Source organism: Anoxybacillus flavithermus (genome assembly GCF_002742685.1).
Taxonomy (GTDB): Bacteria; Bacillota; Bacilli; order Bacillales; family Anoxybacillaceae; genus Anoxybacillus; species Anoxybacillus flavithermus_E.
In genome coordinates this window covers 1-57,671 of sequence record NZ_PEDM01000012.1, presented here as the reverse complement: position 1 = coordinate 57,671, position 57,671 = coordinate 1, and the positions used below count along the sequence as shown (strand labels likewise).

56 protein-coding genes, 2 tRNA genes and 1 pseudogene (1 of these 59 running past the window's edge) are annotated in these 57,671 nt (G+C 39.6%); 22 read left to right on the top strand and 37 right to left on the bottom strand.

Features of this window, described 5'->3' with window-relative positions; all coding sequences use genetic code 11:
* The 5 genes from CS060_RS14125 to CS060_RS07420 all read left to right on the top strand — a co-directional run.
* Positions 1–63, top strand: the 3' end of a protein-coding gene (locus CS060_RS14125) for a hypothetical protein (RefSeq protein WP_180271066.1). 108 nt of this gene lie to the left of the window's left edge; 63 of the gene's 171 nt are visible here — the last part of the coding sequence; its start codon lies off the left edge, out of view; it ends in the stop codon at positions 61–63.
* Positions 64–486: 423 nt separating this feature from the next.
* Complete coding sequence (locus tag CS060_RS14335) at positions 487–708, top strand: class 1 isoprenoid biosynthesis enzyme (RefSeq protein ID WP_257211127.1); 222 nt, start codon at positions 487–489, stop codon at positions 706–708.
* Complete coding sequence (locus CS060_RS14330; RefSeq protein WP_257211126.1) at positions 695–982, top strand: polyprenyl synthetase family protein; 288 nt, start codon at positions 695–697, stop codon at positions 980–982. Before CS060_RS14335 ends, CS060_RS14330 begins: the two co-directional genes overlap by 14 nt.
* Before the next feature lie 121 nt (positions 983–1,103).
* On the top strand, positions 1,104–2,567 hold the full coding sequence (locus CS060_RS07425) for a sensor histidine kinase (protein WP_231563672.1): 1,464 nt from the start codon (positions 1,104–1,106) through the stop codon (positions 2,565–2,567).
* On the top strand, positions 2,542–3,144 hold the full coding sequence (locus CS060_RS07420; RefSeq protein WP_069201721.1) for a response regulator transcription factor: 603 nt from the start codon (positions 2,542–2,544) through the stop codon (positions 3,142–3,144). The genes CS060_RS07425 and CS060_RS07420 overlap by 26 nt, the downstream gene beginning before the upstream one ends.
* 42 nt (positions 3,145–3,186) lie before the next feature.
* Here CS060_RS07420 and CS060_RS07415 read toward each other — a convergent pair.
* The 4 genes and pseudogenes from CS060_RS07415 to CS060_RS07400 all read right to left on the bottom strand — a co-directional run.
* Positions 3,187–3,525, bottom strand: a pseudogene (locus CS060_RS07415) (ATP-binding cassette domain-containing protein); the annotation flags it as partial.
* A gap of 345 nt (positions 3,526–3,870) precedes the next feature.
* On the bottom strand, positions 3,871–6,474 hold the full coding sequence (adhE, locus tag CS060_RS07410) for a bifunctional acetaldehyde-CoA/alcohol dehydrogenase (protein WP_099668826.1): 2,604 nt from the start codon (positions 6,472–6,474) through the stop codon (positions 3,871–3,873).
* A gap of 176 nt (positions 6,475–6,650) precedes the next feature.
* Entirely contained in the window at positions 6,651–6,878 is a 228-nt protein-coding gene (locus CS060_RS07405; RefSeq protein ID WP_021094383.1) for a hypothetical protein, read from the bottom strand.
* Between the two features lie 90 nt (positions 6,879–6,968).
* The gene (locus tag CS060_RS07400; protein WP_035049321.1) at positions 6,969–8,261 is read right to left on the bottom strand and encodes a DUF8451 domain-containing protein; all 1,293 of its coding nucleotides are present in this window, start codon (positions 8,259–8,261) and stop codon (positions 6,969–6,971) included.
* A gap of 140 nt (positions 8,262–8,401) precedes the next feature.
* Here CS060_RS07400 and CS060_RS07395 point away from each other — a divergent pair, with 140 nt between their 5' ends.
* From CS060_RS07395 to CS060_RS07355, 9 genes are all read left to right on the top strand, one after another.
* Positions 8,402–9,916, top strand: a complete 1,515-nt coding sequence (locus CS060_RS07395) for an FAD-dependent oxidoreductase (protein WP_035049319.1) — start codon at positions 8,402–8,404, stop codon at positions 9,914–9,916.
* The gene (locus CS060_RS07390; protein WP_035049318.1) at positions 9,913–11,382 is read left to right on the top strand and encodes a spore germination protein; all 1,470 of its coding nucleotides are present in this window, start codon (positions 9,913–9,915) and stop codon (positions 11,380–11,382) included. The genes CS060_RS07395 and CS060_RS07390 overlap by 4 nt, the downstream gene beginning before the upstream one ends.
* A 9-nt stretch (positions 11,383–11,391) precedes the next feature.
* Positions 11,392–12,492, top strand: coding sequence for a GerAB/ArcD/ProY family transporter (locus tag CS060_RS07385; protein ID WP_035049315.1), 1,101 nt, complete (start codon positions 11,392–11,394; stop codon positions 12,490–12,492).
* A gap of 50 nt (positions 12,493–12,542) precedes the next feature.
* Positions 12,543–13,583, top strand: a complete 1,041-nt coding sequence (locus CS060_RS07380; RefSeq protein WP_231563667.1) for a Ger(x)C family spore germination protein — start codon at positions 12,543–12,545, stop codon at positions 13,581–13,583.
* 71 nt (positions 13,584–13,654) lie between these two features.
* Positions 13,655–14,710 (top strand): ABC transporter ATP-binding protein, encoded by a 1,056-nt coding sequence (locus CS060_RS07375; RefSeq protein ID WP_035049310.1) that lies wholly within the window; start codon positions 13,655–13,657, stop codon positions 14,708–14,710.
* A gap of 1 nt (position 14,711) precedes the next feature.
* Positions 14,712–15,509 (top strand): ABC transporter permease, encoded by a 798-nt coding sequence (locus CS060_RS07370; protein WP_035049308.1) that lies wholly within the window; start codon positions 14,712–14,714, stop codon positions 15,507–15,509.
* Positions 15,506–16,285, top strand: coding sequence for an ABC transporter permease (locus CS060_RS07365; protein ID WP_231563666.1), 780 nt, complete (start codon positions 15,506–15,508; stop codon positions 16,283–16,285). Before CS060_RS07370 ends, CS060_RS07365 begins: the two co-directional genes overlap by 4 nt.
* Positions 16,282–17,355, top strand: a complete 1,074-nt coding sequence (locus CS060_RS07360; protein WP_099668825.1) for an ABC transporter substrate-binding protein — start codon at positions 16,282–16,284, stop codon at positions 17,353–17,355. Before CS060_RS07365 ends, CS060_RS07360 begins: the two co-directional genes overlap by 4 nt.
* 175 nt (positions 17,356–17,530) lie before the next feature.
* Entirely contained in the window at positions 17,531–19,021 is a 1,491-nt protein-coding gene (locus CS060_RS07355; protein ID WP_035049304.1) for a peptide MFS transporter, read from the top strand.
* Positions 19,022–19,044: 23 nt separating this feature from the next.
* On the opposite strand, the gene rlmH is transcribed toward CS060_RS07355, so the two are convergent.
* The 21 genes from rlmH to CS060_RS07250 form a co-directional block, all read right to left on the bottom strand.
* Positions 19,045–19,524 carry a 23S rRNA (pseudouridine(1915)-N(3))-methyltransferase RlmH gene (gene rlmH, locus CS060_RS07350; protein WP_180271065.1) on the bottom strand — a complete coding sequence of 160 codons (480 nt, stop codon included), beginning with the start codon at positions 19,522–19,524 and terminating at the stop codon, positions 19,045–19,047.
* An 83-nt stretch (positions 19,525–19,607) separates the two neighbouring features.
* The gene (locus CS060_RS07345) at positions 19,608–19,763 is read right to left on the bottom strand and encodes a CxxH/CxxC protein (RefSeq protein WP_069201720.1); all 156 of its coding nucleotides are present in this window, start codon (positions 19,761–19,763) and stop codon (positions 19,608–19,610) included.
* Between the two features lie 54 nt (positions 19,764–19,817).
* A complete protein-coding gene (locus CS060_RS07340) occupies positions 19,818–21,026 on the bottom strand; it encodes a S1C family serine protease (protein WP_035049302.1) in 1,209 nt (402 codons plus the stop codon).
* 112 nt (positions 21,027–21,138) lie between these two features.
* Positions 21,139–21,927: an exodeoxyribonuclease YycJ gene (gene yycJ, locus CS060_RS07335; RefSeq protein WP_021094394.1), complete on the bottom strand. Its 789-nt coding sequence runs from the start codon at positions 21,925–21,927 to the stop codon at positions 21,139–21,141.
* A gap of 5 nt (positions 21,928–21,932) precedes the next feature.
* The gene (locus CS060_RS07330) at positions 21,933–22,718 is read right to left on the bottom strand and encodes a two-component system regulatory protein YycI (protein WP_035049300.1); all 786 of its coding nucleotides are present in this window, start codon (positions 22,716–22,718) and stop codon (positions 21,933–21,935) included.
* Complete coding sequence (locus CS060_RS07325; RefSeq protein WP_099668824.1) at positions 22,705–24,033, bottom strand: YycH family regulatory protein; 1,329 nt, start codon at positions 24,031–24,033, stop codon at positions 22,705–22,707. Before CS060_RS07325 ends, CS060_RS07330 begins: the two co-directional genes overlap by 14 nt.
* A gap of 5 nt (positions 24,034–24,038) precedes the next feature.
* Entirely contained in the window at positions 24,039–25,853 is a 1,815-nt protein-coding gene (gene walK / locus CS060_RS07320) for a cell wall metabolism sensor histidine kinase WalK (protein ID WP_035049298.1), read from the bottom strand.
* Positions 25,854–25,857: 4 nt separating this feature from the next.
* Positions 25,858–26,562, bottom strand: coding sequence for a response regulator YycF (gene yycF / locus CS060_RS07315; RefSeq protein WP_032101636.1), 705 nt, complete (start codon positions 26,560–26,562; stop codon positions 25,858–25,860).
* Positions 26,563–26,662: 100 nt separating this feature from the next.
* Positions 26,663–26,735: transfer RNA gene (locus CS060_RS07310), tRNA-Phe, on the bottom strand.
* 450 nt (positions 26,736–27,185) lie between these two features.
* A tRNA-Asp gene (locus CS060_RS07305) sits at positions 27,186–27,261 on the bottom strand.
* A gap of 98 nt (positions 27,262–27,359) precedes the next feature.
* On the bottom strand, positions 27,360–28,646 hold the full coding sequence (locus CS060_RS07300) for an adenylosuccinate synthase (protein WP_035049296.1): 1,287 nt from the start codon (positions 28,644–28,646) through the stop codon (positions 27,360–27,362).
* Positions 28,647–28,761: 115 nt separating this feature from the next.
* A complete protein-coding gene (gene dnaB, locus CS060_RS07295) occupies positions 28,762–30,126 on the bottom strand; it encodes a replicative DNA helicase (RefSeq protein ID WP_035049294.1) in 1,365 nt (454 codons plus the stop codon).
* Positions 30,127–30,203: 77 nt separating this feature from the next.
* The gene (gene rplI / locus CS060_RS07290) at positions 30,204–30,653 is read right to left on the bottom strand and encodes a 50S ribosomal protein L9 (RefSeq protein WP_035049291.1); all 450 of its coding nucleotides are present in this window, start codon (positions 30,651–30,653) and stop codon (positions 30,204–30,206) included.
* Positions 30,650–32,623 (bottom strand): DHH family phosphoesterase, encoded by a 1,974-nt coding sequence (locus tag CS060_RS07285; protein WP_099668823.1) that lies wholly within the window; start codon positions 32,621–32,623, stop codon positions 30,650–30,652. The genes rplI and CS060_RS07285 overlap by 4 nt, the downstream gene beginning before the upstream one ends.
* Positions 32,624–32,644: 21 nt before the next feature.
* Positions 32,645–33,577 carry a YybS family protein gene (locus CS060_RS07280; protein WP_035049289.1) on the bottom strand — a complete coding sequence of 311 codons (933 nt, stop codon included), beginning with the start codon at positions 33,575–33,577 and terminating at the stop codon, positions 32,645–32,647.
* Positions 33,578–33,638: 61 nt separating this feature from the next.
* Positions 33,639–33,875 (bottom strand): 30S ribosomal protein S18, encoded by a 237-nt coding sequence (gene rpsR, locus CS060_RS07275; protein ID WP_003397568.1) that lies wholly within the window; start codon positions 33,873–33,875, stop codon positions 33,639–33,641.
* 32 nt (positions 33,876–33,907) lie between these two features.
* On the bottom strand, positions 33,908–34,399 hold the full coding sequence (gene ssb, locus CS060_RS07270) for a single-stranded DNA-binding protein (protein WP_009361076.1): 492 nt from the start codon (positions 34,397–34,399) through the stop codon (positions 33,908–33,910).
* 26 nt (positions 34,400–34,425) lie between these two features.
* Positions 34,426–34,713 carry a 30S ribosomal protein S6 gene (gene rpsF, locus CS060_RS07265; protein WP_009361077.1) on the bottom strand — a complete coding sequence of 96 codons (288 nt, stop codon included), beginning with the start codon at positions 34,711–34,713 and terminating at the stop codon, positions 34,426–34,428.
* 104 nt (positions 34,714–34,817) lie between these two features.
* Positions 34,818–35,918 carry a redox-regulated ATPase YchF gene (gene ychF, locus CS060_RS07260; RefSeq protein ID WP_035049287.1) on the bottom strand — a complete coding sequence of 367 codons (1,101 nt, stop codon included), beginning with the start codon at positions 35,916–35,918 and terminating at the stop codon, positions 34,818–34,820.
* A gap of 20 nt (positions 35,919–35,938) precedes the next feature.
* Positions 35,939–36,115 carry a DUF951 domain-containing protein gene (locus tag CS060_RS07255; protein WP_006321132.1) on the bottom strand — a complete coding sequence of 59 codons (177 nt, stop codon included), beginning with the start codon at positions 36,113–36,115 and terminating at the stop codon, positions 35,939–35,941.
* 41 nt (positions 36,116–36,156) lie between these two features.
* On the bottom strand, positions 36,157–37,032 hold the full coding sequence (locus tag CS060_RS07250) for a mechanosensitive ion channel family protein (RefSeq protein WP_035049285.1): 876 nt from the start codon (positions 37,030–37,032) through the stop codon (positions 36,157–36,159).
* Between the two features lie 181 nt (positions 37,033–37,213).
* Between CS060_RS07250 and yyaC the strand changes: the two genes are divergently transcribed.
* A complete protein-coding gene (gene yyaC / locus CS060_RS07245) occupies positions 37,214–37,804 on the top strand; it encodes a spore protease YyaC (RefSeq protein WP_052025609.1) in 591 nt (196 codons plus the stop codon).
* Here yyaC and CS060_RS07240 read toward each other — a convergent pair.
* From CS060_RS07240 to rpmH, 11 genes are all read right to left on the bottom strand, one after another.
* Positions 37,793–38,500: a DUF554 domain-containing protein gene (locus CS060_RS07240; protein WP_035049282.1), complete on the bottom strand. Its 708-nt coding sequence runs from the start codon at positions 38,498–38,500 to the stop codon at positions 37,793–37,795. The genes yyaC and CS060_RS07240 overlap by 12 nt on opposite strands.
* Before the next feature lie 17 nt (positions 38,501–38,517).
* Entirely contained in the window at positions 38,518–39,381 is an 864-nt protein-coding gene (locus tag CS060_RS07235) for a ParB/RepB/Spo0J family partition protein (RefSeq protein WP_099668822.1), read from the bottom strand.
* Positions 39,374–40,135, bottom strand: coding sequence for a ParA family protein (locus tag CS060_RS07230; RefSeq protein WP_035049279.1), 762 nt, complete (start codon positions 40,133–40,135; stop codon positions 39,374–39,376). Before CS060_RS07230 ends, CS060_RS07235 begins: the two co-directional genes overlap by 8 nt.
* A gap of 101 nt (positions 40,136–40,236) precedes the next feature.
* Positions 40,237–41,088 carry a nucleoid occlusion protein gene (gene noc / locus CS060_RS07225; RefSeq protein ID WP_035049276.1) on the bottom strand — a complete coding sequence of 284 codons (852 nt, stop codon included), beginning with the start codon at positions 41,086–41,088 and terminating at the stop codon, positions 40,237–40,239.
* 35 nt (positions 41,089–41,123) lie between these two features.
* A complete protein-coding gene (rsmG, locus tag CS060_RS07220) occupies positions 41,124–41,837 on the bottom strand; it encodes a 16S rRNA (guanine(527)-N(7))-methyltransferase RsmG (protein WP_035049273.1) in 714 nt (237 codons plus the stop codon).
* Positions 41,838–41,850: 13 nt separating this feature from the next.
* The gene (mnmG, locus tag CS060_RS07215) at positions 41,851–43,740 is read right to left on the bottom strand and encodes a tRNA uridine-5-carboxymethylaminomethyl(34) synthesis enzyme MnmG (protein WP_099668821.1); all 1,890 of its coding nucleotides are present in this window, start codon (positions 43,738–43,740) and stop codon (positions 41,851–41,853) included.
* A gap of 11 nt (positions 43,741–43,751) precedes the next feature.
* Complete coding sequence (mnmE, locus tag CS060_RS07210) at positions 43,752–45,137, bottom strand: tRNA uridine-5-carboxymethylaminomethyl(34) synthesis GTPase MnmE (protein ID WP_035050735.1); 1,386 nt, start codon at positions 45,135–45,137, stop codon at positions 43,752–43,754.
* Positions 45,138–45,306: 169 nt separating this feature from the next.
* Positions 45,307–45,924, bottom strand: coding sequence for an RNA-binding cell elongation regulator Jag/EloR (gene jag, locus CS060_RS07205; protein WP_035050734.1), 618 nt, complete (start codon positions 45,922–45,924; stop codon positions 45,307–45,309).
* Positions 45,921–46,688 carry a YidC family membrane integrase SpoIIIJ gene (spoIIIJ, locus tag CS060_RS07200; protein WP_099668820.1) on the bottom strand — a complete coding sequence of 256 codons (768 nt, stop codon included), beginning with the start codon at positions 46,686–46,688 and terminating at the stop codon, positions 45,921–45,923. The genes jag and spoIIIJ overlap by 4 nt, the downstream gene beginning before the upstream one ends.
* 63 nt (positions 46,689–46,751) lie before the next feature.
* Positions 46,752–47,090, bottom strand: coding sequence for a ribonuclease P protein component (gene rnpA, locus CS060_RS07195; RefSeq protein ID WP_035048195.1), 339 nt, complete (start codon positions 47,088–47,090; stop codon positions 46,752–46,754).
* 63 nt (positions 47,091–47,153) lie between these two features.
* Positions 47,154–47,288 carry a 50S ribosomal protein L34 gene (rpmH, locus tag CS060_RS07190; RefSeq protein ID WP_003397591.1) on the bottom strand — a complete coding sequence of 45 codons (135 nt, stop codon included), beginning with the start codon at positions 47,286–47,288 and terminating at the stop codon, positions 47,154–47,156.
* Positions 47,289–47,759: 471 nt separating this feature from the next.
* On the opposite strand from rpmH, the gene dnaA reads away from it, so the two are divergent.
* The 7 genes from dnaA (at position 47,760) to CS060_RS07155 (ending at position 57,476) form a co-directional block, all read left to right on the top strand.
* Entirely contained in the window at positions 47,760–49,103 is a 1,344-nt protein-coding gene (dnaA, locus tag CS060_RS07185; protein ID WP_099668819.1) for a chromosomal replication initiator protein DnaA, read from the top strand.
* A gap of 157 nt (positions 49,104–49,260) precedes the next feature.
* Positions 49,261–50,397 (top strand): DNA polymerase III subunit beta, encoded by a 1,137-nt coding sequence (gene dnaN, locus CS060_RS07180; RefSeq protein ID WP_035048193.1) that lies wholly within the window; start codon positions 49,261–49,263, stop codon positions 50,395–50,397.
* Between the two features lie 98 nt (positions 50,398–50,495).
* A complete protein-coding gene (yaaA, locus tag CS060_RS07175; protein ID WP_035048191.1) occupies positions 50,496–50,708 on the top strand; it encodes a S4 domain-containing protein YaaA in 213 nt (70 codons plus the stop codon).
* A 15-nt stretch (positions 50,709–50,723) separates the two neighbouring features.
* Entirely contained in the window at positions 50,724–51,839 is a 1,116-nt protein-coding gene (gene recF / locus CS060_RS07170; protein ID WP_099668818.1) for a DNA replication/repair protein RecF, read from the top strand.
* A gap of 60 nt (positions 51,840–51,899) precedes the next feature.
* Entirely contained in the window at positions 51,900–53,816 is a 1,917-nt protein-coding gene (gyrB, locus tag CS060_RS07165) for a DNA topoisomerase (ATP-hydrolyzing) subunit B (RefSeq protein ID WP_099668831.1), read from the top strand.
* Positions 53,817–53,888: 72 nt separating this feature from the next.
* A complete protein-coding gene (gene gyrA, locus CS060_RS07160) occupies positions 53,889–56,342 on the top strand; it encodes a DNA gyrase subunit A (RefSeq protein ID WP_099668817.1) in 2,454 nt (817 codons plus the stop codon).
* A 48-nt stretch (positions 56,343–56,390) separates the two neighbouring features.
* Complete coding sequence (locus tag CS060_RS07155; RefSeq protein WP_035048189.1) at positions 56,391–57,476, top strand: HD-GYP domain-containing protein; 1,086 nt, start codon at positions 56,391–56,393, stop codon at positions 57,474–57,476.
* Here the strand turns inward: CS060_RS07155 and CS060_RS14205 are convergent.
* The coding region (locus CS060_RS14205; RefSeq protein ID WP_218963482.1) for a hypothetical protein at positions 57,466–57,671 on the bottom strand (206 nt) is incomplete at its 5' end. The genes CS060_RS07155 and CS060_RS14205 overlap by 11 nt on opposite strands.

Sequence of the window (57,671 nt, the reverse complement as noted above, 5' to 3'; positions counted from 1 at the left end):
TCGCTTAGAGAGCATTTTAACAATAAAGAGTTAAGCAACGAAAGAGGAGATCAGTGGCTTTGACTGATATAAGAAGAGAAATGCAGTCATTTATGTTGCACGATTTAGACGAATACTCACTCATTCAAAAAGAAGTATGTGAACGTATTCAATTTTTACTCCATTTTCCCGGAAAATTATTTCATAAACATACTGGTGGGGGGAGTTCTATACTCATATCGCAAAATTTCACAACCATGTACAAATTGAAATAGTTATTCCATACGCTTCCGCCATTGAGTTTTTAATTTTAGCAACAGATCTCTTTGATGATATTGCGGACGAGAAAAAAACAATGCTATGCGAGAACATACATCTATAGGCGAAATGATTGTGGTCGCTAATACATTATTTGTCGAAGCCATACATTTAATTGCTTTGCATACACCTCGAAACTTTAAGAGAAGAAATATGTCGCATGATGAAAGAAACTGAAGGAAGCATGTAATGGACAATGGAACGATTTGCATTTTACTATTTGATACATCCGTTCCGACAGAAGAACAATATTTTAAGCTGATCTCACAAAAATCATCATCATTAACAAGACTTGTTTGTCAGCTAGGAGCTGGCCCTTTGGCGTACAAATGGTACGACATTGCAACGTATGTCGGAATAAGTGGTCAACTGCGTAATGATGCAAAGGATATTTTATGTGACAAAAAATGACTTGATATGTAAAAAAGCGACTTTGCCTCTTATTAAAGCCTTAGAATACAGTTTGATGCATGATAATGGGTGGTTATTGAACAATTTAAATTGCCCTAATTTTATAGACCATATTACATTAATAAGAAATTATATACAAAAAACAGGGGCATTGGACTACTGTTTTGTTCTCTCTGATATATACATGAAACGTGCAATAAAACAAGTAAAAATTCGCTTTCCAGAAAAACAGGAAGCCATTTATGAACTAAAAACATACTTAGAAAGTTCGTGATACAATGGATAGACATTTGACAGGTATTTGGTTTTTCTCACTTTTCCTTATTACTTATATTTTGATCGAAACATATGAAAAATATATGAAACATCCTTATTATATTGTTTTATTCATCGGGATGTTTTTCTTATTAATTGGTAAATATACGTATATTCAAAAACCAACATCCATTGTTGTACAACGCTTTTTTGCTTTAATGTGTATTAGTGCGATTGCAATTATATCTGCCATTCCTTCAAGCCGAGGGATGCAGACAGCACAAATGGTTGAGGCTTTCGCTGTTTGTTTAGCGCCTTACGCACTCCTTGAATTTTTTAAATATTTTCCGAGTTCAACGAGACCAAGACCTTTCCACTATGTTTCCTCTATTACAAAGTGGACGAGTATAGGTTGTTTCGTCACTTATATTTTGGGAAGTGCAGTTGTAGATGAAACATCTATAAAAACCATTGCCCGATTGTTTATCGTACTTAATATGGTTATGGCTGTTGGTACATGCGTCGCATTAATTGCGTTCCATCTTCGCTCGAACTCAAAAAAAATAAAAAACGAATTGTTCATGCTTGTTGCTGGATTATGTGTATCATTTGCACCTGTTATACTTTTAAGCCTTCTTCCAAACATATTATTTGGTTTTTCGATTCTTTCGTTTCATTACACGCTAGTAAGTATGATTTTCTTTCCTCTCGTCCTTTCATACTTATTAACTAAGCAAGGGATTGCAAGTTGGCGTGTTGCTGCCAAGAAAATGGGTAAAAAAATTGCCGTTTTATGTATAAGTTTAATTATTTGTAATGTTGTACTGTTAGTAATTGATCACCATATCCCTTTATTTCCTGTAAATATATTTCTTATCTTTTCTATTACTATATATCAAACCATTCACATGTACTTCACACATCGAACAGAGCAAAAAGTGGATAGTTTGAATAACAAACAGGAATATTCCATTCAAGAATATGAAAAATGGAGGATGGCCATGTTTTTGCATGATGAAATATTGCAAGGGCTTATCGCCATCTGGAAAAGAATTCAATTAGGAAAAAATGAAGAAAGCGAGAAACAAATTCACAATTTATTACAAAGTAAAATTCGTGAAGTACGTAACATGTGTGAGCATTTATATCCGATGTTTGTTGAAGATATCGGCTTAGAAAATAGCTTATATGAGTTAAGAAATAAAGTTCGCCTAGAGAGCCATCTTGATATCGAAGTATATTATGACTTGGGATTACGAATTATTCCTTCGACACTACAAATTACTCTTTACCGAATCATTCGTGAGCTTACTTATAACGCTGTCAAACACGCGGAAGCTACATCCATCATTATTTCCATATGGGAAGAAGATGATATGTTGCACATTTCTGTTGAAGATGATGGAAAAGGGTTTTCTATCCCTATAAACACGTATGAAGCAATTAAACAACATCGCTTCGGATTAGCTTCCATTGAAAAACAATTATATATGTTAGGCGGAAGATGGGACATATATTCCGACCAGCAACTCGGAACACGGATTTTTATAATGATTCCATTTGAGGAGGTGGAAAAGTATGAAGATAAAAGTATTACTAGTTGATGATCATGTGCTTATGATTGAAGGATTAAAAGAATTGCTTGAAAGAGAAGAAGATATGTACGTTGTGGGAACAGTTTTACATTTATCTCAGCTACAAGAATCTATCGAAACATTGAATCCTCATGTGATCGTAATGGATATTCGTTTAAAAGATGGAAATGGATTAGAGTGGACAAAGAAGATGAAAATGTTATATCCAAATTGCAAAGTTGTCATTTTATCTGGATATAACTATAGCGAATACATAAGAGCTGCGAAACATGCTGGGGCATCTGCATTTGTAGTAAAAGAGGAGTCTATCCTTCAGTTAGCGAATGCAATACGCCGAGCATATGAAGGGTTCGCATTTTTTCCGAATGATGTAGATGAAGAAGAAAACATTTCTCTAACGAAAATGGAACTTGTCATTCTAAAATTAATTGCTCAAGATAAAACAAACGAGAATATTAGTCATTCATTAAATCTAAGCCGCCGAACAGTAGAACACCATGTTTCTACCATCATAAAGAAACTGCGAGTTGATTCTCGAGTTGGAGCGGTAGTGAAAGCAATAAAAGAAGGAATCATTGAACCTTAAATGTAAAACATAAAAGGCATGGGCAAGCATTTCCCATGCTTTTCATTTGATCTGCTGTAGCGTATATTGATTAATTTCAAACACATGGTCACAGAGAATATCAATATCTTCTTGATTATGGCTCATTATAAGCATCGTTTTCCCTTCCGTCTTAAATGAAAGAAGCATCTGACGTATATTGTCCACGCTCGTACGATCTAATGCATTGAATGGCTCATCTAAAATTAACGTTTGTTGATCTTCCATGATTGCTTGTGCTAACGCTAATTTTTGTTTCATTCCTAATGAATAGTGTTTCACTTTTTGCTTTGAATCTGGATCAAGCCCAACCCGTTCCATTGTTTTCCGGATCTTTTGGTCATCGATTTGATTTTTAATTAAGGGGCTCTTCACCGAAAGTTGTACTTGACTATTTCAGAACACGCCTTCTCTGTACTTGTAAGGAAAAATCAGTAAATCAGATTTTTCGTACACGGCGGCTCAAGAAAATCCCCCGCTTGTCAAGTACATGTTGTGGTGATGAACCAAAATTATAAAAAAAAGAAAATAATGTATATCAGTATTTTCCGCAATTTCCATTGTGGAAAATACCTAACTTTATCGTTTTAAAAAATAAAAAAGGGGTACTCCGTTGTCTATGGAATACCCATGAATCGTACACTAACACACATATAAAATAAGCTTACTTATCAGAAGAGCAACTTTATGCTGTTATTTAACTAACTGCTAAACCCCTTTATACGCTTGACGATAAATGTCGGCAAGGTCACTAACTAATGGCAATTTTGGATTGGCTGTTGTACATTGATCTTCGAAAGCTAATTCAGCAAGTTGTTCGACTTTGCTTTCGAATGCTTCTTTGCTGACGCCTGTTGCCGCGATGCTTAATGGCATGTCGAGTTCTTTTGCGAGCTTAATGATTGCTTGAACGAGGCTTTCTACTCCTTCTTCTGTCGTTCTTGCTGGCAAGCCGAGCAAGCGAGCAATTTGAGCATAACGTTGATCAGCTACGAAATGTTCATACTTCGGAAACGCTGTAAACTTCTTCGGTTTTTGCGCGTTGTAACGAATGACATGCGGCATTAAAATCGTGTTCGCACGTCCGTGCGGAATATGGAATTCTGCGCCAAGTTTATGCGCTAAACTATGGTTAATGCCTAAAAATGCGTTCGCAAATGCCATACCAGCAATGGTTGATGCGTTGTGCATTTTTTCGCGCGCTACTTCATCGTTGCCGTTTTTGTATGCGCGTGGCAAGTATTCAAAAACGAGCTGAATCGCTTTTAGCGCTAATCCGTCTGTATAGTCGTTCGCCATGTTCGATACGTACGCCTCAATGGCATGTGTTAATACGTCCATACCTGTATCCGCTGTAATATGTTTTGGCATCGTCATAACAAATTGTGGGTCAACGATGGCGACATCTGGTGTTAACTCATAATCAGCAAGCGGATATTTGACATTATTTTTCTTATCTGTAATGACCGCAAACGATGTCACTTCTGAACCTGTACCAGACGTTGTTGGAATCGCGACAAATTGCGCTTTTTGACCGAGTTTTGGATATTTAAATACACGCTTACGAATATCTAAAAACTTTTGTTTTAAGCCGTTAAAGTCTGTATTTGGATGTTCATAGAACAACCACATCGCTTTCGCCGCGTCCATCGCCGAACCACCACCAAGGGCAATAATGACGTCTGGTTGGAACGCATGCATCATGTCGGCACCTTTCATGACTGTTTCAATCGATGGATCTGGCTCCACTTCTGAGAAAATTTCGCAATGCACATAATCTGGACGTTTGCGTAAATAGTACAACACTTTATCGACATAGCCGAGCTTCACCATACCTGGGTCTGTAACGATAAAGGCACGTGAGATGTTTGGCATTTTCGCTAAATATTGTGTCGCATGTTTTTCAAAATAAATTTTTGGTGGAACTTTAAACCACTGCATGTTTACATTCCTTCTCGCTAATTTTTTAATGTTAATTAAATGTGTCGCACCAACGTTTGTCGAAACGGAGTTGCCTCCAAACGTACCGCAACCGAGCGTCAATGACGGAATGTATGCGTTATAAATGTCCCCGATCGCTCCTTGTGAAGATGGCGCGTTCGAAATGATTCGTCCTGCTTTCATTCGCTTACCGAATTCAAGAATGACTTCTTGATTTTCTGAATGAATGACAGCCGAGTGGCCAAGTCCACCGAATTCAAGCATTTCTTCTGCTCGTTTTAATCCTTCTTCTGTGCTATTCACCTTATAACAAGCCAATACCGGACTTAGCTTCTCACGAGAAAGCGGTTCTTGAGGACCGACGCTTTTTAACTCGGCTACGAGAATTTTTGTATCAACTGGTACATCGATGCCTGCCATTTTTGCAATTTCATACGCTGGTTTACCGACGATATTCGGATTGACTGCACACGTATTTTCATTGATGACAAGCTTTTCAACTTTTTTCTTTTCTTCTTCATTTAAGAAATAGCACTTGTTTGCGATCATCTCATTTTTCACGGCATCATAAATTTCTTTATCAATAATGACCGCTTGTTCAGATGCACAAATCATGCCGTTGTCAAACGTTTTTGATAGAATGAGATCGTTCACGGCACGTTTTATATTTGCAGTTTTCTCAATATAGCAAGGCACGTTACCAGGTCCAACCCCTAATGCTGGTTTTCCTGAGCTATATGCCGCTTTCACCATGCCTGCTCCACCTGTCGCAAGAATAAGCGAAACACCAGGATGGTGCATCAATTGTTGAGTTGCTTCAACGGAAGGGGTTTCGATCCATTGAATACAATGTTCTGGCGCTCCAGCTGCAATGGCTGCATCGCGTAAAATGCGTGCTGCTTCACTGCTACATTTTTGCGCAGACGGATGGAACGCAAAAATGATTGGGTTGCGCGTCTTGATTGAAATAAGCGCTTTAAACATCGTTGTCGACGTTGGGTTTGTTACCGGCGTTACCCCAGCAATGACACCAACAGGCTCGGCTATTTCAATAATACCTTCATGTTCATTTTCACGGATGACGCCAACCGTTTTATCGTATTTAATGTTATGGTAAATGTATTCTGTCGCAAAAATGTTTTTAATAATTTTATCTTCATACACGCCACGTTTTGTTTCTTCAATCGCTAGTTTTGCTAAATACATATGTTTATCAAGCCCAGCTAACGCCATTTGCTTGACGATATGATCAATCGTTTCTTGATCATAGTCACGAAACGCTTTTAACGCTTTTTGCGCATTGGCTACAAGCGTATCAATCATTTTCGTAACTTCTTTCTTTTGGTCTAATACTTTTTCATCGACAGCCATACAAGACCCTCCTATATTGTTCTTGTGAAATTTTTCACAAGATAATCGGAAAAATAAAATGTGATTGTTTTCACATTTTCATTATAACGAAAGGAATCGCGTTCGTGTGTGTCAACTTTGTGAAATATTGAGCAATTATTTTTATAGGAGAACCGCCTTTTGTTAAGAAAAGACGGTTACTCACATACTGGATTGCGTGGGATTTTTGTAAACGAAATATCGTTGTACATGCGCGTATTCCGTTTCACAATGACAACATAGTTTACTGTCCATATATAAGAAGGAATTTCTTGATCGTCTTCGAACATCATCGCTTCAAATTCATCGCCAATCATTTCCTCAAATAGCTCCAATGTATATGTTTCCGCATCTGTTGAAAAGTTTCTCCATTCGCATACAAGCATCATCTGTCACCTCAACTTTTCTTTTGTTGTCATTATTGTAACATTCTTTTCCCCATTAAACATTGTGAAATATTGAACAAATCATGAATATTATTTATTGGTTATATACGCTTGTTTTGGATGATTTGGTTGATCTGGATACTTTAAGCGCATTTTCCCTTCCGCTAATAGCTTTCCTAAATAATTATTGCGCAATCCGTCTGGCGTTCGATCTAGTAAATGGGATAACTGTTTTAACATTAATGGTCGACGGGCACATAACTGCAAAATGACTTCTTCCATCTTAGCCGGTGCAAGTCTTTTTTTCTTACGCGCAATTTCAGCAATACTCCATAGCTCCTGATCGACATTTCTTTCTTCTTCCTCATCCAATTTATTTACGGAGTTGAATGAGATGTTTACGGAGTTATCATCTTTATTTACGGAGCTATCCTTTTTATTTATGGAGTCAAGCACTTTATTTACGGGGTTTATTTCAATATTTAAGGAGTTTTGGTCGTTATTTACGCACTCAAACTCGTTATTTATGGAGTTTTGGTCTTTATTATAGGAGTTTTTGTATTTATTTATGGAGTCTGATAATGGTGCATCGTCCATCCAATCACTCAATGCCTCGATCTCATTTATATAGTCGTGTCTTTCTGAGAAGGACACAATAGGCAATGTAACAACCGTTCGTTTTTGAAAATCATATTGCTCAACAGCAAATTGTTGTGAGTAAATTGTCTCCATCGTTTTTAAACCGACTCCAGCACGTTTACAAAACTGAATGTAAATAAACATTTTAAACATATTTGGATTGCGCAAATAGCTGACTCCACCACTATTTGCTTGTTCTAAAGGAATACCAAACAAACCAGGGTTAGACATTTGCATACATGATCGCTGCCGTTCAACAATAATCCCTCCATCACCGCTATAATCAGCATGGACGATTGCATTCATTAACGCTTCATGGACAGCGTCTTTTTCAACTTGTGATACGTCGTTGACCTCGTGCATCACTTTAAAATAAAAATCATAAATATTTCCCGACCATGTTCCGTCCTGTGAAGTAAAACGGTTTGACCAATGCAGCTCATCATCTCCATATTCACGATACTCTAAAAAGTATTGTGGTAAAACTTCTGTAATCATTCGCTCTTCGCTAAACATAAGAAGTCCTGCGAGTGTGAGTCCCTCTTTGTTTGTGTCTCGTATTTTTCCCCATGCGCCGATTTTATATAAAAAATCTTTTGTTTCTAATCCGTTCCACGGGTGGTTTGGTTTCACTTTTGCAAATTGTTCGCGATAATGGCGAACAGATTCTAAATGCAGCTCATTAAGCCCATAATGTTCTAACACGACGTTATCTTGTAAACGAATATTTGCATCTTTATTCACTTTAACTCTCCCTCTTACGTTATGTTATTAAAACGTTTCGATACTCGTCTATTTCCATTTTATCATCTTTGCAAATGTTCATCATAAACTTTTCGATTTGGGGAAAATTAAGAAAAACATGGGTATGGAGGAACAAAAACATGTCTTTACCAAAGTTATCTCAATCGTATTGGCTACAAACAACAACGCTTCCGTCTTTTCCATCTTTGACGCAACCGATTGAAACGGATGTAGCGATTATTGGTGGAGGTATGACAGGTATTACAACCGCTTATTTGCTCGCTAAACAAGGCGTGCGTGTCGCCGTCATCGAAGCAAATCGGCTATGTCACGGCACAACTGGGCATACGACGGCAAAAATAACCGCCCAACATGATCTTATTTATCATGAGCTGATTGCTCACTTCGGTGAGGATAGCGCTCGTCAATATTACGAAGCAAATAGCGAGGCAATACAGTTTATTTTGCAAACAATAAAAGAAAACGATATGCATTGCGATTTATCGCTAGAAGATGCATACGTATATACGACTGAAGAAACGCAATTATATAAGCTTGAGGCGGAATGGAAAGCATATGAAACGATCGGCATTGACGGAGCATATGTCGATCAACTGTCGCTTCCTTTTTCCGTTCAAGGTGCAATCATGATGCGCAACCAAGCGCAATTCCATCCGCTCCATTATTTAAAAACATTAGTGGAACTCGCTGTCAAACATGGGGCATCTTTTTATGAACAAACCGTTGCACAACATATTGAGACATCGACAAGACCGGTTGTACAAACAAAAAATGGAGCAACGATCACTTGTGACACTGTTGTCATTTGTACCTACTTTCCATTTTTTTACCCTGCTTTTTACTTTGCAAGATTACATGCAGAAAGGTCATACGTGATTGCAGTTGAAGCGCACGAACGATTGCAAGGCATGTATTTAAGCGCAAATGAACCAAAGCGCTCAATTCGATATACAATGATGGACAACAAACCACTCCTCCTCATTGGTGGCGAGTCGCATAAAGTCGGACAAGGGGTAAACATGATGCAACATTATGAAGCGTTACAATCATTTTGTGAACATACATTTGGGTTATCAAACGTACGATATCGCTGGTCGGCGCAAGATCTTGTCACACTAGACAATCTCCCATACATCGGTCCTGTTCGTACAAGCCTTCCACACATACTTGTCGCGACAGGATACCGTAAATGGGGCATGACGACAAGTACAGTTGCTGCTCATCTGTTAGCCGATTTAGCGTTACAAAAAGAAAATCGTTACGCTCAACTGTTTGCCCCGTCACGCTTTGTCGCAGATCCGTCGCTCAATCACTTGCTGACAGAAGGAATCGATGTTGCGAAGCATTTCCTAATCGGAAAGCTTGAATACGCCCTCCGCACCCCTCGCGACATATTGCCTGGAGAAGGAGCTGTGGTCAATGTAGATGGAAAACGAGCTGGTGCTTATCGCGACGAACAAGGCAGGCTATATGTCGTCGATACGACATGTACACATATGGGATGTGAACTCGAATGGAACAATAGCGAACAGACATGGGACTGTCCATGTCATGGTTCACGTTTTTGTTTTACTGGAAAAGTGTTAGAGGGCCCAGCTATTGAACCGCTTCCACAGCTGAAAGGAGATGAATGATGAACGGCACCCAACAACTATTGACTCATTCGCTTGATACGAATGAACAAACGTTGCGTGACTATTTTACAAAAACACCTGATCTCGTATATTGCCATTTATTGATCGGGGAACCAAAAAAACGAGCGTTACTTGTATATCTCAATACGCTCGTTGATAAAAATTCGATCAACAATAACATTATAGATCCGCTTTTATTTGAAACGAAACAAATTCATACAATTGCAGATATTCAACTCCCGATTGGTTCAAAATCATATACGACAAAATGGGAACATGTTATTCAACACGTGTTTCAAGGAGAGACAGCGCTATTCTTAGACGGCGACAATCAAGTATTACTTTTAGATACACAAGGGTGGCCGCAACGCGCCATTGCGGAACCGCAAATTGAATCGTCTTTGAAAGGATCACACCAAGGATTTATCGAGACGTGCGAGAAAAATATTGCCCTTATTCGCCGTTATTTGCCGCATCAACAATTAAAAATTGAAGAAACGACCGTCGGTAGACGCGGTCATACCCCTGTCTCCTTATTGTATTTAGAAGACGTTGCTCATCCGGAAGTATTACAAGAATTGAAAGATCGTATCGAACAAGTCGATGTCGATACGATCGTCAATACAGGCGAGCTGATGCAGTATATTGAAGACAATCCATTTTCACCATTTCCACAATTTTTATTAACTGAACGTCCCGATGCTGCAGTAAGCAACTTATTACAAGGTCGCATTGTTATTGTTATTGACCGTTCGCCAAGCGTGATGATTGGACCAATGACGTTTATTACGTTTTTCCAAACGGTGGATGATTACAGTACACGTTGGATGATCGCTTCGTTTTTACGGCTTTTGCGCTTGCTTGCCTTTTTTATGGCGATTTTTCTGCCGTCTGCTTATATCGCGGCCCTCTCGTTTCATTACGAAATCATTCCGCTCAATTTATTGTTAACGATTGGTGAATCGCGCGAACGTGTCCCGCTTCCGCCACTTTTAGAAGCCGTGTTAATGGAGCTTGCGATTGAAATGCTACGTGAAGCAGGTTTACGCCTACCTGCACCGATCGGACAAACGGTCGGCATCGTTGGAGGGGTCGTCATCGGACAAGCAGCTGTTGAAGCCGGTATCGTCAGCAATATTATGGTCGTGATCGTCTCGTTGACAGCCATTGCATCATTCATTATTCCAAATCCAGATATGTCCGAGTCGATTCGTTTATTGCGTTTCCCAATGATGATTGCCGCTTCTTTATTTGGCTTAGTTGGAATGGTCATCGGGTTCATGCTTATTATCGGCCATTTGATTTCATTAGAATCGCTCGGCACACCTGCAGGAAGTCCATTTGCTCCTGCGCGGTTGCGCGACTGGAAAGATACGATCTTACGCTTTCCGCTTTGGATGATGCGCACACGCCCATTATCCGCCCGTCCAACGCAACTGACGAGACAAAAAAAATTTCGTAAATAAGTGGTGGGTATGAAACGGTATGGATTTAACGAAATGACAACGATGCAATACATTTTTCTTATTTCGGGCACACAAGTCGGTATCGGCATTTTATCGCTTCCAGCCCAACTTGCCGATATCGCCAATACAGACGGATGGATCGCCATTGTCATCGGCTGGGTTATTTCGATGATCGCAAGTACGATCATTATAAAAACGATGGCAAAGCATCCGCAAGATACGATTTTCAATCTTTCTCGTCGCTATTTCGGTCGTATATTTGGGACATTGATCCATCTTGCTTTTGTCGCCTACACATCATTAGCAGCTATCACTGTTGTTTTTACGTCCATTCATATTACGCAAGTATGGATTTTACCAAACACACCAAACTATCTCATTATGATGTTGTTTATGTTGCCCGGCTTTTTAATTACACGAAATGGTGTGCGCGTGCTTGGACGTTATGCTGAAGTCGTCTTTTATTTAACACTCTGGATGCCTGTTTTAATTGCAGTACCGCTACAAAAAGGAACGATTTTATATATGCTTCCTATTTTAAAAGAGGGATGGGCACCGATTTTTCAAGCGGTAAAAACGACGGTTTTATCGTTTTTAGGCTTTGAATTAGCGTTCGTGTTTTATCCGTTTTTGAAAGAAAAAAAGCATGGGATCAAAGCGATGGTCATTGCCAACAGCATCTCGGCTTTTACATTTTTGCTCATTACGATCACATGTTTTATTTTTTTTAGCCCAGACGAAACACCTTCGCTTATTTGGCCGACGTTATCGTTGCTCAAAACAATTGAATTTTCGTTTATTGAACGGTTTGAAGTCATCTTTTTATCGTTTTATTTGTTCGTGATGTCAACAACAGGCATTCCCTATATTTTTACAACTGTTTTTGGCATTAGTCAGCTAATTGGAAAAAAGGATCATACGATCGTATTACTCTTTACCGTTTGTATATTTATTTTCACGTCCTTTTTATACACCCCACCTTTTTCTCATATTCAAACGATGGGTTCGTGGTGGGAAAGATACGGTTTATGGGGAGCGTACTTTTTCCCTATCGGTTTATTTATTTACACCTCCATTGCACGATGGTTTCAAGGAGGGAAAAACAAATGAAAAAGTGTATATATGCCATACTTTGCTTTTTTATAGCTAGTGGATGTGGAATGAAAACACAACTTGACGAATTAACACTCGCATTGACGGTCGGTTTAGATGAGGGGAAAGATGGAAAGTTACTCGTTTACTCGATTAGCCCTGTGTTTAATAAAGAGTCTAAAAATATTTACGAAGTCATTCGTACAGTCGGAATGACGCCGCGCGACGGACGGTCAAAAGCAAACGCTTTTGCGTCTGGAAAAATTGTTGGTGGAAAAGCGCAAAACATTATCGTCAGTAAAACGTTCGCGAAAAAACACGACATGTTTTCCTACTTGGATGTGTTTTTTCGCGATCCGAAAAATTCAACAACAGCGAATTTTATCGTTTTTGATGGTCCGTTAAAAGAGCTGATGTACATTCGCCTTGACGATAAACCACGTTTATCCGTCGCGATTCGCGACGTTATTTTAAACGGTCATATAAATAAACAAACGACTAAAATTAACATGCTTCTTTTTCATCGTTTATCGCTCGATCGTGCCCAAACCCCATTTGCCCCGATTTTAAAGGTGCATAAAGGAGATTTAGTAGCAGCAGGAATTGCTTTATTTAATAGGCAACGAAAATATGTCGGTTCTCTTTCACAAAAAGAAAGTCCATATTTTGCGATATTGCAAAAAAATATTAAACCTGCGACATCGCTCACACTCGCTATAAAAGGTCTAACAAAACAAAAAGAATACGTAAGCATTTCGGTTGAACATGGTGAGTTTTCATATAAACCGTCATTTCGAAATGGGGTGTTCCATTTTGACGTTCATATGAAGCTCGGCGTGATCGTCACGGAGTCAACGACATACATCGATATGAAAAAAGAAAAGAAAAAAGTCGAGAAATGGCTCGCAAAAGAAATACAAAAACAGCTCGAATCTGTCGTAAAAAAATTACAAACATATGAGGCGGATCCGATCGGCTTTGGCTTATACGCCCGCGCTTACGAATACAGACAATTCCAAAAGCAAAAAAGCTGGTCAAAGGCTTTTGCGAAAGCCGAAATCAACATTCGTCCAACAGTTGAAATCATTAGCTACGGTGTGCTTCAATAAAAGGTTGCTGAACATAAAGCGATCGTTCATAATGGACTTAAAAAATAGCTAAATGAGGTGGGAAAAATAAGATGGACGATCGCGTCATTATTCGCTTTGACCATGTTACAAAACAATACGATGATGCGCTTCCTGTGCTCGATGATGTCAGCTTTGACATCGAGCGCGGCAAATTTTATACGCTTCTCGGTCCTTCCGGTTGCGGAAAAACAACAATTCTCCGCTTAATTGCTGGGTTTATCGAACCGACAAAAGGCGATATTTATTTTCATGGAAAACGGATGAACAATGTTCCAGCAAATAAACGGCAAGTAAATACAGTATTTCAAGATTATGCGCTTTTTCCTCACTTAAACGTATTTGAAAACGTTGCTTTTGGCTTACGTATCAAAAAAATAGGAAAAGTAGACATTGAACGAAAAGTACGAGAAGCGCTTCGTTTCGTCAACTTAGAAGGATACGAACAACGAGCGATTCATGAAATGTCAGGAGGACAAAGACAACGTGTCGCCATCGCCCGCGCGATCGTCAATGAACCGGACGTGCTGTTACTAGATGAACCGCTTTCTGCGCTCGATCTAAAGCTTCGAACAGAAATGCAATATGAGTTGCGCGAATTGCAACGAAGACTTGGCATTACATTTATTTTCGTCACTCACGATCAAGAAGAAGCGTTGGCGATGTCAGATGAAATTTTTGTATTGAATAAAGGAAAAATTGAACAACGCGGTACACCAAAAGATATTTATGATGAGCCTGTGAACCGTTTCGTTGCTGATTTTATCGGGGAATCAAATATTATTACTGGAACGATGATTGACGATTTTGTCGTAGAATTCGCTAATCAACAATTTACGTGCGTTGATCGCGGTTTTGCGAAAAACGAACGCGTCGACATTGTTATTCGTCCTGAAGATTTAGAGTTAACAACTGTTGAGCGTGGTAAATTGCGTGTGCGCGTCGATTCTGTTTTATTCCGTGGCGTGCATTATGAGCTTTGTTGTTATGATGCGTATGGAAATGAGTGGCTCGTTCACTCGACAAAAAAGGCGGAAATTGGGGAAGAAATCGGCCTTCATTTTGAACCAGAAGCCATTCATGTCATGAAGCGGAGTGGAGGTGAATAATATGCGCCGCTACGCTTATGCTGTTCCGTATTGGTTATGGATCGCATTGTTTGTTATTGCACCGATCATTCTTATCGTTTATTATTCGTTTTTCGATATTGAAGGGCATTTCTCGCTCGTTAACTATGAAACTTTTTTCACACCTGTTTACTTACGAATGACGCTAAACTCGTTTTGGTATGCATTTTTAATTACAGCCATGTCGCTTCTTATCGCTTATCCAACCGCATATTTGTTGACAAAAACGAAGCATAAGCAGTTATGGCTGTTGCTTATTATTTTGCCGACATGGGTCAATTTATTGTTAAAAGCGTACGCTTTCCTCGGACTGTTCGGCACGTACGGAGCTGTCAACGCACTGCTTGAAACGATTGGAATTGGAACGAAACAACTATTGTTTACGGACTTTAGTTTTGTTTTTGTATCTGTTTATATTTTTATCCCGTTTATGATTTTGCCGATTTTTAATGCGCTTGAAAAATTAAACCCTTCTTTGATCGATGCAGCGCGCGATTTAGGAGCGAGCGAATGGACGACATTTCGTCGCGTCATTTTTCCGCTTACGCTCGATGGCGTAAAAGCTGGCTGTCAGGCGGTGTTCATTCCGTCGCTTTCGCTCTTTATGTTGACGCGATTAATCGCCGGAAACCGTGTCATTACGCTCGGCACCGCTGTTGAGCAACATTTTCTCGTGACGCAAAACTGGGGGATGGGCGCGACAATTGCTGTCTTTTTAATGATTGCCATGGCCGGAATCATGGCTTTAACAGGAAATAAAAAATGGGGGGTGAGACAATGAAATTTTCTCGCCTCTATTTAGCGCTTGTGTTTTTTATACTATACATGCCTATTTTTTATTTAATTTACTATTCGTTTAATAGTGGCGGGACGATGCACCATTTCGAATCGTTTACACTTGATTGGTATAAAGAAGTGTTTGACGACACACGCCTACTCATTATTGTTTTGCATACGATTATTATCGCCTTATTATCGTCATCGCTTGCGACAATCATTGGCGTGTTTGGAGCGATCGCCATTTATTATGCAAAACATCGCTGGAAGCAAACGTTGCTTACGCTAAATAACGTTTTAATCGTCAGCCCTGACGTCATTATCGGGGCATCGTTTCTGATCTTATTTACGATTGCGGGTATTCAGCTCGGATTTACGTCTGTTTTATTGTCTCATATCGCCTTCAGCATTCCGATTGTCGTGTTAATGGTGTTGCCAAAGTTGCAGGAAATGAGCCCGACGTTGATTGATGCAGCACGCGATTTAGGGGCAAACGAGTGGAACGTCTTAACGAAAGTCGTTCTCCCATACATTACACCAGGCATTTTTGCTGGCTTTTTCATGGCGCTCACGTACTCGCTTGATGACTTTGCGGTTACGTTTTTCGTGACAGGCAATGGCTTTTCGACGTTGTCTGTTGAAATTTATTCGCGCGCACGCCAAGGGATTTCATTATCCGTTAACGCTTTATCTACCCTTCTTTTCTTATTTACGCTTCTCCTTGTCGTTGTGTATTACGTCATGACGCAACGCGCTAGCGTGAAGGGGGGACAAAAATGAAAAAATTACTGTCACTTTTTTTGCTTGTTTGGCTCGTTGCTTTTAGTTTGCTTTATGTGACAAAAACGATCGAATCGTCTGAAGGGTATGGAGGAAACAATACGGTAACGATTTATAACTGGGGCGACTATATTGATCCTGCGCTTATTAAAAAATTTGAAAAAGAAACAGGTTTTAAAGTCATTTACCAAACGTTTGATTCAAATGAAGCGATGATGACAAAAATTTCCCAAGGTGGCACGACATTTGACGTCGCTGTGCCGTCAGAATACGCCATCAGCAAAATGAAAGAGGAAGGGTTGTTACTTCCGATCGATCATGCAAAAATCCCAAATTTACGCTATATTGACGAGCGCTTCCTTAACTTATCGTTTGATCCAGGGAATAAATATTCCATTCCTTACTTTTGGGGAACGGTCGGTATCGTCTATAACCGTGCCCTACTTGGTGGAAAGGAAATAACGAATTGGAACGATTTATGGGACCCCGCATTGAAAAATCAAATTTTACTTGTTGATGGTGCACGTGAAATTATGGGCATGGCGCTAAATAGTTTGCATTATTCACTTAACGATACAAACAAAACACACTTACTACAAGCAAAACAAAAACTTGATCAGCTAACACCAAACGTCAAAGCGATCGTGGGCGACGAAATTAAAATGCTGCTTGCGAACGAAGAAGCCGCGATCGGCATCGTTTGGTCAGGAGATGCGGCAGAAATGATGTGGGAAAACGAACGGCTTGATTACGTGATCCCAAAAGAAGGAACAAACTTATGGTTTGATAATATGGTCATTCCAAAGACGGCAAAAAACGTTGAAGGGGCGCATCAATTTATTAATTTTATGCTTGATCCAAAAAACGCGGCTCAAAACGCGGAATACGTCGGCTACTCGACACCAAATAAAAAAGCGCTCGAATATTTGCCAAAAGAAGTCGTTGAAGACGAACGTTTTTATCCAGGCGAACAGCTTGCTGATAAGCTCGAAGTGTATGAAAACCTCGGTAAAAGCATGCTTGCCTATTACAATGAATTGTTTTTACAGTTTAAAATGCACCGCAAATAAGAGGATGGCAAAAAGCTATCCTCTTATATTATTTTAGAAAATTTTTTATTTACTTAATCTGTATATTCGTTTAAAATTATGATTTGTGAAGTCTCTTCATTATTGAGGGCTTGTTTCATGTAGAAAATACTGAAAATAAAAAATTATTATTTTCGAAAACGGAAGGTGTTTTATTATGTCACAAAGTAAACAACAAATTGTTGACAGCGTTCCCCAACGCGGCTTTTTCGGTCATCCAAAAGGACTTTTTACGTTATTTTTTACTGAGTTTTGGGAACGTTTCTCCTATTATGGCATGCGTGCTATTCTTGTGTTTTATATGTATTATGAGGTATCGAAAGGCGGTTTAGGATTAGATGAAACAACCGCTTTATCAATTATGTCCATCTACGGTTCACTTGTTTATATGTCCAGCATTATTGGTGGATGGTTTGCCGACCGATTATTCGGAACTTCAAAAGCCGTTTTTTATGGTGGCATTTTAATTATGCTCGGTCATATTGCTTTAGCTGTTCCGGGAAGTGTTACGATGTTTTTTGCTTCGATGGCGTTAATTATTCTTGGAACAGGATTGCTCAAACCAAACGTATCAAGCGTTGTCGGTGATTTATATGCCGAAGGAGATCATCGCCGTGACGCAGGATTTAGCATTTTTTATATGGGGATTAACCTCGGGGCGTTTTTAGCTCCGCTCGTTGTCGGAACGGTTGGGATGAAATATAACTTCCATCTCGGATTTGGGATTGCGGCGATCGGTATGTTTTTCGGACTTCTCGTATTTGTCGGAACAAAAAAGAAAAATCTCGGCCTTGCGGGAACACATGTACCGAATCCATTATCCGCAGATGAAAAGAAAAAAGTATTCACATGGGGGACAATTGGCGCAGCGCTCATCGCCTTGCTTGTTTCCATTGGCTCATGGACAAACGTATTAACAATTGATCTGTTTGTATCACTTGTCGGCATTTTCGGTATTGTCATTCCAGCTATCTATTTCGTAGTTATGTATCGTAGTCCAAAAACGACAGATGTGGAACGTTCACGCATTATTGCTTATATCCCGTTATTCATCGCATCAGCGATGTTTTGGTCGATTCAAGAACAAGGTTCGACCATTTTAGCAACATATGCGGATAAACGAACGCAGTTGCATTTTGCTGGTATTGATCTTTCACCAGCTTGGTTCCAATCGTTGAACCCGTTATTTGTCATTACATTTGCACCGATTTTTGCTTGGCTATGGGTGAAGCTAGGAGATAAACAACCATCCATTCCAAAGAAATTTTCTTTAGCGCTATTGTTTGCTGGTTTATCGTTTGTCGTCATTTTATTACCAGCTTATCTCGGCGGAAACGACTCATTAGTGAGCCCTCTTTGGCTCGTGCTAAGCTACTTAATTGTTGTGTTTGGGGAACTATGTTTATCGCCAGTCGGTTTATCGGCAACAACAAAGCTTGCTCCGGCGGCGTTTTCAGCACAAACGATGAGCTTATGGTTTTTATCAAGCGCAGCTGCCCAAGCCATTAACGCGCAAATTGTGAAGTTTTATACGCCTGAAACAGAAATGGCTTATTTCGGAACAATCGGCGGAATCGCCATCGTCTTTAGTATCATTCTTTTCATCATCTCACCAAAAATTGAAAGCTTTATGAAAGGAGTAAAATAAGCGGCTGGATTCGGCCGCTTATTTTACTTATGATACGGTTCTCCCCGATTGATACGGAATGCGCGGTAAATTTGCTCGGTTAAAATGAGGCGCATGAGTTGATGCGGAAAAGTCATTTTTGAAAACGAGAGCGATTCGTTTGCTCGTTTCATGACGTCATCGCTTAAGCCGAGAGACCCTCCGATGACAAAAGCTACTTTACTTTTTCCGTATGTCGCTAACCGATCAAGCGTTTGAGCAAATTGTTCAGAAGACATCATTTTTCCCTCAATCGCTAAAGCGATCACATGCATGTCATCCGTCACTTTTGCTAAAATACGCTCGCCTTCTTTCTTCTTGACGAGCTCCATTTGTTGTTCACTTAACTGCTCTGGCGCTTTTTCATCTGCTACTTCAATGATGTCGATTTTTGCATAGGATGACAGTCGTTTCGTATATTCCTCGATTCCTTGTTTTAAATATTTTTCTTTCAATTTACCCACAGCAATAATATATATATTCACAAGTGATCCCCACTTTACAAACATAATATCCACAGGTTTTATCCACATATCCACAACACAAACCCACATGTTGTGTAGAAACATTAGTTCCCTACTATATATATAGCTCGTTGTTCACAAAAATCGCACATCTCCTCTTTTTTATCCACAGTGATTGTTGATATTTCTGGTGCTTGTTGTTTTTCATCCACATACATATCAATTGCAAGTTCGACATGTTGTTCACAACATTTCCACAAAGCATACCACTCCTCGTTTATGAATGAAACGACAGGGAATTCCCTGCCGTTTCGTCATAATGATTGTTTCGCTAATTTTAATGTCACTGTTTGTTTTTTACCATCGCGATAAAACGTTACTTTCATCGTATCGCCAATTTGTTTCCGATTATATAAATGCTTTCTTAAGGCAATGACATCAGCGATTGTTTCATCATCTAACGCGACAATGACATCGAATTCACGCAAACCCGCTTGGGCAGCTGGTGATCCCGGTACGACTTGTAAAATCGCTACTCCTTCTTTGACGTTTGCTGGCAAATGAAGCGTCTGTTGCCAATGATAGGCTGGGATATCACTTAATGAACGCAATTCTACGCCCATATATGGACGGCGAACTTGTCCAAACTTCTCTAAATCCGCAATGATCGGTTTGGCATAGTTAATCGGAATGGATAATCCGATTCCTTCCACCGCTTCTTGCGCAATTTTCATCGAGTTAATTCCAATGACTTGACCTTCGATATTTACGAGTGCTCCTCCGCTGTTTCCTGGGTTAATCGCAGCGTCTGTTTGTAATACTTCTGCATGCCAGTCTGGAATACCGTCTTGGTCAATGTCAATTGGAATCGTACGGTTTACCCCTGAAATAATTCCTTGTGTCACAGAACCAGCAAATTGCAACCCAAGTGGATTCCCAACCGCAATGACCGGTTCTCCTACTTTTACGACATCGGAATTGCCAAATTCAGCTACGTTTGTGACGTGTTTCGCATCAATTTCTAATACCGCTAAATCCGTCCATACATCGCTTCCAAGCAAACGTGCTGGCACTTTTGTTCCGTCGCTTAAGCTCACTTCGACACGGCTTGCTCCTTCAACGACGTGATGGTTGGTAACAATATATGCTTTGTTTCCTTCTTTTTTATAAATGACTCCCGAACCGGTTCCAGCTTCTCCGCCTTCTGACCAAAAACTTGCCTCTTGAATATTGACAATGCCGACAACCGCATTAGATACTTTGTTGACTGCTTTCGTTACTTGAGTCACGACATCGACAGCTACACTTTTGTCTACTTTTGGCTGCTCTGTTACAGCTGGCTGTTTTTCTTCTGTTTGTTCGAGCTTATAAGGCAAGACATCCCATTTCACTAGTGAAGGGATAGAAACAACGACAAGCATACCGCCTAAAATGGCCCCGACTATCCCTGCTAAAAAAGCGCCTCCACGATTGCCTTTTTGTTTTTGACGAATATGTTCATAATGATCATCATAATAGCCCATTTTTCACCCGTCCTTTCTATATCAAAGATTGACCCCTTTTCCATTATAACCTGTTTTTTCGCCAATCATCTAATAATATACATACGGTATGTTGGTGAAAAAACGGTGAAATTTATACGGAAACGAGCGCTGTCGGACGAACCGGATCCGTATCATATAGTTGAAAAGATTCCCCGACGATCATCCCTTTTTTCTCAAGCGTCTGAGCAACTGTCATTCGTGCTAATTCTTTCATATTGTTATCTTGGCTTAAATGCGCTAAATAAATGCGTTTTGTTTTGTCACCAATGACGTCTGCTAAAGCAAGACCTGCATCCTCATTAGATACGTGTCCAACATCACTTAATATGCGTCGCTTAATGTTCCATGGATATTTCCCCATACGCAACATTTCTACATCATGGTTACTTTCAAATACAAATACATCCGCATGACAAATGACACCTTTCATTCGTTCGCTAACATAACCTGTATCTGTGATAAGCGCTAGCTTTTTTCCCTCATAATGAAATACATAAAACATAGGCTCAGCGGCATCGTGCGATACACCAAATGACTCAACATCTATATCTCCAAACGTCCGAACGGTACCAGTTGGAAAAATAAATTTTTGTTCAGATGGAATGTCACCGATAAGCCCATCCATCGCTTTCCATGTTTTTTCATTCGCATAAATCGGAAGGCGATACTTCCGAGCAATGACGCCTAAACCTTTAATATGGTCGCTATGTTCATGTGTCACTAAAACACCTGTGACATCTTGAATGTGGCGATCAATATGAGCAAATAGTTGCTCTAATTGTTTGCCGCTTAATCCTGCATCAACAAGTAACCGTTCACGTTCCGTTTCTACGTAAAAAGCGTTACCTGTACTGCCACTTGCCAAAACGCTAAACCTCATCTTATTCACTCCAACACTTTATTTTCATCACTAATGACTTGTCCTTCAAATGCATTGACATAATAATCTGTTTTTCCATTTACAATAACGTGCCATGTCGGTGTTAACACTTGCGAAGTCGTAAACTGAACGAGCGCGTAATAGCCTAGATCAATTTTCGTTACTCGATCGCCCGGCTTCAAGTAATTTCGCTTATATAACGTCTCTAACGCTTTAATCGCCGGCAAAATTTCTTGTTTTTTCTCGTTTTTCTCTAAATCAACGAGCAATGTTTGTTCATAGCCAACCATTTCATTTTGATCATTCACATAAATAAGCAACATACTGCTCACATTTTTGTAAATTGTTTTTCCTTCATATTGTTGAAAATAAATGAGCGCTTGTAAATGTTCGTCGTACTTCCAAAATGTATATTGATCACCCGCGATTATATTTTGTCTTAAAAACTCTGTTAAGCGATAACCGTCTTTTGGATCTTGTAGTGGCACAGGTTTAATAAAATGGGCTTGCAAAACGGTTTCGTTTGCCGCTTCAACTTGTTGGTTGGGCAATTTTTTCACTTCTTCTTCTGTGAATGTTTTACTTTTTCCGCTCACATATGTCGCTTTTGTTATTTCTTTTGGTAAATCCACATATGTAATGCCATCTGCTTCGAGCTGTTCCTCAATTGTTGCTTCTAAAATCACATCAAGCTGGCTACTATTTTTTTTCTGGATAAATTGATAACCTAAAAATATATCAAGAATGAGGAATGTAATAATAAAAATTGTTTTCGTTTTACTCCAATCCAATGATATCCCCTCTTCGTTCATCTGTCGTCATCACAATTTTGCGCCACGTTCCGCTATATAAACAGTACCAAGCTGGTTCTAACATGACGATATTTTCCCGCTCCGAATCACGAATGAGCTCATAACCGATGGCAATATCATCAATTAACTCATGTTGAATATTTTTTTGTCTTTTCAACTGATCAATGACTTCGTATCCAGACGAAAGTGTAATTGGCAAGCTCACCCGATCGGGAATAGCTAATGTAAATAACGGGCGTTGGTAATTGATAATCTCATTTTCTCCCCATATTTGTATAATTTCTGCCATACCGTAACGATTAAATACAGGATAACCATTGGCAAACAAACGAAAAGTTACTTTTCTACCGTTTTCGTCTAAGCGATCAAAATAATACGTATCCGTCCAACCGCCATGATCGTTCACAAAATCAATGCTCTTTTGCAAAACAATCGGGTCTGCCGTCTTTATCTCCCCACGAGCAGCTGGATTGACATACAACAACAATTTTTTTGATAAATCAACATCCATTAAACGTGAACCATCTGTATATTCCTCACCAAAATTGAGCACATCTTTTTTCACAAAACTTGGGTCTGTAAATAATGCATCTTTAAAACGATCGCTACTTAACTCGTCCATATAGTATTGCAATCGGTTTAATACAAGGGGACGAGCTGGTAAAAACAACGATTTTGTCTCGCTAATGTCATAAGATAAAAAAGGTGTGTAACGTTCTGCCCGCGCATAATATGTCTGTTTCAAATTTTCGATCACCGCATCTTGAACAACCGCTTTATATATACGCCTCTCATTGGCAGATACGAAGTAGACATTCATTTCTTCTTCGTTTTCATTCATCGGGATGATGATACGATCAAACTGAACTTTTTCGATGTCTTGGTCTTCAAATTGAAACATCGTTCGATACATTTCAATCGGTATATCATCGGGATAAATAATTTCGATTTTCCCTTTCCCATGTATAAATGAAAGGAATTGTTCTTTTTTGATTGTGCTTGATATATTTTGAAAATGATCGAACGTCCAATTTTTCATCTCTTTCATAAATTTGTAAATATCCGAGTGATGTGTCATTCCATAATGTTGTTCATTTTTATGAATAAAAATATAACGCGGCTGAATGACTGTGCTATAATCAACGGCGACATTGCTGACAGGGACGTTTTGAATGTATTTTGCGTTTTCAATGAAGTCATATTTCGGCTGATACGTCCATAAACTCCACGTTAAAAAAACGCTCGTACATACAAGAATCGTCAATACAATCGATTTAATCGTTTCGTATTTCATTGTTTTCATCCTTTTTTCTGTTGTTCAATCGGCAAAGTAAAGTAAATGGTTGTCCCTTTTCTTTCTTGGCTTTCGGCCCAAATACGTCCGCCATGTGCGACGACAACTTCTTTTGCAATGGCAAGACCTAGTCCTGTTCCACCAAGTTTACGTGAGCGTGCCTTGTCGACACGGTAAAAGCGCTCAAAAATTTTGGATAAATCTGATTTTGGAATGCCGACACCCTCATCTTTTACACTTACTTCGATATGATCCTCTTTTTTCTTCACACGAAACGTAATTTTTCCTCCTTGAGGAGAGTATTTTAAGGCGTTTGAAATAATATTATCAAGCACTTGGGTAATTTTATCTTCATCCATATACACAATCATTTTCTCATCTGGAAAGTCTCGAACGAATGACACGTTTTCTTTTTTTGTTAATTCAAATCGATCAATGACTTTATGGAAATATGGGATAAAATGTACGCGTGTTTTTTTCAATTTGTAGTCTTTACTGTCGAGCTTAGAAAGCTGCAACAAATCGTTGACGAGACGAATCATTCGTTCTGTTTCATTTTGTGTCACTTCAATAAACCGTGGGGCAATTTCCTCATCGCGCCATGCCCCGTCTGCGAGCGCCTCTAAATAACTGCGCATTGTCGTCAATGGTGTCCGTAGTTCATGTGATACATTGGCAACGAATTCTCGACGATCACGGTCAATTTTCTCGTGTTCTGTAATATCGTGCAATACAACGATTAAACCGTTTACAAACCCTTTTTCTTTTTGAATAACAGATAAAGAGGCGCGTAAAATGTACATTTCGTCTTCTGTACTAAAATCTAAAATTAATGTTTCACGTTCTTCCATTAACGTTTCAAACGTATATTGTTCGTCTAATCCTAATACCGTTACAATCGGTGCCGAAAGCACTGTTTCACGTGAAACATTTAAAATGTTTAGCGCAGCGTCGTTAATTAAAATGATTCTTCCCTTTCGATCTGTTGCAATTACACCATCCGTCATATGCGTTAATACTGATTCTAACTTGCGGCGCTCTCCTTCGGTCGTCGCTTGCGCTTCTTGCAATTTTTTCGTTAAGTTGTTAAAGCTAAGCGCAAGTTGCCCAATTTCATCGTATCCGTATACTTTTACTTTTCTGGAAAAATTCCCTTTCGCCATCGCTAATGCTTGTTTACGCATATCTGAAATCGGACGTGTAATCGTTTGTGCTAATAAAATGCCTAATAGAGCTGTAATGGCTAAGGCAATGCCTGTTCCTGTCGCTAAAATATTATTAATTTGCCTCATTTGTGCAAAAACATTTTCCATCGAAGCAATCACATAAATTGCCCCTTTAATTTCATTTTTCACTTTAATAGGCGTAGAAGAAATATACATGCGATGACCTGTTTTTGGGTCAACAAGCATTTTTTCTGTCATTTCGCCCGCCACTAATGTTCGTTTAATTAATAAATCTGTCGTCCGCTTTCCTACAATATTTTGATTATACGGATTTGATGTTCCTAATACTTTACTTTTATGATCAATGACGCGCACTTCAGAAATATCTTGCGAAACGAAATCTTGTAAAATGGTGCGAATTTCTTCTTCTATGGTCGGGCTTTTTTTATCACGCTCTTTATTCATTTCTTGTTCAATGTTATAAGCAAGTAAAATGACACGCTCGTTTAATGAGTTTTTAAAGTTTTCAACGAGTTGCGCTTCCAATTGGCGCACGAAATAAGCCCCGATAATTTGCATGGCGATTAAAATAAGCAAAATGTAAATCAAGGCAAATTTTACGTGAATCGATTGAAATATGCTGACCTTTCTCATGCGGTTACTCCTGTTCCGGATTTCGTAAATAATATCCTACCCCACGTCTTGTCACAATCCATGTTGGATGCGAAGGGTTGTCCTCAATTTTTTCACGCAAACGTCGAACAGTTACATCGACAGTGCGCACATCACCAAAATAGTCGTATCCCCATACTGTTTGCAGTAAATGTTCACGCGTCATCACTTGTCCAATATGTTTTGCTAAATAGTGAAGAAGTTCAAATTCCCGATGTGTTAGCTCAATCTGCTCTCCTCGTTTCGATACAGTATAAGCATCTGGATGGATAGTGAGCGAGCCGATTTTTATTTCACTCATTTCTTTTACATCTTGTTCCTGTCTTTGTTGATGACGCCGTAAATTAGCTTTGACACGCGCTAACAGTTCACGTGTGCTAAATGGTTTCGTAACATAATCGTCTGCACCAAGTTCTAGCCCAAGCACTTTATCAATTTCGGAATCTTTCGCTGTCAACATAATGATCGGCATATCGTATTTTTTACGAATTTCGCGGCATACTTCCATACCATCTTTTTGCGGAAGCATAATATCTAATAAAATTAAATCCGGTTGAATATCTTCTACTTTTTGCAGCGCTTCTACACCGTCATATGCACAATGTACGTCGTATCCTTCTTTTCTTAAATTAAATTGCAAAATATCAGCAATCGGCTTTTCATCATCGACAACTAAAATTTTTTTCTCCATGTATATTCACTCCCCCAAAAGGCATATTTACATATAGTGTACCATGTCACCATTATAAAACAAAAAAGCATAGACACATATACGTATCTATGCTTGCAAGTGGCTCGGGACGGAATCGAACCGCCGACACAAGGATTTTCAGTCCTTTGCTCTACCGACTGAGCTACCGAGCCATATGAATTGTAGCTTTACACTTTATTTATTCAAAAACCAAACGTCCTTCGTCCCGCTCTCCGTTCGCTTATTCAAGATGCAGTTCGAGCGGTACGCTGAGGCCTTGACAAAGAAGCAAATTCGAACGTGCTCTACCGACTGAGCTACCGAGCCATATCGATTGTAACTTCATACTCCATTTATTCGAAAACAACACGTCCTTCGTCCCGCTCTCCATTCGCTTATTCAAGATGCAGTTCGAGCGGTACGCTGAGGCCTTGACAAAGAAGCAAATTCGAACGTGCTCTACCGACTGAGCTACCGAGCCATATCGATTGTAACTTCATACTCCATTTATTCGAAAACAACACGTCCTTCGTCCCGCTCTCCATTCGCTTATTCAAGATGCAGTTCGAGCGGTACGCTGAGGCCTTGACAAAGAAGCAAATTCGAACGTGCTAATAAAAAAATGGCGGTTCCGACGGGATTCGAACCCGCGATCTCCTGCGTGACAGGCAGGCATGTTAACCCCTACACCACGGAACCACATTTCAACAGACATTTATTACTATACTATATAAATAAAAATAAAACAATAGTTTTTTCAAAAAAACACGTCGATGAGCAAATCATCGACGTGTTTTTTATGCATACACATTGCGGACAACATTCGTTTGAGAACGGTCTGGTCCGACAGAGAAAATAGAAAGCGGAATACCCGTCAATTGCGAAATGCGCTCAACGTAACGACGTGCGTTAGCTGGAAGCTCAGCTAAACTTTTTACACTTGTAATATCTTCTGTCCATCCCGGCAATTCTTCGTATACTGGCTCACATTCCGCTAGCACTTTTAAGCTCGCAGGGAACTCTTCTATGATCTGTCCTTTATATCGATAAGCGACGCAAATTTTTAACGTCTCAATACCTGTTAATACATCGATTGAGTTTAAAGATAAATCTGTAATCCCACTAACTCGGCGTGCATGACGAACAACAACACTATCAAACCAACCGACACGGCGTGGACGTCCGGTTGTCGTTCCGTATTCGCGACCTACTTCACGAATACGATCGCCAATCTCATTGTTTAACTCCGTTGGAAACGGACCGTCACCGACACGTGTTGTATATGCTTTAGCTACACCAACAACATGTTTAATTTTTGTTGGGCCAACACCTGCACCAATCGTTACCCCACCAGCCACAGGATTTGACGACGTAACAAATGGATACGTACCTTGGTCAATATCTAACATAACGCCTTGGGCACCTTCAAATAAAACACGGCGGCCTTCATCAAGCGCATCGTTTAATACGACAGATGTGTCACAAACATATTTCGCAATTTGCTGCCCATATTCGTAATATTCATCAAGAATGTGTTCTAATTTAAATCCTTCAACACCGTACACTTTTTCAAAAAGTACGTTTTTCTCCGCTAAATTACGGGCTAATTTTTCTTCAAATACTTCGCGGTCAAGCAAATCTGCAATGCGAATGCCGACACGCGCGGCCTTATCCATATAAGCGGGGCCAATTCCTTTTTTCGTCGTCCCAATTTTATTAGCCCCTTTTCTTTCTTCTTCTACTTCATCTAGCTTTAAATGATAAGGCAAAATGACGTGCGCACGGTTGCTAATGCGTAAATTGTCTGTACTTACACCACGCTCATGTAAATATGCTAATTCTTGCACGAGCGCTTTCGGATCAACAACCATTCCATTTCCAATCACACAAATTTTATCTTTATAAAAAATGCCAGAAGGTATTAAATGTAATTTATACTTTTCGCCGTTAAATACAATCGTATGTCCAGCGTTATTTCCACCTTGATATCGTGCAATCACTTCCGCATGTTGTGATAAAAAATCTGTAATTTTTCCTTTTCCCTCATCGCCCCATTGTGTCCCAACAACAACAACTGAAGACATAGCGAGCACCTCCGCTTCATCAATTCCAAACATAGTAAGTGTACCAAATCAACTATGAAAAATCAATAAAAAACCGAACATTTATATGTTTGTCTATTATTTTTATTCGTATAAATTATGCTCCTGATGGAACGTTCGTATCATCGAAGCGGCGCTCTAAGTTCACAAACTTGTTATACTCTTTTACAAAAGCAAGTTGCACTGTACCAACAGGACCGTTCCGTTGTTTTGCAATGATAATTTCAATGATATTTTTGTTTTCTGATTCTTTATCGTAATAATCATCACGATATAAAAAAGCCACAATATCCGCGTCTTGTTCAATACTTCCCGATTCCCGCAAGTCAGACATCATCGGACGTTTATCTTGACGTTGCTCGACACTACGGGAAAGCTGAGATAAAGCAATGACAGGAACATCTAATTCACGAGCTAACGCTTTTAGCGAGCGGGAAATTTCTGATACTTCTTGTTGACGATTTTCACGATTGCGTCCACTTCCTTGAATGAGCTGCAAGTAGTCGATCAATATCATACCAAGTCCTTGTTCTTGTTTTAGACGACGACATTTGGCACGAATTTCACTAACACGAATGTTCGGTGTATCGTCAATAAAAATACCGGCATTTGACAGACTTCCCATCGCCATCGTTAACTTTCCCCAATCTTCTGGCGTCAGTTTACCGGTTCGTAAGTTTTGGGCGTTAATGTTTCCTTCTGCGCAAAGCATACGCATGACGAGTTGTTGCGCTCCCATTTCTAAGCTAAAAATCGCCACGTTCTCACCCGTGCGCGTCGCCACATTTTGAGCAATATTTAATGCAAACGCCGTTTTTCCAACAGATGGACGAGCCGCAACAATAATAAAATCGCTTCGTTGAAATCCTGCTGTCATCCGATCAAGTTCAATAAACCCTGTTGGAATTCCAGTAATTTCACCTTTTCGATTATGGAGCATTTCGATGTTGTCATATGCTTGAACAAGCACATCTTTTATATTTTGAAATCCGCTCGTATTTTTTCGTTGCGATACTTCTAAAATTTTTCGCTCCGCTTCATTTAACACATCGTCTACTTCATCTTCCCGCGTATAACCGTCTTGAGCAATCGATGTAGCCGTGCGAATTAAACGGCGCAAAATAGATTTTTCTTCTACAATTTTTGCATAATAATGCACATTGGCCGCTGTTGGAACAGCATTTGCAAGCTCTGTTAAATATGAAACGCCTCCTACTTCTTCAAGCGCATTTGCATCTGCTAGTTCCGATGTAACTGTCACGAGATCAACGGGTTCGCCACGATCAGATAGTTGTAACATCGTTCGGAAAATTTTTTGATGGGCCGCTCGATAAAAATCTTCGGGAATTAATATTTCTGAAGCGGTTGTGAGCGCGGATGGCTCTAATAAAATTGCTCCGAGCACAGCTTGTTCAGCTTCGATATTTTGTGGGGGGAGTCGATCAGCAAATATGTCTGTCATGTACGCTCACCGTCCTTTCTCATAAGAAAAATGTGATTATATGCGCGGAAAAAAATCCGGCATAAAATCACATTTCATTACTTTTGCTCTTGTACATGTACTTTTAATGTCGCAGTCACTTCTGGATGAAGCTTAACCGGTACATTCGTATATCCGAGCGCTCGAATGGCATCATCTAGTTCGATTTTTCGTTTATCAATTTTAATATCATGTTGTTGCTGGAGCGCTTCAGCAATTTGTTTGCTTGTGATGGAACCGAATAAACGACCTCCCTCACCAGCTTTCGCAAACAATTCAACAGTTAACGTATCCATTTTTTCTTTCAATTGTTTTGCGCGGGCTAATTCTTCTTCCGCTTCTTTCTTTTGTTTATTTTTTTGCGCTTCTAACGCTTTTAAGTTCGCCGTCGTTGCTTCAACCGCAAGCCCTTGTTTAAATAAAAAGTTTTGTGCATAACCATCGGCAACGTTTTTTACTTCTCCTTTTTTCCCTTTTCCTTTCACGTCTTTTAAAAAGATCACTTTCATGTTTCTTTACCTCCTTCAATATATTCTCGAATAGCTGCTCGCAATCGTTTTTCCGCTTCGTCAATCGTTACATTGGCAAGCTGAGTCGCCGCATTCGTTAAATGGCCTCCGCCATCAAGTTTTTCCATAATTAACTGAACGTTGACATCTCCTAATGAACGAGCGCTAATTCCAATCGTTTGATCGTTTCGCTTCGAGATAACAAACGAAGCGACAACGCCATGCAAAGATAATAACGTATCGGCTGCTTGAGCGATTAAAACGGGATCATACGTTTCGTTCACATTTCCTTTCGCAATCGCAAAACCGTGCTCATCAATGATAGCGTTCTCAATTATTTTAGCACGTTTAATGTAATGCTCCATATTTTCTTTTAACAATTTTTGGACAAGTGTTGTATCCGCCCCTTGCGCCCGTAAATATGAAGCGGCATCAAACGTTCGTGATCCTGTGCGCAACGTAAAACTTTTCGTATCTACGACAATACCAGCTAATAAAGCTGTCGCCTCAAGCATAGAAAGCTTCGAACGTTTCGGTTGATATTCCAGCAATTCTGTCACTAATTCTGACGTTGATGACGCATATGGTTCCATATAAACGAGAATCGGATCTTGAATGAATTCTTCACCGCGACGATGATGGTCAATAACTACAACCCGATCTAGTCGCAATAATAGCCGCTCTTCAATGACAAGGGAAGGTTTATGCGTATCGACGACAACAAGCAACGTATCTTCTGTCGCTAACTCTAATGCTTGCTCAGGGGAAATAAAGCGAGACCAAAGTTCCGTCTGCTTTTTGACTTCCTCAAGCAACCGTTGTACCCCAGAATCAATGCGGCTCGAATCAATAATAATAAACGCTTCTTTTTGATTCATTTGGGCGACTTTTAAAATACCGATGGCCGCACCAATGGCGTCCATATCGGGATATTTATGTCCCATAATAAACACTTGTTCACTCTCTAAAATGAGCTCTTTTAGCGCATGTGATATGACGCGGGCTCGAACCCTTGTCCGTTTTTCCATTGGGTTTGTTTTCCCACCGTAAAATTTCACTTTGCCATTTGGTTGTTTAATCGCTACTTGGTCGCCACCACGTCCAAGCGCTAAATCTAAACTAGACTGAGCCAATGCCCCTAATTCCGGCAAAGAAGGAGAATTTGTTCCAATCCCGATACTTAACGTTAACGGCACGTGATTTTTCGCTGTTTGTTCTCGCACTTCATCTAAAACAGAAAATTTATTTTTCTCTAGCTGTTGTAAAATATGTTCATTTAACACAGCCACAAATCGATCGGACGACGTCCGTTTTAAAAATAACCCATATTCGCTCGCCCATCTGTTTAAAATGGACGTCACTTGACTATTGAGCTGGCTTTTTGTTTGATCGTCCATTCCTTGCGTTACATCATCGTAATTGTCGAGAAAAATGACTCCTAATACGATTTTTTCTTGCTCGTATTTTTTCTCTAGCTCTGCTTGTTCAGTAATGTCAAAAAAGTAAAGTAACCGCTCTTCTCGACGAATAATTACTTTAAACGTTCGATCATGTAACGTAATGACTTCTTCTGTTGCCTCTTTTTTCATTAACGGAACGAGTTGCTCAGCAACATCATATAACGATTGGCCAACTAACGTATCCACTCCAAAACAAGAAGATAAAAAAGTGTTTGTCCACTCAATTTCTAGCTCATCGTTAATGAGCATGATACCAATCGGCATCCCCATTAACGCTTCTTCCCCAACTTTTTTAATGCGGTAAGAAAGAGTAGAAATATAATCTTCAATTTCCTCTTGAGCGACTTTATACGATCGAAATACGTGAAATAACGTAGGTCCAAGGAGCACAGCAGCAACTATCCCAATCATCCATTGAAAGTACGTCACGATGACGAGCAATATGAACGTAATACCGATTAAAACATACAAGGGATAGCGATGCCTCTGCTTTTCATATAAACCGGACATGAACGTCAGCTCCTTGCGTCATTAATCTTTCAGCTTCTTTCGCAAATCAAATCCTAAATCAATTATACCTAATATTCGCACGAGGTGAAGTAAAAAAGGGAAAAATAGTGATAGAACAACAATCGCAATAGCTCCTTTACGCCCAATATTTTTTTGATGCATCCAATAAAAAATGAACGAAAATCCTTGAATGGTCATAAGTAGCTGTAAAATTTGAAACAAATTAAGCAACGCAACATACAGAAATGAACCGCGCTCGATTGGAAAAAATAACAAAATCATAACCACTAAATAATACCATAACAAACTTTTCGGTAAAACAAGCTCGCGAAACGGTTGCCAATTACCAATCGGCATGTTTAATCGTTTTAAAATGGGCAAGGTAGCTTGTTGAGTAATCCAAGCAAAACATGCGGCAGCAAAAACGAATGCGGTCGGTAATAAATCAATGACGACGTCCATTGTTTGTTTCATCGTTTTTTCAAATTGGTCGTTCGCTGGTTGTCCGATTTTTTCTAATATGTTTTGTGCACTTTGAAACGATTGTTGCATCATTTCTTCAATTTGTTTACCAATGTGAATGTCAAAAAATAAAACAGAACCCGCATAAATGATGATCATGCTGACTAAAAAAGAGAGCGTACCAACAAGCAAAACGGCGTATTTTCCACCGTGTTTTCGCCACACATGCCCCATGACCACTCCACTACTTGCAAACATAAACGTCATCGGAACAGAGAAAAGTGAACCGAACCAAATGGATGGAATAAATGATGCAGCAAGTAAAAACAAGCCGTTTTTATATGTATGGCGCATCGTAAATAAAAGAAACGGAATTGCCAAAAAAAATGTTGTAACCATTCCAAACACCGGCATATATAAACTAAGTAAAAGGAGCACTGTGAAAATAGCAAGTTGCACAGCTCCTTCTGTTAATACACGTGCGTTTTTCACTTTTTTCCCTCCTTGAAAGCAAAAAGCAGTAAGGCTCTGTCCCCCTTACTGCTTTTTCTTTTTATTCGCCCGCAACGTATGGTAATAAAGCCATTTGACGAGCACGTTTGATCGCAATTGTTAATTTACGTTGATATTTTGCGCTCGTACCTGTTACGCGACGAGGTAAAATTTTACCACGCTCAGAAATGAATTTCTTTAATGTGTCTACATCTTTGTAGTCGATGTGTGTAATTCCGTTTGCTGTAAAGTAGCAAACTTTACGACGTTTTGTGCGTCCACCTTTACGTCCTGCCATCGTGTATCCTCCTTTCTCCAGATCAATATATATTAAAACGGCAAATCATCATCCGATATGTCGATTGGTTGTCCATCGTTCGCAAATGGATCATCATCAATTCGACTAAATCCGCTGCTACGTCCTTGATTTGGGTTCTGATTCGATCCAAATGGAAACGGCTCGCCATAGCTGCCTGATGCCATGCCACGTTGCTCACCGCCACCTCGCGGCTCTAAAAACTGCACGCTATCGGCGACAACCTCTGTCACATACACTTTTTTTCCTTCTTGGTTTTCATATGATCTCGTTTGAATTCGACCTTCTACTCCAGCTAAACTACCTTTTTTCAAATAGTTCGCCACATTTTCAGCTTGCCGGCGCCAAACGATACAGTTAATAAAATCTGTTTCGCGTTCACCTTGTTGGTTCGTATATGTTCGGTTTACCGCTAGCGTAAACGTGGCAACAGCAACTCCATTTGGAGTATAGCGTAATTCCGGATCTTTCGTCAGTCTTCCGACGAGAATTACGCGATTAATCATCAGAACCACTCCTATTCATGAGGAAATTATTCTTCTTCCTTCACGACGATATGACGAATGATATCTTCGCTGATGCGTGCTAAACGGTCAAATTCTTGAACCGCTGCTGGTTTCGCAACAACGTTTAAAATCATGTAGTAACCGTCACGGAATTTTTCAATTTCATAAGCGAGACGACGCTTACCCCATTCTTTTACGTTTGTAATTTCTGCGCCATTTTCAGTTAACACGTTGTTAAAACGCTCAACAACTGCTTTTCTCGCTTCTTCTTCCATGTTCGGACGGATAATGTACATAATTTCGTACTTTCTCATCACAGTCACCTCCTTTTGGTCTACACGGCTCTTTACAGAGCAAGGAGCAATATATCATTACTCACATTTGATGATTATATCACGAACATTGTTCATATGCAAGATTAGACGTTAAAACGGAAATGAATAATATCGCCATCTTGCACTTCGTAATCTTTGCCTTCCAATCGTACTTTTCCAGCTTCACGAGCAGCCGCCATCGATCCTGCCGCCACTAAATCTTCGTATGATACCGTTTCTGCACGAATAAATCCTCGTTCAAAATCAGAATGAATAATACCTGCACATTGTGGTGCTTTCATTCCTTTTCGGAACGTCCATGCCCGCACTTCCTGTTCACCCGCTGTGAAATACGTAGCGAGCCCAAGCAAACTATATGAGGCACGAATGAGTTGATCTAATCCAGATTGTTCGATGCCGAGCTCTTGTAAAAATAGCTCTTTTTCTTCATCGTCTAACTCTGCCATCTCCGCCTCCACTTTGGCACAAACAACAATGACTTCTGCGTTATCTTCTTTGGCAAATGCTTTTACTTTTTGAACGTACTCGTTACTATTAGGGTCCGTTAAATCTTCTTCTCCAACGTTAGCCACATACAACATTGGCTTGATCGTCAATAAATGTAACTGCTTTACTACTTTCATTTCTTCTTCCGTAAATGAAAGCGTTCTAGCTGGTTTTCCCGCTTCAAACGTTTCTTTTAATCGGCTTAAAATGTCATATTCAAATACTGCTTCTTTATCTTTTTGCTTGGCCATTTTTCCAACGCGATCTATTCGCTTATCTACCGTCTCTAAATCGGCAAAAATAAGTTCTAAGTTAATCGTCTCAATGTCGGCAATTGGGTCTACTTTACCCGCCACGTGTGTGATATTTTCGTCAGCAAAACAGCGCACAACTTGACAAATAGCATCAACTTGACGGATGTGAGATAAAAACTTATTTCCTAATCCTTCACCTTTACTTGCACCTTTCACAATCCCTGCGATATCCGTAAACTCAAATACAGTTGGAACCGTACGTTTCGGATTAAACAAATTCGTCAACGTTTTCAGACGCTCATCTGGTACTTCAACAATGCCAACGTTTGGCTCGATTGTACAAAACGGATAGTTTGCAGACTCAGCACCTGCTTTTGTAATCGCATTAAATAACGTTGATTTTCCGACGTTCGGAAGACCAACAATTCCTGCTGTTAAACCCATAATGAAACTCCTCTCTTCGTCTATTCCTCGTGCTTTACGAGCACTTTTTTCATTTTTTTCTCAAACTCTTTTCGCGGCAGCAATACGCTATGGCCACACCCTTCACATTTGATCCGAATATCCATGCCCATTCGGATAATTTTCCAGCGATTTGTACCGCAAGGATGTTCCTTTTTCATTTCGACGATATCATGCATGCCATACTCTTTATTCAATATAGCACACTCCTTTCCGTTGTTTAAGCACGTTCCGCTTGTTGTTCACGATTATAAAGAACTAAACGAGGAAATGGAATTTCAATTCCACGCTCGTCCAAACGGAGCTTAATCTCTTTTCGCAACGCACGTGCAATATGCCAATGGCGCATCGGCTTTGTTTCACACGTAATCCGCATGACGACTTCAGACGGCCCTAAGTTTTGTACTCCTAGTAATTCCGGTGGACTGACAATGTCTTCATACTTACTTGGCATTTCTTCTAACACTTCGCGAATGACAGCTTCCGCCTTCTCTAGATCGCCTTCATAGGCAATACTTACATCAACGACCGCCACACTATTATTCAAAGAAAAGTTCGTTACTTGTGTAATCGTTCCATTCGGTAAAATGTGCACTTCACCCGTAAAACTTTTCAACTTCGTCGTGCGCAATCCGATTTCTTCAACGTGTCCTTCAAATGTCCCGATGCGTACATAATCTCCAACGGCAAACTGATCTTCAAGGATAATAAAAAATCCTGTGATGATATCGCGGACAAGATTTTGTGCCCCAAATCCGACTGCTAATCCAACGATTCCAGCCCCCGCTAAAATCGCGCGAATATCGACACCTACAGCGTCTAAAATCATCATAAAAGCAATAAAGTAAATAGTATACGTAGCCATATTGTTCAGCAACCGCATTAACGTTGCTTCTCTTCGTTCTGATAACCGAATCGGTGCTTTTTGTCGAACAGCAAAAAACTTCGTAATCGTCAACTTAGCGATTTTTAATAAAATCGACGCGAATAAAATAACGCCCACGATTTTAAACAAACTAGCACCTATTGTAACGAGCCAGTCACCTTCTACCATTTGTTCAACAATACGGACATATATTTTTTTTATTTGCTCCATCCAACCACCTCCATTGTAGCAAAACTACCTATACAAGCTTCTCCTTTTACGCATAAGTTATTGTAACAGTATTTTGTTTACATTTGTAGCACGTGAACTTTCTGTATAGCTAAATGTATATATATTCACATTTTTCCGTATACTGTTACCACGCTATTTAATCGGAGGAGGGAACGGATATATGCAAAACAAATTTTTTTACGACGAACCAAATGCAACATCCCAACTTGCATCATCACTTTTATATTTACTTCCAACTTCCACACATATCCCAATCGTCATCATTTGTATCGGCACGGATCGTTCGACTGGCGATGCACTCGGTCCACTTGTTGGTACGATGCTTGAACAAAAAGGGACATTACCTTTTTATGTGTATGGAACGTTAAAAGATCCGATTCATGCCGTTAATTTAGAAGATAGACTAAAAGACATTCACCAACAACATAAGCACGCATTTATCATCGCTGTCGATGCTTGCCTTGGCCGTGTGAAAAACATCGGGATGGTTACAATTGAAAAGGGCCCATTAAAACCAGGTGCCGCTGTCAATAAAAATCTCCCTTCTGTCGGCGATGCTCACATTACTGGTATTGTCAATGTGAGCGGATTTATGGAATTTTTCGTATTACAAAACACAAGACTTCATCTAGTAATGAGTATGGCGGAAACGATCGCCACAGGTATTTATGAAGCTGGCATACAACTGAAAAAACGCCAGCGGCTTGCATCATTGCAAACAAACGAACTGAAGTATAAACTATCCGAATAACATATGCATAAAAGCAACGATGAATGCATTTACTAAAATGCTTGGTAATAAGTTTGCTACACGAACAGATGTAAGACTTAACATGTTCAATCCAATCGCAACTATTAAAATTCCGCCTGTCGCCGTCGATTCAGCAATAAATGCCTCAAGGGCGCTCGGTGGAATGAATCGATCGATTTGCGTAGCCATTAAGGCGATGGATCCTTGATAAACAACAACAGGAATAGCGGAAAAAATAACGCCGATGCCAAACGTAGCGGTTAAGATGATGCTCGCAAAACCATCTAAAATCGATTTTGTATATAGTACGAGATGATCGCCTCTTAATCCGCTATGTAGTGCACCGACAATGGCCATCGAACCGACGACAAACAGAAGTGTAGCACTCACAAATCCTTTAGAAATCGCCCCTTCTGCGCCATATCCTACTCGTCTTTCCACCCATTTTCCTAGCCTTTCAAGCTTCTCTTCAATATCCCATATTTCCCCCAATACTCCGCCGACAACTAAACTAATAATAACGACTAAAAACTGATCGCTTTCTAACCCCATCTTTACACCAAGAACAACAACGGAAAGCCCAATCCCGTTCATAACCGTCGATTTTATGCGCTCAGGAATATGTCGAAACACAGCACCTAACAGAGCGCCAATAATAATGCATATGCCGTTAACAATCGTACCGAGTAAAGCCAACGTGTGTCACATCCTATTCATCCTTCAATAGATTCATCGTATGCATGTAGCAATTGCAAAATACGTGTCAAATCTTCTTCTGAAAAAAATTCGATTTCAATTTTTCCTTTTTTTCGATGTTTTTTAATGGATACGGACGTTCCTAACCGCTCGCGTAATAACGCTTCGCTTTGCGTTAAAAATATATTTTTCTCTTCTTTCTTTTTCGGTGTTTCACGTGAAACATTTTCGTTCAGTTGTTGAATGAGCGCCTCAAGTTGACGAACATTGAGCGATTGTTGAATAACTCGTTGAATAACCGCTGAAAGTTTCTGCTTGTTTTTTAAGGAAAGTAATGCTCGACCGTGCCCCATCGATAATGTACCTTCTTCAATCATCTGTTGCACATCACTTGGAAGTGAAAGAAGACGAAGATGGTTGGCAATATGCGGACGGCTCTTTCCTAATCGTTTTGCTAGCTCTTCTTGCGTTAATTTGCATTTTGTAAGCAACAACTGATATGCTGTCGCCTCCTCAATCGGATTTAAATCTTCACGCTGTAAATTTTCAAGCAATGCAATTTCCATCATTTTTTCATCCGAAAGTTCACGTACAACGGCTGGGACCGTTTTCAATCCTGCTAATTGTGCCGCTCGAAAACGACGTTCACCTACGACAATTTCATAACCTTTAATTGTTTGACGAACGATAAGTGGCTGGACGATCCCGTGTTCCATAATGGATTGCTTTAATTCTTCTAACGCCTGTTCATGAAATGTTTTACGTGGTTGATATGGATTAGGACGAAGTTGTTGAATATCAATTTCTTGAACCGTTTCCCCTTTTTCTGCTTCCAAGTTAGTAAAAAGAGCGTGAATGCCTTTCCCGAGCCCTTTAGCCATTCGCGATCACCTCTTTCGCAAAATCTGCGTATACTTCCGCTCCCCGCGATTTCGCATCGTACAAAATAATTGGCTTCCCATGACTTGGCGCCTCACTTAACCGAACATTGCGTGGTATAATCGTTTCATACACTTTTTCACGAAAATACTTTTTCACTTCTTGAATGACTTGAATACCAAGATTTGTGCGTGCATCAAACATTGTCAGCAACACACCTTCGATGCGTAAATTTGAATTTAAATGTTTTTGTACGAGACGAATTGTATTTAATAATTGACTAAGTCCTTCCAATGCGTAATATTCACATTGAACAGGGATTAACACTGTATCTGCTGAAGTTAGAGCATTAATCGTTAGCAATCCAAGCGATGGCGGACAGTCAATAATAATAAAATCATACACATCTTTGATTGGGCTTAACGCTTTTTGTAGGCGCACTTCCCTTGAAACAATCGGAACAAGTTCAATTTCGGCACCAGCTAATTGAATAGTAGCGGGAATAATATGCAACCGCTCGATATTTGTCGGGCGAATGACTTGACGCACATCTACTTCCTCAACTAACAAGTCGTATGCGCATTGTTCAATTTCATATTTTTCTACACCAATGCCACTCGTCGCATTTCCTTGCGGGTCGATATCGACAAGTAACGTCTTTTTTCCCATATGTGCTAAACAAGCCGATAAGTTTACGGCTGTTGTCGTTTTGCCAACACCGCCTTTTTGGTTGGCAATCGCAATAATTTTACCCACAACGCTCCCCATCCTTTACCTATAATACTTTTATTGTATCATGAATTTTTCAATATTTTCATATACAAAAAGAAAACCTCATCTTCATTTTGGATGAGGTGTTATTTTTGTTTCTTCGGGATGCGGATTGTAATTTGATAATAGTCTTCAAATTCTTCTTCTTCTGAATCGATCGCGACACCACTATCAGCAACCATCGTCAATGATTGTCGAATCGTATTGACAGCAATACGCATGTCTTTGCTTAACGATTTTCGTTTCGGCTTCGGGCGCTTTCCACCGTCGTTTTCTTCTAACATTTTCGCAACTCGATCTTCTGTCTGTTTCACGTTGAGTTGCTTTTGGACAATTTCTTCAAGCAATTTCAGCTGTTTATCGTAATCTTTTAGCACAATTAAAGCGCGCGCATGGCGTTCTGTAATTTGACGTTGTAACAATGCGTCTTGTACTTCTTGGGGCAGTTTTAATAAACGAAGTTTGTTGGCAATCGTTGACTGTCCTTTTCCAAGTCGCTGTGCTAACGCTTCTTGCGTCAAATTATGCAATTCTAGCAAACGGGCATAGGCGATCGCTTCTTCAATTGGAGTTAGCTCTTCCCGCTGTAAGTTTTCAATTAAAGCAACAGAAGCTGTTTCCGTATCATTCAAATTTTTAATAATGGCAGGTATATCCGTCCAGCCGAGTTTTTGTGCTGCTCGCCATCTTCGTTCCCCAGCAATAATTTCGAACTTCCCATCTTCGCATTCTCGAACGACAATCGGTTGAATCATTCCATGTGTTCGAATCGTTTGAGCAAGTTCGTCAATTTTATCTTCAATAAAAATGGTTCGCGGCTGAAAACGATTTGGAACAATTTGTGAAATGGCGATTCGTTTTATTTCTTCATTCGGTATGACAATTTCTTCTTGCTCTTTTTCACCAAAGCTGAAAAATCGCGAAAAAGGATGCTTCATTTCCCCCTGACACCACCTTTGAGAACTCAAAACATTCATTCAATCGGAAGTTTGTTTGGTACCCCTGGTTTGCGTGGATATTTCTTCGGTGTTTTTCTTCTCTTCTCAACAAAAACGATTGCTCGTTCACTTTCTTCAATCGGCAATAAAAATTTTTCAACTTTCGCCACTTCTCCACCTAGCACACGAATAGCCGTTTTTCCTTGTTCAAGCTCTTCCTGCGCTGATGCACCTTTCATCGCAATAAACGTGCCTCCCGCTTTCACAAGTGGCAAGCAAAGCTCACTTAAGACAGATAAACGTGCAACAGCACGAGCCATGACGACGTCAAACGTCTCACGAACGTTTTTTTGTCCAAACGTCTCCGCGCGATCATGATAAAAAGCTACTCCTTCAAGCCCGAGTTGTGCCGCTAAATGATTCAGAAACGTAATTCGTTTTTGTAATGAATCAACAATTGATACATGTAAGTGAGGAAAGCAAATTTTTAATGGTATGCTTGGAAAACCAGCCCCTGCTCCAACATCGCAAATAGATAAGGGTGGCGAGAAATCGAAATAAAAAGCAGGTGTAATGGAATCAAAAAAATGCTTCAAGTATACGCCTTCTTTGTCTGTGATCGCTGTTAAATTCATTTTCTCGTTCCATTCAACAAGTAAGTGATAATATGTTTCAAATTGAGTAAGTTGTTGAGGAGAAAGTGAAATTCCTTTCTCCTCTAACATTTGTTGAAATACGTTTACATCCATCATTCATCCCTCTTTATTCATTTGACACACGTGCGATTTTTCCCTGCTCTAAATACACTAATAAAATCGAAATGTCTGCCGGATTGACTCCCGAAATGCGTGACGCTTGTGCAATGGAAAGCGGACGAACTTGTTTTAGTTTTTGACGCGCCTCTGTCGCCAATCCTGTAATCGCATCGTAATCAATGTCTTCTGGAATTTTTTTGTTTTCCATTTTCTTTAATTTTTCAACTTGTTGTAGCGATTTTTCAATGTATCCTTCGTATTTAATTTGAATTTCTACTTGTTCTGCTACTTCAGGATCAATCGGTTGTTCCGATGGTGCAATCATTTGAATGTGCTCATACGTCATTTCCGGACGCTTTAACAAGTCAGCAGCTCGAATACCGTCTTTTAATTCACTTCCTCCAACATTTCGAATAAGTTGTTGTACTTGTGGGGTTGGCTTAATGATGTAAGATTTTAAGCGTTTCTTTTCCACTTCGATCGCTTCTTTCTTTGCGACAAACTTCTCATATCGCTCTTGTGAAATTAAACCGATTTTGTAGCCAATTTCCGTTAAACGTAAATCGGCATTGTCGTGACGTAATAAAAGACGATATTCTGCACGCGATGTTAACAAGCGATATGGCTCGTTCGTCCCTTTTGTCACAAGGTCGTCAATTAAAACGCCAATATATGCTTCGGAACGACTTAAAATTAACTCCTCTTTTCCAAGCGCTTTACATGCCGCATTGATGCCAGCAATGAGCCCTTGACCAGCTGCCTCTTCATACCCAGATGTTCCGTTAATTTGTCCTGCTGTGTATAATCGTTGAACGACTTTTGTTTCTAACGTTGGCCATAGTTGCGTTGGAACGATGGCATCATACTCGATCGCATAACCAGCACGCATGAGCTGTGCCCTTTCTAATCCAGGTATTGTCGCTAGCATTTGACGTTGAATATGCTCCGGCAAACTTGTCGATAAACCTTGTACATACACTTCTTGCGTATGTCTTCCTTCTGGTTCAAGGAAAATTTGATGACGTGGTTTATCATGGAAGCGAACGATTTTATCTTCAATTGATGGGCAATAACGCGGGCCTGTCCCTTTAATCATTCCTGAATACATCGGTGACAAATGTAAATTTTCATCGATGATTCGGTGCGTTTCCTCTGTCGTATAAGTGAGCCAACAAGGAAGTTGATCGGTAATATATTCCTTCGTTTCATATGAGAACGCTCGTGGCACGTCATCCCCCGGCTGAATCTCTGTTTTGCTGTAATCAATCGTATGACTATTCACGCGCGGTGGTGTTCCTGTTTTAAAACGAACAAGTTCAAACCCGAGCTCCTCTAGATGCTCTGAAAGCTTAATCGATGGCTGTTGATTGTTTGGACCGCTTGAATATTTTATGTCCCCGATGATGATTTCACCACGTAAAAACGTTCCTGTCGTAATAACAACAGCTTTTGCATAATAATGAGCACCCGTATGCGTAATGACACCTTTACATACGCCGTCTTCTACGATCAATTTTTCTACTTTCCCTTGTAGTAATGTTAAATTCTCTTGGTTTTCTAACGTTTTTTTCATCTCTTGTTGATATAAAAATTTATCTGCTTGTGCACGCAACGCTCGCACTGCAGGTCCTTTTCCTGTATTCAACATACGCATTTGAATATGCGTTTTGTCTATATTTTTCCCCATTTCCCCGCCTAACGCGTCAATTTCCCGAACGACGATCCCTTTCGCAGGTCCACCGATAGATGGATTACATGGCATAAAAGCAATCATATCGAGATTGAGCGTAATCACTAGCGTACTTGCACCCATGCGCGCAGCAGCAAGCGCCGCTTCACATCCAGCATGACCGGCTCCGACGACGATGACATCATAAGATCCTGCCTCGTAATGCATAAATACCCTCCTTATTTCCCTAAACAAAATTGTGCAAACAGCTGATCAATTAAACTTTCGTGTACCGTATCTCCAACGATTTCACCTAACAATTCCCACGCTCTCGTTAAATCAATTTGCACGATATCAATTGGCATACTTGCTTCAATGCCGTCAATCGCTTCTTCAATCGCTTTTTTCGCTTGCGTCAATAACGCAATATGGCGCGAGTTTGATACATATGTTAAATCGCGCGCCTCTACATCGCCACTGAAAAACAATGAAGCAATCGCCTCTTCGAGTTGGTCGATTCCTCTTTCTTCTAAAAGCGATGTCGTAATAATTGGTGAGCCCTGTGCCAATTGCTTCACTCGGTCCATATCGATTCGCTTCGGTAAGTCCGTTTTATTAACAATAACAATGACGTCCATTCCTTTAACAACCTCAAACAGTTGCTCATCTTCTGGCGTTAACGGCTCATTGTAGTTAAGTACGAGTAAAATTAAGTCTGCCTCTTTTAACACTTTCCGTGATCGTTCGACCCCAATACGTTCGACAATGTCTTCTGTTTCACGAATGCCTGCCGTATCTAATAGACGGAGCGGCACACCTCGAACGTTGACGTACTCCTCAATGACATCTCTCGTTGTACCTGGGATGTCAGTGACAATGGCTCGATTTTCATGAGCTAGGCTGTTTAATAGCGATGATTTTCCAACGTTTGGACGGCCGACAATGACTGTCGCTAATCCGTCTCGTAACACTTTTCCTTGTTGTGCGGTTTGTAATAATCGTTCGATTTCATTTTTCACTTCCGTTGCCTTCTCCAGCAACAGCCGATGCGTCATTTCTTCGACATCGTCATATTCTGGATAGTCAATATTTACTTCGACATGTGCCAACGTTTCTAAAATCGTTTGGCGTAAGCGACGAATCAGTTTCGATAAACGACCTTCCATTTGATTCAACGCAACAGCCATGGCACGATCCGTTTTGGCGCGAATGAGATCCATCACTGCTTCCGCCTGAGATAAATCGATACGTCCATTTAAAAAAGCTCTTTTAGTAAATTCTCCAGGTTGTGCTAGACGGGCTCCATATGCTAACACAAGCTGAAGAACACGGTTAACAGAAACGAGACCTCCATGGCAATTAATTTCAACAACATCTTCACGTGTAAACGTTTTTGGAGCTCTCATTACTGTTACCATCACTTCTTCAACTGTTTCTTTTGTCTCCGGATGCACAATATGCCCATAATGGATCGTGTGAGATGGGACGTCTTTTAGCTTCTTTCCCCCAACACCGACAAACAGTTGGTCAACAATTTTTATCGCTTCATCCCCGCTTAAACGGACAATAGCAATCGCCCCTTCACCCATCGGGGTCGAGATCGCTGCAATTGTATCAAACTCCACGCTATTCACCTTCTTTCCTAAACGAAATTATCCACATCTATATCATAACTGTTTTATTCACAATGCTAATCAAATAAATTTTAACTTATCCACATGTGAATAACAACATACACACTTCATTTGAATTTACAAAAAAAATTCTCTAGGAATGACTCCCCCTAGAGAATGTTTACCTTTTTAGTGAAATGACGACATGGCGATGCGGTTCGGTTCCGGCTGAAAACGTTTGTATTCTGTCATCGTCGCTTAACGCTGTATGAATGACTTTCCGCTCCCATGCACTCATCGGTTCTAACGAAATATCTTTTCCCGTTTGTATCGCTTTTTTTGCCATATTTTTAGCCAAGCGAATAAGTGTTTCTTCTCTTCGTTTTCGATATCCTTCCGCATCAATAACAACACGAAATGGACGATCCGTATAACGATTTAACACTCCTTGAGCCAATAATTGTAACGCATTCAACGTTTGACCATGCTTTCCAATTACCCGCGCAACATCTGGACCTGAAAAGAAAACAACTAAACGCTCTCCTTCCACTTGACAAGCAAGCTCGACGCGGACATTCATTTGTTCGATAACTTGTTTTAAAAACGATTGAACGCAATGAAATGGATCACTTACCGTCACTTCAACGATTGCTTCTTGTCCACCGAACAAGCCAAGAAACGGCTTTTTTTCTTGTTGCACAACAACAATATCGACTGCTTCTCTCAACACATGTAATCGCGCTAACGCTTTCTCCACTGCCTCTTCTACCGTTTGTCCCCTCATCGTGATTCGTTTCACTTTCCTGTTCCCCCAGCTTGTTTTGTTGCTTTTAAGTCTGGTCCTTTAATGAAATATGTCTGTGCAATCATAAACAAGTTTCCAACTACCCAATAAAGCGAAAGTGCAGCTGGGAAATTGATCGCAAAGACGACAACCATAATTGGCATTAACCAAAGCATCATAGCCATTTGCGGATTTTGTTGCTCAGTGCCAGCCATCATCATCTTTTGCTGAATGAATGTTGTAACCCCTGCCACAAGCGGCAAGATATAGAATGGGTCTTTTTCCCCTAAGTCAAACCATAAAAAGTTATGGCGTGCAATTTCTTCTGTGCGCATAATAGCATGGTAAAATCCAATTAAAATCGGCATTTGAATGAATAACGGCAAACACCCTGCTAACGGATTCACACCGTGCTTTTGGAAAAGCAACATCGTTTCTTGTTGCAGTTTTTGTTGCGTTTGGGCATCTTTTGAACTATATTTTTCACGAAGTTTTTGTAATTCTGGTTGTATCGCTTGCATCGCTTTAGAATTTCTCGTTTGTTGAATCATTAGCGGCAAAATAGCTAAACGAATCAAAATTGTTACGACGATAATACCTAAACCGTAATTGGAACCAAATAGCTCAGACATGTATGTAATTAACCAAGATAGTGGGTAAACGATATACTCGTTCCAAAATCCTTTGCTTTCCGCGGTAATAGGTTGGTTAATTTCTGAACATCCTGCTAGTACAATAGCAAGAAGTAAAAACAGCCATGCAACCTGCCTTTTTTTCACTCGTTTTTCCCCCTTACTTTATACGTTCCATGAAATATTTTAGCATATCGGTCGATCAAACATTTAATGAAAAACGTTTGCTCGTCTTAAAACGTGCAATAAACTTTTTTTCGCCTCTTCATACTCCATCGTCGCTATCGGCACTCGTGCAATAATAACATAGTCTTTGCCTATCTCAATTCGATCGCGCTCTTCGTGAAACACTTGACGAATATATCGCTTCACACGATTGCGAACGACCGCTTTCCCTATTTTTTTGCTAACGGATAACCCGATCCGAAAATAAGATTGCTCTGGCTTATCGAGAACATACAAAACAAACTGCCGATTCGCCACCGATGTTCCTCGCTTGAATACTTCTTGAAATTCCTCATTTTTTTTTATGCGATATTTTTTTTTCATGTGCCCTCATCACACCTCGATCGTAACTCCCGTTAGAAAAAAGACCACTGATCGTTCAGTGGCCTATGCAGATAATACTTTTCTTCCTTTACGACGGCGACGAGCAAGAACTTTTCTTCCGTTTTTTGTGCTCATACGCGCACGGAAACCGTGTACTTTGCTACGCTTCCGTTTGTTTGGTTGATACGTTCTTTTCATATATGACACCTCCCTGAGGAATAACTGTTAAAAGACAGTCTTTCTAATTATAGTGAGAAATTTAGAGAAATGTCAACTACTCCGGGAGTATCTTTTTTTGAATATATTGTGATTATGAATGTGGATAATTTTTTTGTCGCTTTTTCTGTATCCACAACATTTATCGACAATTTTTTCACATCTTATAACCTTGTGGATAATTTTTTTTCACAACTTTTTCGTTTTGTGGATAATATTTTAAAACCATTGCAACATAAGTATTTATCTGCTATTATATTGTTGTTTTTACTCTGGATAATTATATGAGTTTTTTGTATTATCCACAAAATGTGGATAACGTGTGGACAGTTCCGTCCACATCCTGTGTAAATATTTGTCCACAATCGGTGAAAACTGTCGAAAAAATTTTTTTATAGACAAACAAAGTTATACAAAAGTTAAACACCCGCGCGGAGAAGGAGGGAGAGCGGCGTGGAAAATATTTCGGACTTATGGAATAAAGCATTAGCCGAAATTGAGAAAAAAATAAGTAAACCGAGTTTTGAAACGTGGTTAAAATCAACAACTGCGCATTCATTAAAAGGCGACATACTTATTATTACCGTTCCAAATGAATTTACAAAAGACTGGCTCGAATCACGTTACACCCGACTAATCGAACAGACACTTTATGACATTACCGGGGAAGAGTTAAAAATTAAATGTACAATCCCTAATCATCAAACATCGGAGGAATTCGATCTAAAGCCAACGAGCAAACCGCGAAAACACGATGACGAACAAGCAGAATTTCCACAAAGCATGCTGAATCCAAAATATACGTTTGACACTTTTGTCATTGGATCTGGAAATCGCTTTGCTCATGCCGCATCTTTAGCGGTTGCAGAAGCACCGGCCAAAGCATACAACCCCCTTTTCATTTACGGTGGTGTAGGCCTAGGCAAGACGCACCTCATGCACGCAATCGGTCATTACGTTCTCGAACACAACCCATCAGCGAAAGTCGTCTATTTATCTTCAGAAAAATTTACAAATGAATTTATTAATGCCATTCGCGATAACCGTCCAGATGATTTTCGTAACAAATATCGCAATGTGGACGTGCTGTTAATAGATGATATTCAATTTTTAGCTGGAAAAGAACAAACACAAGAAGAGTTTTTCCATACGTTCAATACACTACACGAGGAAAGTAAGCAAATTGTCATATCGAGTGACCGACCTCCAAAAGAAATCCCGACGTTAGAAGATCGCCTCCGTTCTCGTTTTGAATGGGGCTTAATTACAGACATCACTCCTCCTGACTTAGAAACGAGAATTGCTATTTTGCGCAAAAAGGCAAAAGCCGAAGGGTTCGACATACCGAACGAAGTGATGTTGTATATTGCTAATCAAATCGACTCGAATATTCGAGAATTAGAAGGAGCACTCATTCGCGTCGTTGCTTACTCTTCCTTAATTAACAAAGAAATTAACGCAGATTTGGCGGCAGAGGCACTAAAAGATATTATTCCGAGCTCCAAACCAAAAGTCATTACGATTCAAGACATTCAACGTGTTGTCGGAGAGCATTTTAATGTGAAACTTGAAGATTTTAAGGCAAAGAAACGAACGAAATCCGTTGCTTTTCCGCGCCAAATTGCTATGTATCTTTCGCGGGAGTTAACCGACTGTTCGCTCCCTAAAATTGGTGAAGAGTTTGGAGGACGTGACCATACGACCGTCATCCATGCTCACGAAAAAATTTCAGCTCTCATTCAAACTGACGTTCAATTACAGAAACAATTGAAAGAAATTATGGAGAAACTGAAATAATGTGAATAACTGTCTCATGTTTGTGCACAGACTGTCCACATGTGGATAGTCTGTGCTTCCTTTGTTTTATTCACTTATCCACATAATCACAGCGCCTAGTACTATGATTAATAGTTTTTTAAAAAAATATAATAAATAAATTAGGGAGGTTTTCTTTGTGAAAGTTATTATTGATCGCGATCATTTAGTGAGAAGTGTACAAGATGTGATGAAAGCTGTATCATCTCGAACAACCATTCCGATTTTAACTGGAATTAAAATCGTTGCTTCTGAGCAAGGTGTTACACTAACAGGAAGCGATTCAGATATTTCGATTGAATCGTTTATTCCCGCAGAAGAAAGTGACCGCATTATTGTTGATGTCATTAAACAAGGAAGTGTAGTTCTACAAGCACGCTTTTTTAGCGAAATTGTTCGTAAGTTGCCGAAAGAAACAGTAGAAATCGAAGTAAAGGATCAATTTGTCACAACGATTCGTTCTGGGAAAACTGAATTTCATTTAAACGGATTGGATCCTGAAGAATATCCGCGTTTACCACAAATTCAAGAGGAAAATATGTTTCAAATACCAGCGGATTTGTTAAAACATGTGATTCGTCAAACCGTATTCGCAGTATCCACCTCAGAAACACGTCCGATCTTGACAGGTGTAAACTGGCGAATTGAAAAGAATGAACTTACGTGTATTGCAACAGATAGTCATCGACTAGCTATGAGAAAGGCAAAAGTAGAAACAGAAGCAGAAGCATACTACAATATCGTCATTCCAGGAAAAAGCTTAAATGAACTAAATAAAATTCTCGAAGAGTCGAATGAGCCCGTTCATATCGTTGTAACAGAAAATCAAGTATTATTTAAAACAAAACATTTGTTGTTTTTCTCACGTTTATTAGATGGAAACTATCCAGATACATCTCGACTTATTCCAACCGACAGCCAAACAGACATGATCATAAAAACGAAAGAGTTTTTGCAAGCGATTGACCGTGCTTCATTACTAGCACGCGAAGGAAGAAATAACGTTGTTCGTTTATCAACACTGTCTGACAAAGTTGTTGAAATTTCTTCAAACTCACCTGAGATCGGGAAAGTGGTAGAAGAAGTGCAGTGTGAGCAAGTAGACGGGGAAGAATTAAAAATTTCTTTCAGTGCAAAATATATGATGGATGCATTAAAAGCGCTAGAAGGAACAGAAATTAAAATTAGTTTTACTGGTGCAATGCGCCCATTTTTAATTCGACCACTTCATGACGATTCTATGCTTCAATTAATTTTACCTGTGCGCACATACTAAAAGCTGCTAGATCACCTAGCAGCTTTCCTTTTCTTCATTCTGCTTTTTTAGTACAATGAAAGAATGGACACTTTTTATGGAAAGTGAGCGGATGAAAGATGAAAGAAATAAAAATATCAACAGAAACCATCACGCTTGGACAATTTTTAAAACTAGCGAACGTTATTTCCACAGGTGGAATGGCAAAATGGTTTTTACAAACAAACGATGTATTTGTTAACGGTGAGCGAGAACAACGTCGTGGCCGCAAGCTAAGGGCAGGAGACGTTGTCGACATTCAAACAATTGGTACATTTACGATTTGTTCGTAAAGGTGGGAGGCACCTTTGTTTTTAGAACAGTTAACTTTAAAAAATTACCGCAATTATGAACAAGGTTGTTGGCAATTTCAAAACAAAGTAAATGTCATTTTAGGGGAAAATGCTCAAGGTAAGACGAATATCATGGAATCCATTTATGTCTTATCGATGGCGAAATCTCATCGAACGACGAATGATAAAGATTTAATTCGTTGGGACGAAGATTATGCTAAAATAGAGGGGAAAGTAAGAAAGAAAAACGGCCCAATTTTTTTACAGTTAACCGTGTCGAAAAAAGGGAAAAAAGCAAAACTAAATTATATCGAACAGGCAAAATTAAGTAGTTATGTCGGGCATATGAATGTTGTCATGTTTGCCCCAGAAGATTTAAACCTTGTAAAAGGGAGCCCACAAATTCGAAGACGTTTTATCGATATGGAAATCGGTCAAGTATCTCTTGTTTATATGCACGATCTTGGTCAATATCAAAAAGTGTTGCAACAAAGAAATCAATATTTGAAACTACTTCAGTCAAAAAAACAGACGGACGAAACGTTCCTTGATGTGCTTACAGAACAACTTGTGGAACTCGCAGTGAAAATCACGCTCAAAAGATATGAATTTATCGAATTATTACAAACATGGGCGAAACCAATTCATGCTGAAATTAGTCGCGGCAATGAACAACTAGGTATTCACTATTGTCCTTCGGTTGATGTATTAGACAAACAACAATGGTCGAGAATGGTAGAAGTGTATAACGACAAGTTTACACAAATAAAAACAAAAGAAATCGAACGAGGTACAACGCTCATCGGTCCACATCGAGATGATTTATCGTTTACGATTAACGGAAAAGATGTGCAGACATTCGGTTCCCAAGGTCAACAACGGACGACAGCTCTTTCATTGAAACTAGCTGAAATTGATTTAATTTTTTCGGAAATCGGCGAGTATCCTATCCTTTTACTCGATGATGTTCTATCAGAACTAGATGATTTTCGCCAAACACATTTGTTAAATGCTATACAAGGCAAAGTACAAACATTTGTAACAACAACAAGTATAGATGGGATTGAACATCGCGTCGTTCGTGATGCAGATGTGTATGAAGTTGTCTCAGGACAAATGATGAGACGATAGTTGTTCATAAACCTCGAACGTATTGTTCGAAAAGAAAAGCGTAGGTGATCAATAGTGGCGATGGAACAAAGAGACCAAATTGTTTATGATGAAAGTCAAATCCAAGTTCTCGAAGGGTTAGAAGCGGTGCGGAAAAGACCGGGAATGTATATCGGATCAACCGGACCGAAAGGATTGCACCATCTTGTTTGGGAAATTGTTGATAACAGCATTGATGAAGCTTTAGCTGGATTTTGTAAGGAAATTAACGTCATTGTTGAACAAGATAACAGCATTACAGTAATTGATAACGGTCGCGGGATTCCTGTTGGTATTCATGAAAAGATGGGAAGACCAGCTGTTGAAGTAATTATGACTGTGTTGCACGCTGGTGGAAAATTTGGCGGCGGCGGATATAAAGTGTCTGGGGGATTGCACGGAGTCGGTGCATCCGTTGTTAATGCGTTGTCGGAAGAGCTAGAAGTATACGTACACCGTGATGGAAAAATTCACTATCAAAAATATAAGCGTGGTGTACCTTGTGCAGATTTGCAGGTTGTAGGTGAGACAGATCGGACAGGGACAACCATTCATTTTAAACCAGATCCAGAAATTTTCACAGAAACGACGGAGTATGATTATGATACACTTGCGCATCGCTTGCGAGAACTTGCTTTTTTAAACAAAGGCATCCGTATTACGCTAGAAGATCGACGTGGTGAAAAGCGACGTAACGAATACTACTATGAAGGTGGAATTTCCTCATATGTTAAACATTTAAATCGGACGAAGGAAACGCTTCATGAGGAACCAATTTACATTGAAGGGGAAAAAGAAGGAATACAAGTCGAAATTGCCCTGCAATATAACGATGGCTATACAAGTAATATATACTCATTCGCTAATAACATTCATACGCATGAAGGTGGCACGCATGAGTTAGGGTTTAAAACAGCTCTGACCCGAATTATTAATGATTATGGTCGAAAAAACAATATGTTTAAAGAACAAGATGCCAATTTAACCGGTGAAGATGTACGGGAAGGATTAACGGCCATCATCTCAGTCAAACACCCGGCACCGCAGTTTGAGGGACAGACGAAAACGAAACTTGGCAATAGTGATGCTCGTACGGCGACTGAGTCTATTTTTGCTGAACAATTTGAGAAGTTTTTACTCGAAAACCCAGCGGTTGCAAAAAAAATTGTTGAAAAAGGAATTCTAGCCTCGAGGGCACGTTTAGCAGCGAAGCGAGCGCGGGAATTAACGAGAAGAAAAAATGCCCTTGAAGTATCGAGTTTGCCTGGGAAATTAGCTGATTGTTCATCGAAAGATCCAGCGATATGCGAACTATATGTTGTTGAGGGGGATTCAGCGGGCGGTTCTGCAAAACAAGGACGCGATCGCCATTTCCAAGCGATTTTACCGTTGCGTGGGAAAATTATTAACGTTGAAAAATCAAGATTAGATAAAATTTTATCGAACAATGAAGTGCGTGCAATTATTACAGCTCTTGGTACGGGAATCGGAGAAGATTTTGATATTACAAAAGCTCGTTATCATAAGATCATTATTATGACCGACGCGGATGTTGATGGCGCTCACATTCGCACATTGTTATTAACATTTTTCTATCGCTATATGCGAGAAGTAATCGAACAAGGTTATGTTTATATCGCTCAGCCACCTTTATATAAAATTCAGCAAGGAAAACGAATTGAATACGCATATAGTGATCGACAACTTGAAGAAATATTAGCACGGTTACCTGAACAGCCAAAACCAATCATTCAACGTTACAAAGGTCTTGGAGAGATGAATCCAGAGCAGCTTTGGGAGACAACGATGAACCCTGAGACGCGAACGTTGTTAAAAGTGAGTTTGCAAGATGCCATGGAAGCGGACGAAACGTTCGAAATTTTAATGGGGGACAAAGTTGAACCGCGCAGGCAGTTTATCGAAGAAAACGCGAAGTATGTAAAAAATCTGGATATTTAAACATGTCGGAGAGTGTTTATTCACCCTCCCCTTGTTTTATTATTTTGTTAAGTAAGGGAGGTTCGTTGGTATATGTCTGAAAGAGTAAAGGAAGTGAGTATTAGTCAAGAAATGCGTGCATCGTTTCTCGACTATGCGATGAGCGTCATTGTATCTCGTGCGCTCCCTGATGTGCGTGACGGACTAAAGCCAGTACATCGTCGTATTTTATATGCGATGCACGATTTAGGAATGACGGCGGACAAGCCTTACAAAAAGTCGGCACGTATTGTCGGTGAAGTCATCGGCAAGTACCATCCGCATGGTGATGCAGCGGTATACGATACAATGGTGCGGATGGCACAAGACTTTAACTATCGATATATGCTTGTAGATGGGCATGGAAACTTTGGATCAATTGATGGTGATGCCGCAGCAGCCATGCGTTATACAGAAGCTAGAATGTCTAAAATTTCCATGGAACTGTTGCGAGATATTAACAAAGACACGATCGATTACCAAGATAACTATGACGGTTCAGAACGTGAGCCTATTGTTTTGCCAGCTCGCTTTCCTAATTTGCTTGTGAACGGATCTTCAGGGATTGCGGTTGGGATGGCAACAAACATTCCACCGCATCAACTTGGAGAAGTCATTGATGCTTTACTGGAACTGATGAAAGATCCCGACATGACGGTTGCTGAATTGATGGAATATTTGCCAGGCCCTGATTTTCCGACAGGTGCGCAAATTATTGGAAGAGGCGGCATACGAAAAGCATATGAAACAGGACGAGGTTCGATTACACTACGTGCGAAAGCGGAAATTGAGCAAAAAGAGAACGGAAAAGAAATGATTATCGTCCGTGAATTACCTTATCAAGTGAATAAAGCAAAGTTAATTGAAAAAATTGCTGAACTTGTACGTGAAAAGAAAATCGATGGCATTACAGATTTACGTGACGAATCTGACCGGAGTGGTATGCGTATTGTCGTTGAAGTAAGAAGAGATGTAAGCGCACATGTAGTGCTCAACAATTTGTACAAACAAACAGCTTTACAAACGAGCTTTGGGATTAATATGCTCGCACTTGTTGATGGACAACCGAAAGTACTGAATTTAAAACAATGCTTACAACATTACTTAGATCATCAAAAAATTGTTATTCGTCGTCGCACTCAATTTGAGCTAAACAAAGCAGAAGCTCGAGCCCATATTTTAGAAGGTTTACGCATTGCCCTCGATCACTTAGATGAAGTGATTGAGCTCATCCGTCACTCTTCGACCGTAGACATAGCGAAAGAAGGATTAATGACAAAGTTTCAGCTAAGTGAAAAGCAAGCGCAAGCGATTTTAGATATGCGTCTACAACGTTTAACTGGATTAGAACGGGAAAAAATTGAACAAGAATATGCAGATTTAGTGAAGCTCATCGCGCATTTAAAAGCTATTTTAGCTGATGAGCAAAAAGTTTTACAAATCATTCGTGACGAATTGCTTGAAATTAAGGAGAAGTTCAATGACTACCGTCGTACAGAAATTGTAAATGGCGGTTTAGAAACAATTGATGATGAAGATTTAATTACTCGTGAAAATATCGTTGTTACATTAACACATAGAGGATATATCAAACGTCTTCCTGTTTCAACGTATCGGAGTCAACGACGTGGGGGACGTGGCATTCAAGGTATGAATACAAATGAAGATGATTTTGTCGAGCATTTAGTTATTACATCGACACATGATATGGTTTTGTTTTTCACAAACAAAGGAAAAGTCTATAAAGCAAAAGGATACGAAATTCCAGAGTTCAGTCGAACAGCCAAAGGAATTCCGATCGTTAACTTATTAAACATTGAAAAAGATGAAGTAATTAATACGGTTATTGCAATTGATCAATTTCGTGAAGATGCATTTTTATTTTTCACAACAAAACAAGGAATTGCAAAACGATCACCGCTATCATCATTTGCTAACATTCGTAACCACGGTCTAATTGCTATTCATTTGCATGAAGGGGATGAATTAATATCTGTAAAACTGACAGACGGTCATAAACATATCATTGTAGGAACGAAAAATGGGATGTTAATTCGTTTTCCTGAGACAGATGTTCGCTCAATGGGACGCACAGCTGCAGGTGTAAAAGCAATTACGTTATGTCCGGGTGACGAAGTAGTCGGCATGGAAAGTCTGAATGGTGACGAGGAAATTTTAATTGTGACGAGAAATGGTTATGGAAAACGAACACCAGCCTCAGAATATCGCATCCAAAGCCGTGGAGGAAAAGGAATTAAAACATGTAACATTACTGAAAAAAATGGTGATGTTGTAGCAGTAAAAACGGTTACAGGTGAAGAAGATGTGATGTTGATGACTGCAAGTGGTGTAATGATTCGTATGGCGGTTAGCGATATTTCTGTCATGGGAAGAAACACCCAAGGTGTCAAGCTCATTCGTCTTGATGAAGAAAACGAGCAAGAGTATGTTGCAACAGTAGCAAAAGTGCCAAAAGAAGAAGAAAAAGAACAACTGCAAGAAGAATAGAGGGGGAGTTTTTCCCCTCTATTCTTTAAAAAAAGGGGGGAGAAAGACATGTTGTTAGTAAAAACCGCTCAATTGCAAGAAGGATGCATTTTAGCCGAAGATATTATTGGAAAATCGAATCGTGTCATTGTTCCGAAAAATACAGTATTAAATACAAAATTGTTAACCGTGTTGAAAAAGTTTCTTGTTGACCAAGTACGTGTGCAGTCAGTTCTTGTTGATGGTAGCACATTTCGACCGATTGAAGTTATTCAAGAAGATATACCAAAACCAAAAACAACGGAAAACAAAGATATATTGACCTTATATCTAGAAGTTGTTCAACAATATAAACAAATGTTTCAAGGATGGCAGGCCGGTTTACCTGTCGATATTGGAAAAGTACGTAAAATGTTTATGCCTTTGTTTGAAAAAGTATTAGAATCAGAAAAGGAGTTACTCTTCTTTCATCACTACTCTACGAAATCAGAGTACTTATTTCATCATGCAGTAACAGTCGGTCTTCTTTCAGGTGTATTAGCGAAAAAATTGCAATATGAAAAAGGAGATTATTTCCAAGTGGCGATTGCTGGGTTGTTAAGCGATTGTGGCATGGCTAAAGTCGATCCGAAAATACTTTACAAAAGTGCAGCGCTTACCCCAATGGAATATAAAGATATGCGCCAACATACGATTTACGGGTATAAAATGGTTCAAAAAATTACCGCATTACAAGAAGGAGCGAAGCTTGCTGTTTTGCAACATCATGAACGAAATGACGGTAGCGGATATTTACTTAGTGTTCAAGAAGAAAAAATTCACCCTTATAGTAAAATCGTTGCTGTCGCAGATGTTTATCATGCGATGATTTCTGAGCGGCCTTATCGTAATAAACAATCACCTTTTAAAGTGTTTGAACAAATTCATAAAGATTGTTTTGGAAAATTCGATCTTTCCGTTGTTCAAGCTCTTGCTTCTCTTTTAATGCACCTTTCTTTAGGAGCAAAAGTAAAATTATCAAATGAACAAGTTGGTGAAATTATCTTTTTTGAACAAGATTCACCGTCATGGCCGATGATTAAGATAATTAATACAAACCAAATCATTTCACTAAAAAATGAAAAAGATTTGTGTATTGAAGAGATTATAAAATGACAATGGCGATTGTCCATGTCATTTTATTTTTTTTACAAAAAAGTGTTGACAATAACAACGTGCTCTTGTATGATATATCTTGTGCTTGATGTTCTTTGAAAACTGAACAAAACAGCAGCGTAAAAGCTAGAGATATGAACTTTCTATGGAGAGTTTGATCCTGGCTCAGGACGAACGCTGGCGGCGTGCCTAATA

What these genes read in the sequence shown, in the direction of transcription:
- CS060_RS14335 (WP_257211127.1), top strand. Translation starts at nt 487, where the DNA reads ATGGACAATGGAACGATTTGCATTTTACTATTTGATACATCCGTTCCG.
- CS060_RS07425 (WP_231563672.1), top strand. Translation starts at nt 1,104, where the DNA reads ATGTTTTTCTTATTAATTGGTAAATATACGTATATTCAAAAACCAACA.
- CS060_RS07420 (WP_069201721.1), top strand. Translation starts at nt 2,542, where the DNA reads ATGAAGATAAAAGTATTACTAGTTGATGATCATGTGCTTATGATTGAA.
- adhE (WP_099668826.1), bottom strand. Translation starts at nt 6,474, where the DNA reads ATGGCTGTCGATGAAAAAGTATTAGACCAAAAGAAAGAAGTTACGAAA.
- CS060_RS07405 (WP_021094383.1), bottom strand. Translation starts at nt 6,878, where the DNA reads ATGCTTGTATGCGAATGGAGAAACTTTTCAACAGATGCGGAAACATAT.
- CS060_RS07395 (WP_035049319.1), top strand. Translation starts at nt 8,402, where the DNA reads ATGTCTTTACCAAAGTTATCTCAATCGTATTGGCTACAAACAACAACG.
- CS060_RS07390 (WP_035049318.1), top strand. Translation starts at nt 9,913, where the DNA reads ATGATGAACGGCACCCAACAACTATTGACTCATTCGCTTGATACGAAT.
- CS060_RS07385 (WP_035049315.1), top strand. Translation starts at nt 11,392, where the DNA reads ATGAAACGGTATGGATTTAACGAAATGACAACGATGCAATACATTTTT.
- CS060_RS07380 (WP_231563667.1), top strand. Translation starts at nt 12,543, where the DNA reads ATGAAAACACAACTTGACGAATTAACACTCGCATTGACGGTCGGTTTA.
- CS060_RS07375 (WP_035049310.1), top strand. Translation starts at nt 13,655, where the DNA reads ATGGACGATCGCGTCATTATTCGCTTTGACCATGTTACAAAACAATAC.
- CS060_RS07370 (WP_035049308.1), top strand. Translation starts at nt 14,712, where the DNA reads ATGCGCCGCTACGCTTATGCTGTTCCGTATTGGTTATGGATCGCATTG.
- CS060_RS07365 (WP_231563666.1), top strand. Translation starts at nt 15,506, where the DNA reads ATGAAATTTTCTCGCCTCTATTTAGCGCTTGTGTTTTTTATACTATAC.
- CS060_RS07360 (WP_099668825.1), top strand. Translation starts at nt 16,282, where the DNA reads ATGAAAAAATTACTGTCACTTTTTTTGCTTGTTTGGCTCGTTGCTTTT.
- CS060_RS07355 (WP_035049304.1), top strand. Translation starts at nt 17,531, where the DNA reads ATGTCACAAAGTAAACAACAAATTGTTGACAGCGTTCCCCAACGCGGC.
- CS060_RS07340 (WP_035049302.1), bottom strand. Translation starts at nt 21,026, where the DNA reads ATGGGCTATTATGATGATCATTATGAACATATTCGTCAAAAACAAAAA.
- yycJ (WP_021094394.1), bottom strand. Translation starts at nt 21,927, where the DNA reads ATGAGGTTTAGCGTTTTGGCAAGTGGCAGTACAGGTAACGCTTTTTAC.
- CS060_RS07325 (WP_099668824.1), bottom strand. Translation starts at nt 24,033, where the DNA reads ATGAAATACGAAACGATTAAATCGATTGTATTGACGATTCTTGTATGT.
- walK (WP_035049298.1), bottom strand. Translation starts at nt 25,853, where the DNA reads ATGAGAAAGGTCAGCATATTTCAATCGATTCACGTAAAATTTGCCTTG.
- yycF (WP_032101636.1), bottom strand. Translation starts at nt 26,562, where the DNA reads ATGGAGAAAAAAATTTTAGTTGTCGATGATGAAAAGCCGATTGCTGAT.
- CS060_RS07300 (WP_035049296.1), bottom strand. Translation starts at nt 28,646, where the DNA reads ATGTCTTCAGTTGTTGTTGTTGGGACACAATGGGGCGATGAGGGAAAA.
- dnaB (WP_035049294.1), bottom strand. Translation starts at nt 30,126, where the DNA reads ATGACAGACATATTTGCTGATCGACTCCCCCCACAAAATATCGAAGCT.
- rplI (WP_035049291.1), bottom strand. Translation starts at nt 30,653, where the DNA reads ATGAAAGTGATCTTTTTAAAAGACGTGAAAGGAAAAGGGAAAAAAGGA.
- CS060_RS07285 (WP_099668823.1), bottom strand. Translation starts at nt 32,623, where the DNA reads ATGTCCGGTTTATATGAAAAGCAGAGGCATCGCTATCCCTTGTATGTT.
- rpsR (WP_003397568.1), bottom strand. Translation starts at nt 33,875, where the DNA reads ATGGCAGGACGTAAAGGTGGACGCACAAAACGTCGTAAAGTTTGCTAC.
- ssb (WP_009361076.1), bottom strand. Translation starts at nt 34,399, where the DNA reads ATGATTAATCGCGTAATTCTCGTCGGAAGACTGACGAAAGATCCGGAA.
- rpsF (WP_009361077.1), bottom strand. Translation starts at nt 34,713, where the DNA reads ATGAGAAAGTACGAAATTATGTACATTATCCGTCCGAACATGGAAGAA.
- ychF (WP_035049287.1), bottom strand. Translation starts at nt 35,918, where the DNA reads ATGGGTTTAACAGCAGGAATTGTTGGTCTTCCGAACGTCGGAAAATCA.
- CS060_RS07255 (WP_006321132.1), bottom strand. Translation starts at nt 36,115, where the DNA reads ATGCATGATATCGTCGAAATGAAAAAGGAACATCCTTGCGGTACAAAT.
- CS060_RS07250 (WP_035049285.1), bottom strand. Translation starts at nt 37,032, where the DNA reads ATGGAGCAAATAAAAAAAATATATGTCCGTATTGTTGAACAAATGGTA.
- yyaC (WP_052025609.1), top strand. Translation starts at nt 37,214, where the DNA reads ATGCAAAACAAATTTTTTTACGACGAACCAAATGCAACATCCCAACTT.
- CS060_RS07235 (WP_099668822.1), bottom strand. Translation starts at nt 39,381, where the DNA reads ATGGCTAAAGGGCTCGGGAAAGGCATTCACGCTCTTTTTACTAACTTG.
- noc (WP_035049276.1), bottom strand. Translation starts at nt 41,088, where the DNA reads ATGAAGCATCCTTTTTCGCGATTTTTCAGCTTTGGTGAAAAAGAGCAA.
- rsmG (WP_035049273.1), bottom strand. Translation starts at nt 41,837, where the DNA reads ATGGATGTAAACGTATTTCAACAAATGTTAGAGGAGAAAGGAATTTCA.
- mnmG (WP_099668821.1), bottom strand. Translation starts at nt 43,740, where the DNA reads ATGCATTACGAGGCAGGATCTTATGATGTCATCGTCGTCGGAGCCGGT.
- rnpA (WP_035048195.1), bottom strand. Translation starts at nt 47,090, where the DNA reads ATGAAAAAAAAATATCGCATAAAAAAAAATGAGGAATTTCAAGAAGTA.
- rpmH (WP_003397591.1), bottom strand. Translation starts at nt 47,288, where the DNA reads ATGAAAAGAACGTATCAACCAAACAAACGGAAGCGTAGCAAAGTACAC.
- yaaA (WP_035048191.1), top strand. Translation starts at nt 50,496, where the DNA reads ATGAAAGAAATAAAAATATCAACAGAAACCATCACGCTTGGACAATTT.
- gyrB (WP_099668831.1), top strand. Translation starts at nt 51,900, where the DNA reads ATGGAACAAAGAGACCAAATTGTTTATGATGAAAGTCAAATCCAAGTT.
- gyrA (WP_099668817.1), top strand. Translation starts at nt 53,889, where the DNA reads ATGTCTGAAAGAGTAAAGGAAGTGAGTATTAGTCAAGAAATGCGTGCA.
- CS060_RS07155 (WP_035048189.1), top strand. Translation starts at nt 56,391, where the DNA reads ATGTTGTTAGTAAAAACCGCTCAATTGCAAGAAGGATGCATTTTAGCC.